Annotated in this window: 53 protein-coding genes and 3 pseudogenes (1 of these 56 running past the window's edge); 7 read left to right on the top strand and 49 right to left on the bottom strand. The window is 30.5% G+C overall.

Features of this window, described 5'->3' with window-relative positions:
- The 8 genes and pseudogenes from AB3I00_RS13075 to AB3I00_RS13040 form a co-directional block, all read right to left on the bottom strand.
- Positions 1 to 32 carry the 5' end (the start) of a type II toxin-antitoxin system RelB/DinJ family antitoxin gene (locus AB3I00_RS13075; RefSeq protein ID WP_002326659.1) on the bottom strand. The gene continues 244 nt to the left of window position 1, outside the view, so the window shows 32 of its 276 coding nt (coding positions 1–32); it begins with the start codon at positions 30 to 32; its stop codon lies beyond the left edge, outside the window.
- A 180-nt stretch (positions 33 to 212) separates the two neighbouring features.
- Positions 213 to 1,543 (bottom strand): annotated as a pseudogene (locus tag AB3I00_RS13070) (PcfJ domain-containing protein).
- Positions 1,540 to 2,292, bottom strand: a complete 753-nt coding sequence (locus tag AB3I00_RS13065; RefSeq protein WP_368025415.1) for a Cas9 inhibitor AcrIIA9 family protein — start codon at positions 2,290 to 2,292, stop codon at positions 1,540 to 1,542. Before AB3I00_RS13065 ends, AB3I00_RS13070 begins: the two are co-directional and overlap by 4 nt.
- Before the next feature lie 778 nt (positions 2,293 to 3,070).
- The gene (locus tag AB3I00_RS13060; RefSeq protein WP_368025414.1) at positions 3,071 to 4,018 is read right to left on the bottom strand and encodes a hypothetical protein; all 948 of its coding nucleotides are present in this window, start codon (positions 4,016 to 4,018) and stop codon (positions 3,071 to 3,073) included.
- Positions 4,019 to 4,699: 681 nt separating this feature from the next.
- The gene (locus AB3I00_RS13055) at positions 4,700 to 5,146 is read right to left on the bottom strand and encodes a thioredoxin family protein (RefSeq protein WP_368025413.1); all 447 of its coding nucleotides are present in this window, start codon (positions 5,144 to 5,146) and stop codon (positions 4,700 to 4,702) included.
- Positions 5,147 to 5,150: 4 nt separating this feature from the next.
- Positions 5,151 to 7,301, bottom strand: coding sequence for a TraM recognition domain-containing protein (locus tag AB3I00_RS13050; protein WP_368025412.1), 2,151 nt, complete (start codon positions 7,299 to 7,301; stop codon positions 5,151 to 5,153).
- 7 nt (positions 7,302 to 7,308) lie between these two features.
- A complete protein-coding gene (locus AB3I00_RS13045) occupies positions 7,309 to 9,741 on the bottom strand; it encodes a CD3337/EF1877 family mobilome membrane protein (RefSeq protein WP_368025411.1) in 2,433 nt (810 codons plus the stop codon).
- 31 nt (positions 9,742 to 9,772) lie between these two features.
- Positions 9,773 to 12,259 (bottom strand): ATP-binding protein, encoded by a 2,487-nt coding sequence (locus AB3I00_RS13040; protein ID WP_368025410.1) that lies wholly within the window; start codon positions 12,257 to 12,259, stop codon positions 9,773 to 9,775.
- Positions 12,260 to 12,326: 67 nt separating this feature from the next.
- On the opposite strand from AB3I00_RS13040, the gene AB3I00_RS13035 reads away from it, so the two are divergent.
- Positions 12,327 to 12,989: a hypothetical protein gene (locus AB3I00_RS13035; RefSeq protein ID WP_368025409.1), complete on the top strand. Its 663-nt coding sequence runs from the start codon at positions 12,327 to 12,329 to the stop codon at positions 12,987 to 12,989.
- On the opposite strand, the gene AB3I00_RS13030 is transcribed toward AB3I00_RS13035, so the two are convergent.
- From AB3I00_RS13030 to AB3I00_RS12945, 18 genes are all read right to left on the bottom strand, one after another.
- Positions 12,961 to 13,494 carry a hypothetical protein gene (locus tag AB3I00_RS13030; RefSeq protein ID WP_104777006.1) on the bottom strand — a complete coding sequence of 178 codons (534 nt, stop codon included), beginning with the start codon at positions 13,492 to 13,494 and terminating at the stop codon, positions 12,961 to 12,963. The genes AB3I00_RS13035 and AB3I00_RS13030 overlap by 29 nt on opposite strands.
- 47 nt (positions 13,495 to 13,541) lie before the next feature.
- A complete protein-coding gene (locus AB3I00_RS13025; protein WP_228173786.1) occupies positions 13,542 to 13,943 on the bottom strand; it encodes a TcpE family conjugal transfer membrane protein in 402 nt (133 codons plus the stop codon).
- A 68-nt stretch (positions 13,944 to 14,011) separates the two neighbouring features.
- Positions 14,012 to 14,302: a hypothetical protein gene (locus AB3I00_RS13020; protein ID WP_368025408.1), complete on the bottom strand. Its 291-nt coding sequence runs from the start codon at positions 14,300 to 14,302 to the stop codon at positions 14,012 to 14,014.
- Positions 14,303 to 14,314: 12 nt separating this feature from the next.
- Positions 14,315 to 15,319, bottom strand: coding sequence for a conjugal transfer protein (locus tag AB3I00_RS13015; protein WP_228173787.1), 1,005 nt, complete (start codon positions 15,317 to 15,319; stop codon positions 14,315 to 14,317).
- On the bottom strand, positions 15,312 to 15,650 hold the full coding sequence (locus tag AB3I00_RS13010; protein ID WP_249974226.1) for a hypothetical protein: 339 nt from the start codon (positions 15,648 to 15,650) through the stop codon (positions 15,312 to 15,314). The genes AB3I00_RS13015 and AB3I00_RS13010 overlap by 8 nt, the downstream gene beginning before the upstream one ends.
- A gap of 19 nt (positions 15,651 to 15,669) precedes the next feature.
- Positions 15,670 to 16,317, bottom strand: coding sequence for a hypothetical protein (locus AB3I00_RS13005; protein WP_368025407.1), 648 nt, complete (start codon positions 16,315 to 16,317; stop codon positions 15,670 to 15,672).
- 13 nt (positions 16,318 to 16,330) lie between these two features.
- A complete protein-coding gene (locus AB3I00_RS13000) occupies positions 16,331 to 17,500 on the bottom strand; it encodes a phage tail tip lysozyme (RefSeq protein WP_368025406.1) in 1,170 nt (389 codons plus the stop codon).
- 3 nt (positions 17,501 to 17,503) lie between these two features.
- A complete protein-coding gene (locus AB3I00_RS12995) occupies positions 17,504 to 18,460 on the bottom strand; it encodes an LPXTG cell wall anchor domain-containing protein (protein WP_368025405.1) in 957 nt (318 codons plus the stop codon).
- A 16-nt stretch (positions 18,461 to 18,476) separates the two neighbouring features.
- Positions 18,477 to 19,394, bottom strand: a complete 918-nt coding sequence (locus AB3I00_RS12990; protein WP_368025404.1) for a hypothetical protein — start codon at positions 19,392 to 19,394, stop codon at positions 18,477 to 18,479.
- 2 nt (positions 19,395 to 19,396) lie between these two features.
- The gene (locus AB3I00_RS12985) at positions 19,397 to 19,678 is read right to left on the bottom strand and encodes a hypothetical protein (RefSeq protein ID WP_104777014.1); all 282 of its coding nucleotides are present in this window, start codon (positions 19,676 to 19,678) and stop codon (positions 19,397 to 19,399) included.
- 38 nt (positions 19,679 to 19,716) lie between these two features.
- Positions 19,717 to 20,298 (bottom strand): hypothetical protein, encoded by a 582-nt coding sequence (locus tag AB3I00_RS12980; RefSeq protein ID WP_368025403.1) that lies wholly within the window; start codon positions 20,296 to 20,298, stop codon positions 19,717 to 19,719.
- Positions 20,255 to 20,668 (bottom strand): hypothetical protein, encoded by a 414-nt coding sequence (locus tag AB3I00_RS12975; RefSeq protein WP_368025402.1) that lies wholly within the window; start codon positions 20,666 to 20,668, stop codon positions 20,255 to 20,257. The genes AB3I00_RS12980 and AB3I00_RS12975 overlap by 44 nt, the downstream gene beginning before the upstream one ends.
- 55 nt (positions 20,669 to 20,723) lie before the next feature.
- Complete coding sequence (locus AB3I00_RS12970) at positions 20,724 to 22,235, bottom strand: glucosaminidase domain-containing protein (RefSeq protein ID WP_368025401.1); 1,512 nt, start codon at positions 22,233 to 22,235, stop codon at positions 20,724 to 20,726.
- A 47-nt stretch (positions 22,236 to 22,282) separates the two neighbouring features.
- Complete coding sequence (locus AB3I00_RS12965; RefSeq protein WP_368025400.1) at positions 22,283 to 23,272, bottom strand: class A sortase; 990 nt, start codon at positions 23,270 to 23,272, stop codon at positions 22,283 to 22,285.
- Positions 23,269 to 23,424 (bottom strand): hypothetical protein, encoded by a 156-nt coding sequence (locus AB3I00_RS12960; protein WP_368025399.1) that lies wholly within the window; start codon positions 23,422 to 23,424, stop codon positions 23,269 to 23,271. Before AB3I00_RS12960 ends, AB3I00_RS12965 begins: the two co-directional genes overlap by 4 nt.
- A 21-nt stretch (positions 23,425 to 23,445) precedes the next feature.
- The gene (locus AB3I00_RS12955) at positions 23,446 to 24,156 is read right to left on the bottom strand and encodes a hypothetical protein (RefSeq protein ID WP_368025398.1); all 711 of its coding nucleotides are present in this window, start codon (positions 24,154 to 24,156) and stop codon (positions 23,446 to 23,448) included.
- 111 nt (positions 24,157 to 24,267) lie between these two features.
- On the bottom strand, positions 24,268 to 27,465 hold the full coding sequence (locus AB3I00_RS12950; RefSeq protein ID WP_368025397.1) for a collagen binding domain-containing protein: 3,198 nt from the start codon (positions 27,463 to 27,465) through the stop codon (positions 24,268 to 24,270).
- A gap of 161 nt (positions 27,466 to 27,626) precedes the next feature.
- On the bottom strand, positions 27,627 to 28,475 hold the full coding sequence (locus tag AB3I00_RS12945; RefSeq protein WP_368025396.1) for a LysM peptidoglycan-binding domain-containing protein: 849 nt from the start codon (positions 28,473 to 28,475) through the stop codon (positions 27,627 to 27,629).
- 148 nt (positions 28,476 to 28,623) lie between these two features.
- Between AB3I00_RS12945 and AB3I00_RS12940 the strand changes: the two genes are divergently transcribed.
- Together AB3I00_RS12940 and AB3I00_RS12935 are read left to right on the top strand one after the other, a co-directional pair.
- Entirely contained in the window at positions 28,624 to 28,869 is a 246-nt protein-coding gene (locus AB3I00_RS12940) for a hypothetical protein (protein ID WP_104856149.1), read from the top strand.
- Positions 28,870 to 28,923: 54 nt separating this feature from the next.
- Positions 28,924 to 29,346, top strand: coding sequence for a hypothetical protein (locus AB3I00_RS12935; RefSeq protein ID WP_368025395.1), 423 nt, complete (start codon positions 28,924 to 28,926; stop codon positions 29,344 to 29,346).
- A 363-nt stretch (positions 29,347 to 29,709) separates the two neighbouring features.
- On the opposite strand, the gene tnpB is transcribed toward AB3I00_RS12935, so the two are convergent.
- The 6 genes and pseudogenes from tnpB to AB3I00_RS12905 form a co-directional block, all read right to left on the bottom strand.
- Entirely contained in the window at positions 29,710 to 30,852 is a 1,143-nt protein-coding gene (gene tnpB / locus AB3I00_RS12930; protein ID WP_368025394.1) for an IS200/IS605 family element RNA-guided endonuclease TnpB, read from the bottom strand.
- A 16-nt stretch (positions 30,853 to 30,868) separates the two neighbouring features.
- A pseudogene (gene tnpA, locus AB3I00_RS12925) lies at positions 30,869 to 31,272 on the bottom strand (IS200/IS605 family transposase).
- Between the two features lie 142 nt (positions 31,273 to 31,414).
- A complete protein-coding gene (locus AB3I00_RS12920) occupies positions 31,415 to 31,639 on the bottom strand; it encodes a hypothetical protein (RefSeq protein ID WP_086325215.1) in 225 nt (74 codons plus the stop codon).
- 473 nt (positions 31,640 to 32,112) lie between these two features.
- A complete protein-coding gene (locus tag AB3I00_RS12915) occupies positions 32,113 to 32,370 on the bottom strand; it encodes a hypothetical protein (RefSeq protein WP_086325217.1) in 258 nt (85 codons plus the stop codon).
- 957 nt (positions 32,371 to 33,327) lie between these two features.
- Positions 33,328 to 33,627 (bottom strand): type III secretion system protein PrgN, encoded by a 300-nt coding sequence (locus tag AB3I00_RS12910; protein WP_368025393.1) that lies wholly within the window; start codon positions 33,625 to 33,627, stop codon positions 33,328 to 33,330.
- Positions 33,628 to 33,801: 174 nt separating this feature from the next.
- Positions 33,802 to 35,298 (bottom strand): primase C-terminal domain-containing protein, encoded by a 1,497-nt coding sequence (locus AB3I00_RS12905; protein ID WP_368025392.1) that lies wholly within the window; start codon positions 35,296 to 35,298, stop codon positions 33,802 to 33,804.
- 693 nt (positions 35,299 to 35,991) lie between these two features.
- Here AB3I00_RS12905 and AB3I00_RS12900 point away from each other — a divergent pair.
- Together AB3I00_RS12900 and AB3I00_RS12895 are read left to right on the top strand one after the other, a co-directional pair.
- Positions 35,992 to 36,822 (top strand): ParA family protein, encoded by an 831-nt coding sequence (locus tag AB3I00_RS12900; RefSeq protein ID WP_368025391.1) that lies wholly within the window; start codon positions 35,992 to 35,994, stop codon positions 36,820 to 36,822.
- Between the two features lie 2 nt (positions 36,823 to 36,824).
- Positions 36,825 to 37,211: a DUF5388 domain-containing protein gene (locus AB3I00_RS12895; RefSeq protein WP_368025390.1), complete on the top strand. Its 387-nt coding sequence runs from the start codon at positions 36,825 to 36,827 to the stop codon at positions 37,209 to 37,211.
- Positions 37,212 to 37,548: 337 nt separating this feature from the next.
- Here AB3I00_RS12895 and AB3I00_RS12890 read toward each other — a convergent pair whose 3' ends face one another.
- The 5 genes and pseudogenes from AB3I00_RS12890 to AB3I00_RS12870 all read right to left on the bottom strand — a co-directional run bounded on the left by AB3I00_RS12890 (position 37,549) and on the right by AB3I00_RS12870 (position 42,720).
- The gene (locus tag AB3I00_RS12890; RefSeq protein WP_368025389.1) at positions 37,549 to 38,148 is read right to left on the bottom strand and encodes a hypothetical protein; all 600 of its coding nucleotides are present in this window, start codon (positions 38,146 to 38,148) and stop codon (positions 37,549 to 37,551) included.
- Positions 38,149 to 39,022: 874 nt separating this feature from the next.
- Entirely contained in the window at positions 39,023 to 39,505 is a 483-nt protein-coding gene (locus AB3I00_RS12885) for a hypothetical protein (protein WP_368025388.1), read from the bottom strand.
- Positions 39,506 to 39,677: 172 nt separating this feature from the next.
- Positions 39,678 to 39,855 (bottom strand): annotated as a pseudogene (locus AB3I00_RS12880) (type II toxin-antitoxin system PemK/MazF family toxin); the annotation flags it as partial.
- A 1,048-nt stretch (positions 39,856 to 40,903) separates the two neighbouring features.
- Entirely contained in the window at positions 40,904 to 41,428 is a 525-nt protein-coding gene (locus AB3I00_RS12875) for an IbrB-like domain-containing protein (RefSeq protein ID WP_368025387.1), read from the bottom strand.
- Entirely contained in the window at positions 41,404 to 42,720 is a 1,317-nt protein-coding gene (locus AB3I00_RS12870) for a DUF3440 domain-containing protein (protein ID WP_368025386.1), read from the bottom strand. Before AB3I00_RS12870 ends, AB3I00_RS12875 begins: the two co-directional genes overlap by 25 nt.
- A 429-nt stretch (positions 42,721 to 43,149) precedes the next feature.
- Between AB3I00_RS12870 and AB3I00_RS12865 the strand changes: the two genes are divergently transcribed.
- On the top strand, positions 43,150 to 44,580 hold the full coding sequence (locus tag AB3I00_RS12865; RefSeq protein ID WP_368025385.1) for a hypothetical protein: 1,431 nt from the start codon (positions 43,150 to 43,152) through the stop codon (positions 44,578 to 44,580).
- Positions 44,581 to 45,562: 982 nt separating this feature from the next.
- Here the strand turns inward: AB3I00_RS12865 and AB3I00_RS12860 are convergent.
- From AB3I00_RS12860 to wecB, 10 genes are all read right to left on the bottom strand, one after another.
- A complete protein-coding gene (locus AB3I00_RS12860) occupies positions 45,563 to 46,564 on the bottom strand; it encodes a nitroreductase family protein (protein ID WP_368025384.1) in 1,002 nt (333 codons plus the stop codon).
- 1 nt (position 46,565) lies between these two features.
- Positions 46,566 to 48,062 (bottom strand): oligosaccharide flippase family protein, encoded by a 1,497-nt coding sequence (locus AB3I00_RS12855; RefSeq protein WP_368025383.1) that lies wholly within the window; start codon positions 48,060 to 48,062, stop codon positions 46,566 to 46,568.
- Between the two features lie 3 nt (positions 48,063 to 48,065).
- Positions 48,066 to 49,226 carry a polysaccharide pyruvyl transferase family protein gene (locus AB3I00_RS12850; protein WP_368025382.1) on the bottom strand — a complete coding sequence of 387 codons (1,161 nt, stop codon included), beginning with the start codon at positions 49,224 to 49,226 and terminating at the stop codon, positions 48,066 to 48,068.
- Between the two features lie 28 nt (positions 49,227 to 49,254).
- Positions 49,255 to 49,776 carry an acyltransferase gene (locus tag AB3I00_RS12845; RefSeq protein ID WP_368025381.1) on the bottom strand — a complete coding sequence of 174 codons (522 nt, stop codon included), beginning with the start codon at positions 49,774 to 49,776 and terminating at the stop codon, positions 49,255 to 49,257.
- 4 nt (positions 49,777 to 49,780) lie between these two features.
- Entirely contained in the window at positions 49,781 to 50,851 is a 1,071-nt protein-coding gene (locus AB3I00_RS12840; RefSeq protein ID WP_368025380.1) for a glycosyltransferase family 4 protein, read from the bottom strand.
- Positions 50,832 to 52,115, bottom strand: a complete 1,284-nt coding sequence (locus tag AB3I00_RS12835; protein WP_368025378.1) for an O-antigen ligase family protein — start codon at positions 52,113 to 52,115, stop codon at positions 50,832 to 50,834. The genes AB3I00_RS12840 and AB3I00_RS12835 overlap by 20 nt, the downstream gene beginning before the upstream one ends.
- The gene (locus tag AB3I00_RS12830; RefSeq protein ID WP_368025376.1) at positions 52,115 to 52,726 is read right to left on the bottom strand and encodes a hypothetical protein; all 612 of its coding nucleotides are present in this window, start codon (positions 52,724 to 52,726) and stop codon (positions 52,115 to 52,117) included. Before AB3I00_RS12830 ends, AB3I00_RS12835 begins: the two co-directional genes overlap by 1 nt.
- Positions 52,719 to 53,468 (bottom strand): WecB/TagA/CpsF family glycosyltransferase, encoded by a 750-nt coding sequence (locus AB3I00_RS12825; RefSeq protein ID WP_368025375.1) that lies wholly within the window; start codon positions 53,466 to 53,468, stop codon positions 52,719 to 52,721. The genes AB3I00_RS12830 and AB3I00_RS12825 overlap by 8 nt, the downstream gene beginning before the upstream one ends.
- 15 nt (positions 53,469 to 53,483) lie before the next feature.
- Positions 53,484 to 54,098: a sugar transferase gene (locus AB3I00_RS12820; protein WP_368025374.1), complete on the bottom strand. Its 615-nt coding sequence runs from the start codon at positions 54,096 to 54,098 to the stop codon at positions 53,484 to 53,486.
- A 68-nt stretch (positions 54,099 to 54,166) separates the two neighbouring features.
- Positions 54,167 to 55,291, bottom strand: a complete 1,125-nt coding sequence (wecB, locus tag AB3I00_RS12815; protein WP_368025373.1) for a non-hydrolyzing UDP-N-acetylglucosamine 2-epimerase — start codon at positions 55,289 to 55,291, stop codon at positions 54,167 to 54,169.
- A 159-nt stretch (positions 55,292 to 55,450) separates the two neighbouring features.
- Here wecB and AB3I00_RS12810 point away from each other — a divergent pair, with 159 nt between their 5' ends.
- Entirely contained in the window at positions 55,451 to 55,582 is a 132-nt protein-coding gene (locus AB3I00_RS12810) for a hypothetical protein (RefSeq protein ID WP_368025372.1), read from the top strand.
- A 59-nt stretch (positions 55,583 to 55,641) separates the two neighbouring features.
- On the opposite strand, the gene AB3I00_RS12805 is transcribed toward AB3I00_RS12810, so the two are convergent.
- Together AB3I00_RS12805 and AB3I00_RS12800 are read right to left on the bottom strand one after the other, a co-directional pair.
- Positions 55,642 to 57,033 (bottom strand): helix-turn-helix domain-containing protein, encoded by a 1,392-nt coding sequence (locus tag AB3I00_RS12805; RefSeq protein WP_368025371.1) that lies wholly within the window; start codon positions 57,031 to 57,033, stop codon positions 55,642 to 55,644.
- A 1-nt stretch (position 57,034) separates the two neighbouring features.
- Entirely contained in the window at positions 57,035 to 57,463 is a 429-nt protein-coding gene (locus tag AB3I00_RS12800; RefSeq protein WP_368025370.1) for a hypothetical protein, read from the bottom strand.
- Positions 57,464 to 57,671: the final 208 nt, after the last annotated feature.

Below are 57,671 nucleotides of genomic sequence, written 5' to 3'. Positions count from 1 at the left end.
ACTTGTATTCTTCCTTTTTCTTTGGTTTTCATTTTCTTCTCTCCCTAAGAGTATATTATACTCAAAAAATATAAAAATACGCGTTATTTGATTATATTATACTCATAAAAATGAACAAATGCAAAATATTCTTTCTACTTTTTCTTCTATTTATTCTAACAAACAAATCGTATACTCATGTATACGATTCATTCTCTATACTGGAAAACTCCTTAACTAATTTTTTTTACCCACTTGTTTGCTACTTCTCGCACCTTTTCTGGTATGACTTCTTTGTTCTGATAACCTTGAATTTGTACAATATGTTTATTTTTGTATTCAATCGTATATAGCGATTGGTTTTGTGCTTCTTTTTTACGCATAAATATAATCGTTGTTTCCCCATTCTTATGTCTTTCTACATAACCACCTACGCAATGATTTAAATTTTTTCCTTCCTCAACAATCTCTTCAAGCTTTTTTAGGCACAAGGAAAGCATATTCATCAATCTCTTGTTCTAATTTTTTTAGTTTTTCTAATCGTTTTTTGTATGCTTTTTCTTCCAATTCGATTTTTAGCTGGTTAAAAGTATTTACTGCTTCGTCATGCTTCTCTTGGAAATTTCTCGGCATTAAAACTAAACTATTGGTTAGAGGCGTATCCAATAATTTTAAGATTGAAATGTAGTCTAAATAATACTTGAAATTCACTTCATTTTCGATTATCCAACGTTGAAATTTTCTGAATCCGACATGTTGAGGAATTTTTGAGAAATCACGATAGTCAAGGTATTGCTCAATCCCTTGTACAATGTGACTTTTTCTCTGTCGTGCGATTTCTTCTATTTTTAATTGAGAGAAAGTCTTACTTGTATTCTTAATTCGCCATTTATTTTGTTTCAACCATTTCATTGTCAGAAAACGCATATCTACACATTTTCGATATTCTCCACCAATAAAACGATAAGAAGGAAACATGATTTCATTTGCCAATACTGGTGCATTTATTTTCTGACAAAATTCAATCTCTAACCGATATTTATAGATATTAGCAATTTCTCTAAAATCTAATAATGGTAAGCGTAAATAGCGTAATTCTGACCTTTTTTTGTAGCTGTTCGTTCCAATTGTTTGGATAAAATTTCGTATTAGTATAGGCGCTGCTCATCATGCCATAGTTACTCAAAAGACCTTCATACCAATTTTCATTGTAATAGTGCGCCTTGATATGTTCTCCTTTAGAAAACCGTTCAAAATTAGTCAATTCATAATGTAATTCCTCTTTACCATTCGTAATTTTAAGCCAAAAATCATATGATTGTATTTCAATTCTCGTGGAAGAAACCAAGATAATAGCAAATGAATAAAACTTAGTCGGAAATGTTAATCTTGAAGCTTTCGTAAGTCGTTTTTTTATCAAGAAACCGTTCGTTCGGCTAGACGAACGAAACGTTTCTTGCTTATTACTCCATTCATAAATAGGTAACTGGTCGTAACACCAATTGAGAAAAGCTTTTGGTGGTGTTAAAGGTTTTCCAATTTTTTTCGTTAAATTATTCTTCATGCTTCCTCGAACAAGCTAACTTGTCCGTCCACCACCTTTTCTTCTTTCTTTTTTGACTTTCTCTCTTTTGGTTTATTCGTATTAACTGAGCCTTGAACAGGTGTTACTTCTACCTTTTCTAATAAAAAGTATTCCCTTACCCAAGAAAAAACGACCTCATCAGAAACCATTGCTGATTGATTTGTGCCAGCTTGTTTTTTGGCTTCAGATAAACAATACATAACAGCACCCTTGATTGTACGGTCTTCTTTTAAAATACCTTGAAATAATTTTTCATCTTGTTGTTGGCACAACCATGAATGGATACAATCTTCCGTATCTGAATGTTTTTGCTTCATTTCCTCTAACATTTTTTCTAACGCTTTATTTTTCCAATTGATTTCGTTTTCCTGATAATATTCTTGATACGTCAAATCATCTACAATCATGACCCATTTTTGATTATCTAGTTCTTCTAAAACTAAAAATAGTCGTGAATATTTTCCCTCTCTATTTCTTAATGTCACAATCATTTGTTCAGGATATTGAGCGATTTTTTCTTTAAAGGTTTCAACGGTATTTAAGTTCAAGGAATGATTCGCTACTAATTTTATCCATTGATACAATACATTCTGTTTTCTACCTTTTTCCTTAACCCACTCAATATCTGAGTATCCATTTTCATCATCTACAATCGAAAGTAATAGATTTGATTCATAAGTATCTGATTGTTCTTGCAAGTCTTTTATTGTCTTTATTTCTTTCGACATCTATGACCCTCTTTTCTCAAATTTTTGTTTTTTTGCTACGCCTAGCGTGAGCCAAAAGGCTGAATTTTTTGCGTTTTGTTGCGGAGCTTTTACTATTTCCTCAAAAAAAGGACAAGGTTCGCTTAGCGACTTGCCTTGCCCTTGTCCTTTTTTGAAGCTTCTTACGAGAAACAGGTTGAACAGCGCTTGCGCTGAAGCTTCGACCTGCTTTCGCAGTTAGAAAGCGTAGGAAATGGTAAAAATGGAGCACAAAACCAAAAAATTGAGAATCAAACAATCATGGAATGATTGTCACCTTTTTCCAAGTGTGAGAGTAACGATTCCATTTTTTCACACTATTTGTTTTCTGTAGTCGAAAAAATAAAAAAAGAAGTATCTCTGATCCCAGTGAAATTATATTACTGGTGAGATACCTCTTTTTTTAAACGATACTTGAAGGAATTAAAAGAAGTATGTGCGTACTTCCAAAATCTTATAGAAAGGAGACGCCTTTTTTATCTTGCGGAAATCACTGCTTTGATTTTAGCTCTTTCGCCTTGTGGCAAAGCTCTATTTGAATTTTCAACTGCAATCGTGAAACTATTTCAAGCATTGACTGAAGCGAAAAAAAGTAAAAAGAAATAGCCGTCACTTTAGCGAGACGACCAGCTATTTCTTTTATAAATAGTTAATCTTGCCACCGTCTTTATCGGTGCTGTCCAAAGGGGAGTTGTTGACGCAACTCCTCTTTTCGTTTTCATTATAGTATGCCTTCCTTACAAAAAACAATAAATCTTAATCATAATGCCTCTGGATTAAATTTCATTTTTGATTTACTAGATTTATTTTCTTCTTTTTCAGTTTCTTCTTTTCCTTCTCTTTTTTTCTCATCTTCAAATAGTTCCAAAGTCTCCTGTACCGAACCATCTTGATAAATATTATTTTCTTTTTCTGGTAACCAATTGATTCCAGGATCTGTTTCAAGTAAATATTTTAGTTCAGTTTCAAAGTTCTTATCAGACAAAATATGGAAACGGTCGAATAGTTCTCCTAAACGAGCATCTTTTTTCGTTTCCGCTTGATAAAATACTCGTTTGAATGCTTCTAATTCTTCACGAATTGCCCCACTTGGTGTCACATAAATGACATGAGAATTTTTATTTTTTTCAAGCTCTTTAATATATTTGGGAAAAATCGAATTTCGATAACGTCTGCGTGTTTTCATCGTTAACTCAATTTCAAAAGACCAGTTGATTTCTAAACGATTTTTATCTCGAAATCGTACACGAAAATCTGGTACAAAAAATTTTCGACCTTTGGCATTGCTATTTAAATCCTTTGCTTCATAAACAATCCTTCGTTCGGAAATAATTCGTTTTAAATGTTCATGATCTTTTACCATACGAATTGTTTTTATTAAATAATTATTGATTTGAAGATGATGATTTAGATTATATTCCGGAACTTTTGGAAAAGTATAAAACCCACCAATACTAAGATGACCTTCTTTTGTCAGAAAATAATATACCTCTTTCCCATTTTTCTTTTTATCAATTAAATTGTTAGCTTTTAGATAACGTAATACCTTTGTTAAACTGCTGCTTCCAAATGAGATTTCTAAATTCAATAAATCCAATAACTGTGTTCTTGAAATCACTCGCAACTCATGAAGTAAACATAGTACACAAAGTTTCGCCTTATTTTCTGAATGATAATCAATATAATAACCATGCAATAGATATTTCATTTGTTAATCTCTTCCACTCCTAGTCTATTTTATCTATATCTCTCTTAAGTTTTACTCTCCTACAAATTTCTTTCATTTTGGACAGCTCCAAGAACATTGGGGCGTTGTCCCAGGGGTTGATTCTCCCCTCTTTCAAAAGAGGATGAAAGAGGGGTTAGGGGGAGTTAGTTTTGAGACCCCAAAGATTGGGGTAGGGGTTGATCTTTTCTCATGTGTTCTATACTATCTTTTATTATTTATTTTTACTTTTTTGTTGTTGCTCTATCTTGTTTGGCTTGCGGCGCTTGGTATGTTTTCTTCGCCGACCGTTTAGGTTCCTGACCATTTTCTCTCATAAGTGGGATTTTTACCACGTTGAGAGAAAATGGTCAGGAACCTGGGAGGCGAAGAATGCCTTTAATACCAAGCGCCGCAAGCCTCTCCCATACTTTATTCGATGATACTACCATGATCTCATAATAATCCTACAATGATCCTACGATGATCAAAATTCTCAAAAAAAATAAACGAAATTTCAAACGATTTTTTTCAAATTCTATTAAAATCACATTCGTTTTTTTATTATTTTTTCAACAAAATTGATTAGAATTTATTTTGTTTTTACACCAAAAATTGAGTGAGATTTCAACCTATTTTAAGCAATAAGTCACCATATAGTTTGATAGTTTATAACTATAAACATTAATTGTTTACAATCGTAAACCATTCTTTATTTCTCATAAAAATTTGATTGATCCACCCATCAGGTAGTACAACTTTCTCCTTTACCATCCGAATTTTTCCCCTTTTGATTTCTAAAAAAGTCGGCACTGTCTTGATTTGATAGTTAGATAAAAATTGTCTTAAAAGGTCTTGTTGTGTCTCTTCTTTCGTGTCTACATAGTAAACATCCATGGGCAATGATTGAGATTTTTTCTCGATTTTTTTGTTGACTCGTTGACATTCTTTACAGTCTTTTCTTCCAAGATAAAGATAAAAGGATTGATTTTCCTCTTTCTTTTTTATCACTTCTTGAAAAGAATTCTCTGGATAAAAGTGTCCATTCCCTTTAAAAGAAATGGACACTACCCACACAAAAACAGTGAAAATAAATACTAATCCCCAAAGAAAAAAGCTCCTTTTCATCATTCATTTACTCCTTTACTTTTGGCTTACGAATATAAACTATACGAGGAATTTCTCGAACATTTAAGGCAGTTCGATAAACAACGAATTCTCCTTGTCGTAGATCACGAAGACGATTTGGATTGATTTTGAAACGATCCACTTGACGTTTTGTTCCTTTATCTCCTTCCCAAGAAAGCTTACTTGCATCAGAGAAACCTGCTTCTTGTGTAATCACATCTGTCACATCAATATCACTATAAGTTCCCATCACATTGCCCCAAAATTCAATTTCATTTGGTGCATTCGTCTTTCCGATAAAGAAAGTATTTACGTTTCCGACCAATTGATTTTTTAAGTGAATATTGATTTTGTCGATATCTGCCATTGTTTGTGGCCCAAAGATTGCATGTATCCCTGCTCCTCTTCCTTTATTGACTAAACTGATAAAATCATCGTTCAAATAGGAAGAAGGCTCATCAAAAATGACCAATACATTCTTTATTTCTTGTTGATCTTTTTCTTTTTTATAAACTTCTGAACAAAAGAAATTAATGTCTCCCACAATCATTTGTGCTAAAACTGTAATGTATTCGCTATATAACAAACCATCTAAAGAGATATAAAGAATCTCATTATGATTTACCACTTCTTTGATGTCTAACTCATTATTAGCTCCCATTGTTTGGAAAAGCTCCCCTAATTCACTATCCAGTAACATATTGATATTGTTTTGTAAGTTTTCCGACGTCACATATAAATAAAATGGATCTTTCTTATGTTCATACCGGACAAATAACCGATTGAAAATATCCTGTTCTTTCTCATTCATATAGACCATATTCTGTTTTAACAAATAATAAAAATCTAATAGATGAATTGTATCAGGATATAAAGTAACAATTTCAACTTCTAAAGAATCGACAAAATCTTCCATCATTTGTTCAAATTCGTCATGATTCTCTTCTTGTTTCTTTTTGTTTTCAGACTTCTTTTCTGGTTTTGATTCCACTTTTACCTCAAATAATTTTGGATTTTTTTCTAAAATACGATCTGCAAAAAGCTTTAATACATTTCTTGGTAAGAAATATTTTTGAATAAAAGGAAGACTTCGTTCAATCTCATGTGTCTTTTTAAACTCATCAATTAGTTGAATAGTAACCATCAATAACGATTTTGCAGCAGTAGAATAGTACACACTTTCAGTTTCTGCCAGTCCAATTAATTTGTCTCGAACAGCAACATCATTCCCATTTTTCACTGGGTTATAACGCATATCTCCATGATCGACGAATGCTCGAAATGGACGATCATAGGCTTCCGCAATCTCTCGAACAGCTTCTAAAGTATCTAATGCACCCTTACCATCAATCAAAATAACTGGCATCGAAAACTTCGCCGCATGTTCTATTAAGACTTGAATCAAGGTCGTTTTCCCTGAACCTGTTGTCGCTGGTAAAATGGCATGTTGATTCAGTTCTTTAAACTCTAGGATATAAGGCAATCCGTATTCATCCGTTCCTAATAACAAGACTTTGGACAATTCCTCTAACCGTTTATTTCTAAGTGCTACATCTTTAATGACGATTGCTAGGGCATATTTCTGCTGATATTCCTCCGTATATTTTTGTGATTCTTCGTATTTATTTTTCAATCGTGCTTTATATTCTTTCGAGTTTAGAATTTTTTGTTGTCGTTCTTCTTTGGAGATTACTTTTCGCTTTTCTACAAAAGAAGCATAATAAATCAGCCAACTTCCTGTACCTAACCCGCCAATAATCAAAGCACAAATCGTTGAAAAACCGAATCTTAATGTCGTGTGAAGAAGATTGAGTGGAAATAGTAAATAGCACGATAAATAGCCTCTAGGGATCACTGAAGCAAATAAAAAGAGATTTAGAACGGTCAATAAAAGGGCAGACAATAAAAAAAGAGAGCTTCTTCGTTGTAAGAAGCTCTCATAATCAAAATCATATACATGATCCTGCTTATCTTTTTTATCGATGGAAAACACAATTGCTAATGGAATAACTCCTGCAAATAAAAAGGGGTACAATAGTACCCCAAAAAAAATCCCGATTAACATCAATTGTTTATAGCGAGACAAACTTTTCTCTTCTGCTTTTTTTGTTGAAAATGTTCGTTCAAAAATATTATTTGAATTAGGTTGTTTCATCATTAGGTCATTATCCTTTCTTTCTTGGCTTCACTTCTCGTCGAATTTTTGCACGTTTTAAAGCATCAGATTGAGTTTTAGATGATTTGATTGGTCGTCTCATTTGACGTCTTTCTATGCGTGATACAGGCTCTTTAGGCGCAATAGGTACTCTTTCTTTAGCAGAGCTTTTTGTTACAGCAATAGGAGTAATTTGTTTCGTAACACGATTGACACGATTCATTTGGTTACGAACACTTGCTGGACGCCGAATTCCTCCACCTTGATTTCCTGCACGTTGTCTTGTCTGACTATCTCGATGAATTGAAGTTGGCATAGTCGCTCGTTGTTTTTGACCTGGAATATGTCTAGTTGCTTGTTTTGGTCGTTGTTGATTTCCATTTCCTTGTTTTTGACGGTCTCTTGACTTATTTTTACCTTCAGAATTCATATATTGTTGTTTCCGCTTGTGACTCGATTGGCCGTTTCTTCGTTTTCGTTCTTTTAAATCCGTTCGTGGCATAGGTTTGACTTTTTCACCTTGTCTTCTCGTTCTGGAAACCAAAGGTAAAACGGTCAAACCTGAAGGACGATAACGATAAGGACTGCCTATTTCTTCTGCTTTAGAACGAACTTTCAGTTCATTTGAGCCTCGATTTTCCTTCTGTAATAGTTGACGAACTTCTTCTGCGCCCTTATCAAATGAGCGAAGAACACGTTGTGAATGAAGTTGATCTTTTTCTTGTTGTTCCGCTTCTCTAGCACGTTCATGCAAGTCATTCGATTTTTGAGCCATCTTACCGATTGTTCCTGGTGCTTTATGCCGAGGCTGATTCTTTGTAGAAGCTGCTTCTCGACGGTACAAACTTCTCGTTTGATTTTGTGCATTTTTAGGTTGTTTGATATTTTCTCCAGTTTTTCCTTTATTTCTTTTCTCTTGCTGTTTCTGTTTCTCTTTTTCCTCTTGACGACGCTTTTTCTCCTGTTCTCTTCGTTCTTTTTGCTGTTCTAATGCAGCACGTCGCATACGACGTTCGGTGCTGAAAGGATTAGTCGCAAAAGCTAACGCATTTCTAGCTGTGATTCGTCCAGTAAAGAGACTACCTAAGAAGGTTCGGAAAAAGTAAATTCCCAAAGGTGCAAGTAAATAAACCAAAATGATCATGATTTTCTTCCATGGATCATTTTCTTTTACACTTAGTTGAAAGCCAAAACTCAAAAATGAAGTGAACAGGATACAAGTAAACCCAGCCATACTTTTTAAAGCTGTCAATATTCCAAAGGCTTTCGCATAATTGTAAAACGCATTTAACTCTGTTTTGAATAAACTAATAAACAAAAGAATCGGGAACAACGGAAGCAGAAAGACCTGCATGACACCAGTAATGATTCGAAACATGGATAACACGAAATAAACAAATGATTGTAAAATATTGATAGCCAGATAAAAGAAAGCATATCCCACATTCGACCAATTGTTATAATACTGGATATGCTTATTCTTCAGTTGTTCAGCTTCATATTTTATTGCTTTCTCGTGGATATCCTCACCTTTGCTCGTATCAACATCATTATCTAAAAGAAAATTGATTCGGTCATATTCCTTATTTTTGTAAGCAATTTTGCTTTTTCTTATAGTATCCACATCAGTTTTCCCATAATTTAGCAATAAATAAGGTTCATAAACATTACTGTAAAATACCCTTGCAGCAATGGTTTCTCCTGCTGTTTTTAACTTTTTATCTACAGTTTCTTCTTCAGTTTCTGAAACATTGTTATATTTTTCCTCTTCTTCTGTCGTTAAAACAGGTGTTGTTTTTAGAAAGGCCGTTTCGACAGTAGAATCTAAAGAAAAAATCGTATCGAATAACTGATCATTTGCTTTTGGATCTTTAAGAAAGACAAGCCCTGTAAAGACAAGAATAGTCATCAAAAAAACAAATAAAGATTTTTTTATTTGTCCTTCGCCAGCAAATTTTACAAACATGATCAAAGCGGTAAAACTAATGCCGATCGTTCCAGCAATTCCTAACATATTATTCGCAATGTTTGAAGTAAATTTTTGAATAGAATCTCTGATATTGGATACAACATCCATATCAAATAGAAATTCAACCATGGAAGCATTAAAACTTCCAACCATTTTCACGCCACTCCATACAAAGCTTTTAACAACGCCTGATACATTTGCAATAGCTGCTTGTATTTTTCCAAAGAAACCTCCGTCTTTATCTTTTGTCATTAATTCGAAAGAGTTATCTTTGTAAGTATCATAAATTTCATCAATATCTTTTGTTACTGGATTGACTTTTACTTCTTTGTTTTCTTTGCTTTCTTTATCTTCAGTTGTTGTAGTTACACCAACCCCATCATTATATTGATCTGCATAAATTGTTACTGGTGCTTTCCATAAAAAAAAGCACCCTAAAATTAAGAGTACCAAAGACAATGATCTTTTTTTCAAGTGATCACCTCAAAACTTATTAAAATTTATTTCAACCTTGTTCCATTGCTAATGCTGCTTGTGTTTCCTTGTCTTGATTATCTGTCGATGAAATAGCTAGTAACCAACTATCAAATAAAACATCGATGGCAATCGGCTGATTACGTCCTTTATGGTCTTGAAATAGGCATGTTCCAGCTTTTAACTGATTAATCATTTCCTGATTTGCTTCATTAATTTCCATATCAAAAAAGCCTAATACTTTCTTTCGTGCTTCTTTTTGCTTAGGACGAAAAGCAAATTTATAAGAAATTAGCTCTTTCTTATCTTCTCTATCATAGTCCATAAATGCTTGAGTTACCGCGTAAATATCTGTTCCATTTGCACGTCCTTTACGTAAACTATCTTCAATCAAAAACTGTCCTTGCGCAGTATCTTCAAACCCTTTCGCTTCATCAAAAATAATCGCGGCATCTTCTTCCTTATTCGTTGAGAAAACATACGTAAACTTCATAATGACTTCCATAATAGCCATTCCAGCAATTTGCTCTGGCTTTAGTCGTCCCGCATCGATTTCTTTTTGTGTAGGAATTTGTAACCCTTGTGTTCCAAGAACATTGATTTGTGAAGAAAAATCAATCGGGTGACTTTGATCGTTTCCTAGAAGAATTTTTCCTAATCCTACTTGGTGTCCAGCTAATAAATCTGCCAATTCAACATCAGTTTTTCGTATTTCTTCAATCACATTCGTTAAATGATTGTTTTGAAAATTATCTAAAACAGCTACAATCGCATTTTGTATGGTTCGTTTCTTTTGACCTGATGTAACTGGATTCTTATCTACTTCTCCTAAGAGTTCTAAAATACTTTTCGCTGTTTGAATGGCTTGTTCTCTTGGCAAGAATAGTAGTGGATCAAGCATACCTCGACAAGATTCGTCTTCAGATAAAGAAATAAAATTAATTCGCCGATATAACTCCAAAAATTCAGGAATATGGCCATATTTTTCTAATGCTTTTGAGAAAAATAAGTCTGTTTCATTTTTAGGATCTATATATAAAATCTTTTGTCCCAAAAAAGTTAACCATAAAAAGATATATTTAACTAAAACAGATTTTCCTTGTCCTGGAGGACCAATAATTAACGTATTTCCGTTTGTATGAATCGCACCTTCAATGTATTTCTTTGTTAAATTAGGATAATACCAAATAATTTTACTAGACAATGCCAACGCTTCTTTGACAGAATGATATTTTTTGGAAGTAATGATACGCCCTAAAGGAATCCCCTGAATATTTCCGACTTCTTTTTTTAAGTCAAAACCTAAATCGGCAACTAACCCAGTCGTTACGATTTGATCATAACTTCTAAAAGTTCTGTTACTTCCAATTAAGCACTGATTAAAAAGAGTCAATTGATCTGCAACAGAACGATAAATTTTATAATCTGTACCATCTAAAGCAAATTGAAGGTCTTTCATTCGTTGTTCTAGGACCTCTTTTGAGTCTGCAGATAAAACAAATGTCAGAGATAGTTGGCAAAGTCGAGTATCTTTGTCTTTTAACTTTCTTTTCAAGTCTTGAAGACGTTCCGTACCAAATGCTAATACATCGTCTTCATCTAAGATTCCGTCAATTTGACCTTGTTCCTTATCTTGTTCATAAATTCGATTCGCCATTTTTCCAATCTTTCTCAAATCTGCTTTTTCATGGTTAAAAGAAAGACGAGCATGTGTTTCAATAGGGAAAGAAAGACTATCCTGTAAATTTTGCACAAAGCCACTGCCAAACATCGCCATTGGTAGCTCAATCAAACTAACAAAAATGGAATAATGCTTCTTGTCGATTTGTTCCACAACTAAATAGCCATTCTCATTTGAAATAACCCCTTCATTCATTTCAATGGGTGATAAATCGCGTTCTGGAATCCTAGTATCTGCCCTATGAAAAAGATAATAAAAAATACGCCCCATCATTTGAGTCGTTAGACGTTCTATTTCCTTATAATTTGACAAATCATGAAATAATTGTTTTTCCATGCGATCGTAGGTGATTGGTACATTGGTAATTGGCACATGTTGTGCTGTCATTTTATGCATAAGACGTTTCCCAATATCTTTCAACAAATCCATGTACTCTAAGGGATCTGCAACTTGAACAACTGTCGTAAAACGCACAAATAAATACGTTTCATATTCATTCATTTGTACTTCGTCTTTTAATATTTTCCCTGCTTGACGAAAGTAAACTTCGCCTAAATCTGAAAATTCACCTTTTACAGTTTCTTTGATTGTTTGTTCGATATGTTCTTCTATATCAAAATAGTTAGGAATATTCACCAAATGATATTCATATTGATCATGTTCAAAAATCCCTTTACCATCTTCGATATATTTTTCAAAAAATTCTAGATCATTTAACGGAAAACCTTGAGGTGCAAGCTTATATCCTACCCATATATCTTGTGAGGTTGTGAAGATGAAATTGCGAATAATCGTCTCAATTGGAAATTGCAACTTGGGTTCTTTCTTCTTTATCAACGTATTTATCACTCCTTTTTATTTTCTGATATACTCAAATAAAAATAATTTTTATTGAGGTGATATTATGATTTTTACTAATGTCATGAAGAATTTAGATTATCTTTCACAATATATCAACACTCCTTATAGATATGATTATGACTATAATAATCAAAAAAATTTAACGGATGGAAAAAAAGGAAAAATATCTGTTCTAATAAATTTAGTTAATAATCAATGGAATATTCTTGTCATTATTACAAATCCCTTAGGCGCGCAATCAGTTAAGCAATTATCTATTTTCAGAAGAAATGATAATGAATTAGTTTTTAATAGCTATTGGGAATCATTGTCTTTTCAAGATGTTAAAAAAATTATTTGCGAAGATCCAAACTGGTCTATGTCAACTTTTTGGGAGGATTTTATTCACCGTTTAGAAACTTTAACTTCAAATATGATTATACAAATGAATCAGCAAGAATTTGAAAATACTTTATTTGAAGCTCATAATAATCAAATCAATCGTCATCGCAGGCGTAATGGTACACGTGATGAAGAAAATATTTTTCCCTGGTATTTAAGAACAGCTAGAAATATGAACAAAGAACATCGTGATAAAATTAAAAGAAAATATGGATATGAAGTAGTTAACTGGTTATACTCTAATAAATTGACTTTAGTTTTCACATCTGATTTATCTAAGAGCAAAGGTATTTATATTAATGATTTAGAAATTCATTTGAATTAACGAATTTTACTTTTTCAATTTCCATACATGTTTCAACTTCTTTTAGAATCTGATCAACTTCATCTAGTTTATTAAAAATATCTCCTTGATTTTTAAACATAACTATCGAAGATAATTCTGATAATCTTCCAGTAGATATTCCTAATAATCCTTTTGCATGGGAAATAGATTCTGCTATTTTAGAAATTGACCAAAGTGCGCCTCTTTCATATTCTTCTGGTGGTTCATAATCACTAATACGTTCGATGATTTCACAGACTCTCATTTCTTCTTTAGTAGCAGGAATGAGAGTGTTTTTATTTATATCCAGACATTCGATAGACATAATTTTATATCTATCTGATTCAGATAAATCGAACACTAAAAAGCAATAATGATTTTTATAAGATTCATCTTCTTTTTTATCTGCATATTTTTCCGTAACAGGTACACTGTCCTGTGACCTATAAATAAGTTTTTGATTCTTACCTTTTATTTTGTAGTAATTCCCTTTAATAATATTCATGTATTATTCCCCTTACTTTTGAAGAAATCCATAAAATTAATGTATTACTAATAGCTTCTTTTCTGTTTTTTTGCATAAGTTACTTTTTGGTGAAAAATAGGGACATATAAACCATGCTCGTAACGATTTTTTCGTTTGCTAAAGTATGTTCCTCTACCAATTAAATAATCTATAAAATTTTTATTGTCCCACTTTAATGAAAAAAGTGTCCAAACTAAGACACCTACACCTGCAATCATTAAAATCCATGACTTAGTAACTAAGGTATGCAAAAATCCATTTCCACTAAGTAAACTAAAAAGAAAAAAGATCCCTAAAATCATCAAAAAAATACCAAATACAACGATTTGTTCCATCCGCACACCATTACTAAGAAAAGGAATCTTATGTTCCCCAATTCCGTATATTTTGTGAGGTTGTTTAAATTCCTTTGTATAGTTATATTCCATCATCAACACTTCCCAATCTAAAAATTAACTATCAGAAGCATCAAGCTCCTGATAGTTCTCTTTACTAACTATATCCATCTAATCAATGGCAAGATGGTTTGAACTGTACCAACATTTTCAGTATTACCATCATTACCAATCCAAATCTGATCTTTCAACCATTGTCCAATTTCTGTTGCATTAGATAGCAGAAGAATTAACATTATTAAAATAAACACACCTATAATGGTAAATGCAGCTCTTGCAAAGCCTTGTGTAGCATATGCTCCTATCATTAAAGCAATTGCAACAAGCGCTAATAACCAAATAATTTGTGTAGATACACTATCAAATAATGATTTAAAATCAAAAATTTTCATTTTTTTGTTCCCCTATTCATTAAATTTAGTTATAAAATAGCTATCACTACTTGGCTTGATATCTGCTGTGAAATTAGAAGTAAAAGAACTATCTTTTTGGAAACTAAACGTATATTTTCCTTGTGCTACATAGTTTCCTTCTTTTGTTTGAACAATATGTTCCAATTGCATATTGTTAAAAGTTCCTCCTTCTAAACCATTCACATTAGCAATCAACGCCAATTTCTCGTCATTTTTGACGTATAATTCAAAGTATTTTTTTAAAAACTCTTCGATTTTTAGTTTTTCATTGTCTGAAACATTTGTCCCCTTCGCAAAAAATCTTTCTGAACGATAATTCACATTATTTTTACTTTCTGTTACTTGTAAGTTCAAAAACTCAATAGAATCAAGTATTTTCAGTTCTTGTTCTTTAAAACTAACTGGAAAAGAAATCTGACAATCTTGCCATTGATTCCCTTCTGTAAATGTCACATCGTAAAATAAACGATACATTGCCTCTGCTTCATTCAACGTTTCAGATTTAATAAAGGAAATTTGCTTTGATTCTCTTGAATGCGTAGTGGATGAAAAACCTAAATCTGAAGCAGTTAATCCTTGTGCTAAATAAGGGGAGAGATTGTTTTCCCACTCTCCAATTTTTTCTTTGTTCAAATCAAAAAGTTTTTCAACAAACTTTGTGCCGTCATATTTCATTTGTTCCGTATTAGATAATCCTTTATTGACTTGTGTTAACAATACAGTTGGATTAACTTGCTTGCTGGCTGCTAATCTAGTTAACGTATCGATTCGTCCAAAATTCAGGAGGAGCACGATCCCCATTACAAAAAACAAAAAGAAAAAAACGCCTGAGAAAATACTCATAGCGCTTTTTTGAGAAAATTGAATCATTCGGGTGGAACTTTCTGGCTTTTTTTTAGAAAATATTGCTCCGAATGAAATCTTTTTTCTTGTTTTTTTGGCTTTTTTCGTTGCTTTACTTTGGACAAATTCTGGATTGAATTTTGTTTTACTCATGTCCGATTTTGTACCGTTGAATCAAAGTACTCGGTACTTTTTCGATAATAATTACTTCATTGACTGCTGCACCTGCTCCCTCCAAAAAAGCAAGTGCTTCTTTATATGCCGTTAAACTATAAGAACGGTTATTACCGTCTAAAGCATGTTTCAATTCTTCATAGAAGATTCTTGAGCCAATTTGATACTGTTTTTGATGAATACGCCATAATACAAATAATGCTAATTGAATTGCTGGACGATAATTGTCAAATCCTGAAATCTTAATATCTAAACGATTTTTTTTATCAACTGACAATTGATTTTGATTATTGTTTGATGGATATTCCATATTTTCCCTACTTTCTATTTTATTTTAAAAGTGAGCCATTAAAGCTACTACCTAAATTTTGAATATCAGTTAATTTCTTTGAGGAAAGATCATAGGTAATTTGAAAAACATTCATTGCCTTATTCCATGAACTATAACCGATTTTATTCTGATATTCAGCGACAACTAAACCTTCTAATTTATCATTTTGTACACTTTTTGTATAAAGCGAACATTTTTCTAGTTCTGAAGAGACTCCATTAGAGTCACCATATGAATCTCCTTCTTTAAAATACTGACTCATTAACTCTTTTGAAAGATACGGTTCACAAGCATTCTTTCTTTCAGAATAGGTGTCAGGATAATAGTCAAACAACGCATGAAAAGCTTTATTGACAAACTCATTAAATTGTTTGATATTTCCTTTTTCTGAAGCATCATTGTTTTTCAATACCTCATTTTCTTTTTGTAATGCCACCTTTTCTTTTTCTAATTTTTGAATCGATGCTTGTAGTTCACTGATAAATTGTTTTTGATCATTTTTTTGATCTTTAAACACTTGTTCTTGTTGCTTTAACGCTATTTGTTCACGAGAAAGATCATTTTTTTCTTGAGCAAGCCAATAACCACCTACACCAGCGAAAGCTAGCACAATACTCAAAAATTTAATCAACTTTTGTTTCTTCACAATTGAACCCCTTTTATTTTTTTATTGGACGTGCCAGACAAATATCACCACCATTTAATAGATAGCCAAAAGATAAATCTACTTGTCCTTCACCTACACCATTATGATTCATACCACCTTGTTCAACTATTTTTGTCGTCAGTCCATGCCAATCTTCCGCTAAAATTGCGGTATGTCCATCGTCACCCACACCTGTTCCTAAGTTGACAATTACTACATCACCGGCTTTTGCTTCATTCGGAGAAACTTCTTGTAGATACTGTTTTGCACCTCTTGCGTCACTTGTCATACTTCCGGTATACCATTGAACGTTTTCTGGTGTTCGATAGCCCGCTTTGGTCAAAACTAGCCATACAAAACTAGAACAATCGGCATATCCATTCTTATCTGGAGAATCTATACTACCAAACTGTGTGCGTAAAGGTTGAGAATAATGAAAGTATCCAATAAAACTTTTGGCTACTTTTAAAACGTTTCCGTCTGCACTAGAAACAGTCGTTGAAGTTTCAGACAAACATTCTTCGATTTGATCTTGCTGACTCGCTGTTGCTCCATTGCTCAAAGTCATTTGAGAAATTGGATCATTTGAACTAAGCTTGGCATACCATTGATTGGCATAATTTAATCGATTCCCCATCATTGGATCTCCAGCACGTTCAAATAATGTTTGCCATTGCGCTGTTCCTTCCTCGACAGTTGAAGCTTTTAAAGCGGCTTGTGCTGCTTTTTCTGTTGTTTCTAATTCATGGATTAAAAATTCAATTTGTAAGCCTAAGTCTGTCCAGTCTTTCCCTTTTTCTTTGGCAAAGTTCATTAAATTTGTTGTTCTTCCTGCTGTCCATTGAGCAATTCCATGTCCAGATAAAGGATCATTAGGTCGTTCAATAGCTGTTGGCATATTGTTCGATTCCTGGTCAAAATTTCCTAACATTCCTGCTAAACCTTGTGGAGTTGTAGGAAATTTCTTACTTATTTCAGTCGCAATTTGTAAACCATTTTTTTCTGATCCTTGATTCGTAGCTACGACATTTGCAGCTGGTGTATCAACGATCGCCGAACAATCTACTGTTTCATCTTCAGATAGTGTGGTACAACTAATCAACAGTAGAAAAAAAAAGCCAATAAAAAGAAGTACGGGCAAAAAATTTAGCCCGCACAAAATCAATATTTTTTTCTTGCTCATTCATTAATTCACTTTCATTCGACGTTTTTTCCAGAATAACCAACCACTCATTGAAGTTAAGATTCCCCCTATCAATGCAACTATGAAAGAAGTTGCTTTTTCATTAGTTTTTGGCAAGACTTTCAATTGTCCATCCGATCCTTTAACTGCGATATTTCCACTTGGTAACTTCGTTACATTTGCACTAATAGAAGTCAATCCTTTTTCTGTTTGTTTATAAGGTACACCGTCTACCACAGAAACAATTTTCTCACCTGTATCTGTTTCTACTGGTGTAGAAACAGTAGGAATATGTGTTAATTCACTTACATTATTTGTTTGAATAGGTGTAGTTTGCGTACTATTTCCAGTATGATTGATTGAACCATCAGAATTTACACCTACATTTGTAGTTGGCGGTGTCATTGTTTCTGTGTTTTCTCCATTGGTATTTGTGTCTCCTGTGTTTGGTGGTGTTGTGCCTGTATTTCCACCTCCTGTATCTGTGTCTCCTGTGTCTGGTGGCGTTGTACCTGTGTCTCCGCCACCTGTATCTCCTGTGTCTGGTGGCGTTACACCTGTATCTCCACCACCTGTGCCTGTATCTCCTGTGTCTGGTGGCGTTATACCTGTATCTCCACTACCTGTATCTGTGTCTCCTGTGTCTGGTAGCGTTATACCTGTATCTCCACCACCTGTATCTGTATCTCCTGTGTCTGGTGGTGTTATACCTGTATCTCCACCACCTGTATCTGTATCCCCTGTGTCTGGTGGCGTTGTGCCTGTATCTTCACCGCCTGTGTCTCCTGTATCTGGTGGCAATACTGGATCAGTTGGTTCTTCTCCCTCATTTGTTGGTGGTGTTATTTCTCCACTAGGTGGTGTTGTAGGCTCTTCTGGTATAACTGTATCTGCAAATGTTCCTGTTGTTCCCATTAATAAAGTGGCACTAAATAATGTGCTTAAAATCATTTTCTTCATGTTTATTTCCTCTTTTCTATGAATTGATTTCAAAATTTTCTAATTGTGGTAATTTAGTTACCTGATATTTTTGATCTTTTTCTTTTAACATAAAAGTAACTTTTTTTGTTACTTGTTTTTCTTTGCTTTCTTCTAAAGAAACAATATAAGAAACAACCCATTGATTTTTCTTTGGTTGAACATTCCAAGATAAAATCGATTTTACTGGTGTTTCAGTTGGCGAAAGCTGATCAATCAGTTGATTCGATAAAAAAACTTTATTTTTGTCTTGATACACTTCCTTATCGGACTCTTTTGAATAAAAGTTCGTTAAAAAATACCGACAAAAAGTATCTAATTGTCCTTGTGAGTTTACTTTTTCTTGCATAGTTTCCAATTGATCATGAAGTTGTACAATCTCTTGTGTCGACTGATTCATTTTTATTGAAAAATAAGTGGTTTGAACAAGTAACAATCCAGCTACTAGAGTAATGAAAACAAGAAACCATTTATGTCGGTTTTTTTTAGGTACTTCGTGAACAGCATGTTCCATTTTTACTGATAACTCTCTTGATTCTTTTGAAGCAACTTTTCTGACCTTCTTCTCTTTCACTGGCTTCACATCTTTTTCTGATTTCAAACGATAGTATTTTGGCAAGCTCTGATTCAAAATCTCTAAAAATGCTTGAACTTGACTGTCAATCTCTCCTTCTTTTTTAAAGTTTTTTTCAATCATTCGAACTAAATGAAAGTCTTGAACAGGTAAATCAAATTCCCCTTCATAGGCAGGTATTTTTTGTCCCTCTGCATAGATGGAAAAACTACACCAGCCAATTTCTGATCGAGCAAGTAATTCCTCATTTTGACGTTTCAGTTGTATAAAGCCTTTATCTAAATCCATCTTTTGATTCAATGGAAGTTCCAACCCACTTGTTTCTAAAAATTCAATGATCATTTTTATTCCACCATTTCGTCACTACTCATTTCTAATTCCACTGCATAGACTACCTTAATAGGATTATTCATAGAGAATTTAATTCGATATTCTTGATTTTCCACACTTAAAATGTAGGAATCTTCCACTCCCTCATAAAAGTACGTATAATCGTTGGATTTTAGATTGAAATAAGCTTGTATAGCACGCCTTTGTTGCAGTTCTTTAAACTTCGGGAAATAAGCAACCTGATATCCTAAACAACCTCCAATAAATAATAAAATTATCCCTGAAATAATAATCATTTGATTCTCTCCTTTTTTGTTTTATAAATAATCTACTTTTACATTGGCTTCATCCCTCCTTTGGCATATTTACAAATCAACGGATCAGACCAAAAATTTTTCTTTAATTGCTCATAGCCTAATCGTTGCATTTTCGAATTTTTTGAAATGCGAAAGGATTCATATCCTGGAACATATTGATCTCGTTCTTGAAAATAATCTTTTGCTTTCTTTTTTGTATATCGTTCAATAAATGTGAGATCTTCTGGTGCAAAAAAAAGAGAAGAAAGCCATTTTTCTTCTCTCAAACGTACGATATAGCGATGAACAAAATTATCGGCACTAATCCAATCACCTTCTTCCTCTTGTGTAGTCTGTTCAAAAAAAGGCAATCGAAAGATACCAAAATCAATGATTTCATTTTGTAAAAAATGATAATCTGGTGCACGAAAGTTCGTTTCATAATACGTATACCAAATCGTTTCTGCTCGAATTATTTCCATCTTTAACAATTTTTGAGTAGCTTGATCTGTTAAATTAACAAATGTCATATTTTCTAAGATATATTGAATATGACACTCATATTCTTTTAAATAATCAGTTAATCGAATTGGATCGTCGATTTTTTTTAATTGAATCATTTTTATTTTTATCCATTTCTTGTGTAAAAGTTTTTCGATCAATACAGCAAGTTAACCCACCGCGTCTTGTTTGAAAAACTTTTAAAATTGGAACTTTTTGAACTATTTGTTTTTGCTCATTTAAAATGTGTAGCCATTTAACATATCTGACATGTGGAAGTTGAGAAGAATAAAAAGGATTCTTCTCAACTGATTCTTTAGGAATATGATAACTATATTCTTTTTCAATTAAACTACGGTGTCCTTTTTTCAATTTTTTGGATACTGGAACTTTAACTATATCTTTTAGAAAAACTAAAAGGAACTGTTGATCTTCTCCCAATAACAGTTCCTCTTTTTTATATAAATTATTTGCTTCTGTTAAATTCATTAAAAAATCTCCTTAAATAATAAATTAGAATAGTGATAAAAAAACAGTCTTATTTTTAAAATAAGACTGTTTCCGGATCAACTAATTGTGATTGAACTAAAGTATTATCTATACAAAGTTCAAAGTGTAAGTGGCTACCTGTACTATTTCCAGTAGAACCAACAAAACCGATAATTTGACCTTGTTTTATGTGGTCTCCCACTTCCACTTGATATTCTTGTTGGTGGGCGTATAAAGCCGTTGTACCATCTTCATGCTCAATGGCTACATAATTCCCCCAAGAAGGGTGAAACTCGGCTTTAACCACTGTTCCTGCTTTGCTAGCGTAAATTGGCTCGCCTTGTGCTGCTGCTAAATCAAGACCTCTATGAAATTCTCCCCCACGAGTACCAAATGGACTTGAAATCGTATAGTTTTTCACTGGTACGATATACCCTTCTTTACTTAATTGCGGCCCTGCTACTTCTTTATCATATGTGGTTAAATCATATGTTTCGATCAAACCATTTAATTTTTGGTCATACTTTGTATCTGTTGCATATCTGCCAGTTAAGAATTTCGTTGCTTCTTGATAAGTTTTTGCATTTGTTTTCCAAACTCCATCGTAAAAATGACTATTTCCTGTTAAGCCCTCTTTTAATAGTTGAGCATAGTCATTTAAGCTGTCTTCGTAGTTCTCATACTGTCTAAAAGTTGCCTGAGTAGTATAAAGTGTCCCATCACCTAAATCTTCTTGTGTCGCAAAAGAGACACCTTTTCCATTATGTGTGCCTTTGATTCCAAACAAATTGTAATTTGGTGCTTGTGCTAATTGACTTTGCCCACTAGCTGATTCCAAAATGGCTTGGGCAATCATAACAGAAGCATATAAGTCATTTTCTTGACCTATTTTTCGAGCAGATTCTCCAATTTTACGAATAAAGCTTTCTACTGATTCATCTTTTTCAAAATGAATATTGCCTTCGTTATCCTGTTTACTTGAAGGCACTATTTCTTGAATCGGTGCTGTTGGTGCTTGATGATAGCTTTTTGGCTCTTCTTGAACTGGTTGTGCTTGTTCTTCTGATTTTTCTTCCTTTTCTGTAGAAACTTGCGGTGTATCTGACTGTTTGGGTTGTTCAGGTACAACTTCCACAGGTTTAGACGGTTGAGTCGGTTGAGTCGGTTTTTGGTTCACTGAATCATTAGGTTTAGTCGTTGGTTTTTCTATTGGGCGTTCAGATTGTTCTGGTTGCTCAGGTTTTTCAACAGGTTTGTTTTCTGAAGGTTGTTGTTCTGGCAAGGTCGCTTCTGAACTCGAATCAGTCGTATCAGTTTCTTCTTTTTCTGATTCAGACGATTGGGTTGAATCTGTCGTAGAATCAACTGATTCTTGAATTTCATCCGTTGTAGACGAAGCTGTTTCTCCTGTCTCCGTTGAATGATCTGTTGTTTCTGTGTTAGTAACATTAGTTGTTTGCTCCGTCGTTAGTTGTGGCTGTTCTTCGTCTGCTAGAACATTAGGTGTATAACCTACCATTTGCCCTAGCAGTAACATTGCTGATAATAGTTTACTTGTTTTTTTCATTCCATAACCTCCATTTTTTTTAGTTTAATTGTATATAAAGTGAAAAGTTATTTATGGTTCATATATAGCATAGATATCAATACAAAAAGGTAGATAAAAGAAAAAAGCAATAATACTCCAATATTATTAAGCTCTTTTACCAACCAAATACAGTACCTTTGAAAAGAAGAATAAACATCTTGACTCTCTTTCAGTACCCTATTTTTTTCATTTATATTTGCTGAAGGATTAGTATGTTTGTTTGAATTGGTTTGGTGTTTATTAAGATTTGATTCTGTTGTATTAGAAGACTTTACTGATTCTTCTTGGTCTTTAACAACAGAAATAAGCCCTAGCCTTTCCTTCAAATCATTATTTGCTTCACTAGCAGAATAGGAAGAAATCAATTCTCCTTGAACAACCGCACGTTTATCCGTATTCAATCCTCCTTCACAACGAATAAGTGTGATCAGTGGTTTTTCATTTTCTTTTGGCTCATTTAGCACTTCTCCTGCTGATTGATTTACCACTTGATTCATGGTTACTCGATATTCATAAATTTTTGAAAAATCTGTAGCATAGATCAATGAACCTATTGCGGTTTGGCGAATATTATTTAATACGCCACCGCCTTGCGTAAGATTATGAGCCAATAACACATAATTGCCTTTTCCTAATCGTTGCTCTGAGCGATACGTGCCAACACCTACCATTAAGTTATCATTACTCATACCCGATAAAATTTTCGTTTGAACAATTGAACTAGGTATGTAAATCGAACCAATCCCCCATTGATTGATAATTTCTTCATAATGTAATTGGGCATTTGCAAAATCTTTTGCATGTACGGGTTGAATTGATTCAGGATCAAATAAAGAATCAGTGATTTTAGCTTGTTGATTTTCCTCTACTTGTTTTTCATTTTGTATTGGAAAACTTAATACGCTGCTACGATTATCATTTTTTTGTAAAAGATAATAACCATAAATCGTTGATCCTACAATAGAAAAACCAAGTAATAACCAAATAATTGAAAAAAATTTTAAGATTTTTTTCATGAACAATCATTGCTTTGTTCATAGTTTTGGAAGTTTCTATTTTCTCCTAAATCATCTTTTCCAACAAAAAAAGTACATAACTTACAATAAAGATTAATTATTAAATAACGATATTCTTGCTTTAAACTATTTTTATTTATTTTTTGTTCCACAATTGCTTCCTCACAGTCAAATTAAGAAGAAACTTCTTTTTTTATTTCTAAATTTTTTGCAAAAAACTCCGTAAATATTTGTTGAATCTCAACATGTTGAGAAATCTTTCCTGATTCTGTTGCCTGCAAAATATCTTGAAATAAACTCCTTGATTCCTCTAAAAAATTAAGAAAGAGAGATTTTAGAACACTTCCATCTTCTATCAGAATATAATCAATACCATATTCACTATTTAAAAACTCCTGTTTTGCTTGTTCTAGAGTTTCCTGATTTCCAGAAATGAATTTTGTAAAAGCAATCGATTCATACTTGTGTTTTCCTTCTAAAATCTCTTTCAAATAGTCACTTCTATTTTTTAATCGTTTTAGATATTCTTCTACACTAACTAAATAACGTTGATAGTGATACATGTACCCTTGAATATTTTTTTGATAATGAATGGAAACTTTTGTTAAATCAATCGAATTTAATAACTGGTAATTGATCTTCATAGTCTCTAATTCTGTTACATAAACTTCCATTGTTTTGACAGGAGCATTAGAAGTATTTAAGTGATAAATCAATAGCTCATTTGAAGCCAATGAATAATTCAAGACATTTAAAAAAAGATTTTTTGTTTGAGAACTATAGATTTTACGTTCATTTAACGTTCTTGTCATATTAATGGCTGAAAGCACACCTCCTATAATTGAAATTATTTGAATAATTACTAAACTAATCATTTTGATCATAAAAGTACTCCTTTTCTATTCATACAAATAAATTTTACAAATAAAAAAGGAATATACAAATTAAATATAATGAGCTAAACGCCTTATTCAGACGTTTAGCCTAGTTTGATTTTATTTGTTTGAACCTCGTTTTTTCATATGAACAAAAGTACCTACAGCAATCACCATTACTACGGCAAATACAACAAATACCATTGCACCATTCAATTCACCTGAAGTTTGAGGAATACTTGCTTTCGCAGCTATTTGAGTAGGTTTGCTTGTTGGTGTGTTTGTTTTGTTTGAAACAACTGGTTTCACCGTTTCTTTTTTCTCAATTTTTGGTGTCACTGTTTGATCTTTATTCGATAAATCATTGTGTTCAGCCACTTTTGTACCAGTTTTATCGAAAAGCTCTTCTGTCCACACGTAACTTGTGTTTTCATCGTCTTTCGAAGTATCTACCAATGTATCGATCACTTCTTTTTCATTTTCTGCTTGAGCGATAAAATCTTTATCTGTTTCAAATACAACTTGTGCTTTTTCGTAGTTTCCGTTTTGGATTCTCCAAAGTTTTATTTTTAGGTTGTATTTGTCATCTTTAATCAAGTTACCCAAGAAAATGTCATCGTGCATTGGTATATCTTTTGCTGGCGTGAATGTTTTTTCGCCATCTACAGTCGCTAAAGTACGGATTGTTGGTACTTTGACTAAGTTGTTTGTGATAAACAATTTACTTAATTGGATCACATTTGATCCATTGTTGATTTCTTCTTCAGAAACAGTTAAGACTTTTAAAGGTTCTTTTTGACCTTTTTCAGTCACAGTAAACGTATATTCACGTTTTTCTGCGTCAAAATCAGAAGTAATCGTTAGTGGTTTAATGATTTGATAGCCTTCTGGGGCTTTCACTTCTGTTAATTCATAGTCACCGTAAGGAATACCTTCAAATGCAAAGTAGCCGTCATAACCATCTTCGTTTGTGATAGTTTTTGTAGTGATTGCTTCTCCTTTTGTATCATTGATTGGTGTTAATTTGAACTCGATTCCGTTGTAACCAGATTTTGTGCTACCTGTTTTAGATTCTACATATTTAAAGCCATCTAACGTAAATTTCACAACATTTTCTTTTGAAGTAGATTCTGTTGCAATGACTTTTGTATCTTGATCCTTATAAGTGATTTCAAATTCACGTTTTGTATTGTCAATTTGGTAACCTTCTGGCGCTTTTGTTTCTTTCCAGTAATATTTTCCTAGTGCTAAGTGTTTTACACTAGCTTTTTGAAGTTTATCAGTCATTTCAAAGGCGATTTCGTCACCTTCTAATTTGTTACCTTCCACATATTCTGGTTTAAAGGCTTCTGACCATTTGACTGGTGTTCCGTCTTCATGAAATAAACCGTATTGAGCGCCATTAAATGTTGCTTGTCCTTGTGTTTCTGAACCTGTTTCAGCATCAACTTTTGTTAATACAGTTGATCCTGTCACTTCTTGGTTCGTACCTTCAATATTTTTTACAATGACAGCAGTAGATTGATTAGCGTATTTGATTTCTACTTCAACCGGTTTGAAAGTATTTGCAAAACCGTTAGAAGCTGTTTTTTCAGTCACTACATAAGTGCCTAAAGGCAATTCTTTATTAGTTTCTGCGTGTCCATTTTTGTCTGTTGTAACTGTTGCGACAACTTTTCCTTTTGCATCATTTTCATGGATTTCAAACACATTTCCTTCTAAAGAATAGTTGTCGTTCCACATATCTTTACCATATACACCGGATTTTTCAATATTGATTTGACCTTTTGCTTGTTGGTTACGTTGTGTCAACGTAATAGTTTTATTTGCGACTACATCGCCTTCTACCACGTCAGAATCGCCGATCGCAGACCCTAAAACGTAAGGTGCTGGAACGAAAATTTCTGTTGCTTTCACATGTGTACCATGTGGCGCTTCAATTTTTGGTGTTACCCCATTTTTATCAGTAGTCACTTCTGTTTCTTTTGGCGCAGTTGTACCTGCTGGAAGATTACTATATTCTAGTTTGAATTTTGTACCAGGTACAGCTTTTCCAGTTTCTTTATCGATTTTCTTGATTTGAAATTCGCCATTTTTTTGTACCTTTATAGTAAGATCAAAATATTTAGGATCTTTTGTTCCACCTACAAATACATTTTGTAAAAAAGGAGAATCATAAACTAAAGCAGGTCTTTGATACTTTTCGTCAATTAGATATCTAAAGCGAATAGTTCCATTTTCTTTACTATCATTTTTGGCATTCAATATAAGTTTATTATTTTCAATCTTATATCCTACATTTGCTTTATTATCAATTACTTGATAGTAGTTTAAAACACCTTTATTGTCAGTTAAAGTTTTACTCTCACCAACTTTTAAATTGATTGTCTTACTCACAAAACTTGGAGTTGTATAGAATGTATTGACTTTAGTCATTACATCTTTTTTAAATGCTTCATAGCCAGCTTGACTAACCTGACCATTGATATCTGAGTGAATTGTCGTTGTATAACCATTCATTACTTCATTAATCAATGATTCTGTATAGAATTTATTAGCTAATGAAGGTTGTTTGTAATGTCCATAGTAATCTACTAAAGAAGCTTTTACTGCACGATCACTGTTTGCTTCTGAAATAACATATCCAGGATTATTACCAGTATTTAATGGTACACCTGGTTCAATACAGTAAGCTTCACGTCCGTCTGCTGTTTTCTTACCATACCATCCATATTCAGTTACATTATTTCGTGTAAATCGAACGGCAGAAAGATTTTCATTAGCAGGAACAACCACAACACCGTTTCCACGTCCCAATAATAAACCATATGAAAGAACCGCACGTGCTTGTTCTTTGCTTTGTTGTCTTAATGAATCAATTTTTTGCATAACTTCAAATAGATTATCTCTATAAGAAGATTCATTGGTAATATGAAATTTGCCTGATTCATCAATTGACAAACCATTTTCTGATAACAAGTTATCAATTTCTGTTTGAATATCTTCATTCTTTAAGACAGGCATTTGATTCACTTGTTTAGGACTGTCATTCGCATTGGCATTTTCACTTTTACTGTTTTCATCTTCTATGGTAAAATTTTCAGGATTTTCCGATTCAGTTTCTTTTGTAACAGTACTTGTTCCTTGTGTCGATTCGACTTGTTTCTGTTCTTCACTAGAAGTATCTTTTTGAACGATTGAAGTCGAATCAGAAGTAATTTCTTCTGCAAAACTAGCACTTGACCCAATCAATACTTGACCTAGCGTTAACAATACCATAAGCCAATTAGCTATCTTTAATGTTTTCTTCGATTTCACTAAAATTCCTCCTAATAAACAAATCAAAAATAAAAACGCATCCGATTAAGGTATGCGTTTAATATCAAATATATTTAATTAGATTATTTAAGGATCTCTACACCTCATCACTTCACTCCTTTAAACAAAAAAGAGAGCTTAAAAGTAAGCTCTCTTTCTTATTAATAAACTTCTAAATAGAATTTATAAGTTCCATCGCTCCATAGTTCATCTACAATTCTATATCCACCTGAAGGATTAGGATTGTTTTTCATGTACTCTTCTCCTGCTGCAGTTGCTTCTGCTTCAGTATTGTATTGTGTTCCTGTACCAGTATATGGATTTAATGGATATGGTTTTTCTGGCGTTGTTGTACCACCATTATCTGGTTGACTAGGTTCTGAAGGTGTTGTTGTTCCGCCATTATTGTTTCCTGGATTTGAAGGTGTTGTTTGACCATTATTTGAACCATTTTGGTTGTTATCTGGTTGTGTCGGTGTTTGAGTCGTTCCACCATTGTTTTCAGGTGTACTTGGTGTTGTTACTCCTGCATTTCCAGTTTGACCACCAGTTTGTGTATTATCTGCAACTGTATTATCAACTGAAGGTGTTACTTCAGATTGCGTTGCTGAATTAGTTGTATCTTGTACTGGTTGTCCTACTGGTTGATTTTCAACCACTTTGTCTTCATTTTCAATTACTGATTGTGCAATTGTTTCTCCATTGCTATTTTGAACACTTACAACATTCCCATCAAACCCATCAAAAACTAACTTGTTGCCTGCGTAGATCAAGTCTACGTTGGCAATCTCGTTCATATCTGCTAATTTTTGTACGGTAATATTTGTTGCTTGGCTAATTGCACTTAGAGTGTCTCCCCAAACGATTGTATATTCGTTACCATTCATATCTGCTTTAATTTGTTCTACTGTACGTGGTGTCCATTCTGCTGCATCTACTTTCTCATGAGCAGTTGCTAATGCAATTCCCCCAACTGTAACTCCGATTGCTAATACTTTTAATATTTTCATTTTTTACCATTCCTACTTTCTTTAATAAATTTCTCTATGATTATAAACTTATGATACTAAACTTATAATCATTTGTAAACAGGTTTTTGAAAAAATTTTTTCTTTTGATATAATAAACTTATGATCATAAGAAAAAGAGGTGGCTATATTGGATAAGGAAGCGATTGAATCATTTCAAGCTTGGGCTCAGGAAAATCTCGTTACTAGAAGAGGAGCTGCTAAGATTACTGGTCAAAGTTATGCCGGTATTTCTCAAGCAATAAATAGAAAAGTACTAACTCCTTTTCTAGAATTTGACGGAGATCCTGCAACATCACTTGTAAGATTATATTTAAAAAGTGACGTCGAAGCTTACGCTAAAAAATTGAAAGCTAAAAAGCAGAAACAACAATAAGTCGTTTCTGCTTCTACATTGAAAAAACAATTTTATTTATGGAGCTTGTAACTTATGAAGAATAAATCACTCATAACCTTACTACTAAGTATTTTACTTATATCTGTACTCATCATTGCTTTTTCTCTGTCAAAGAAAACAGAAACAAATAGTCAATCAACCGTTGAAACTTCTTCTTCGGTTGTTCAATCTAATCATCGCTATCCATCTTTAGATAAAGTCAAAGCCTGTCAAGGCGCGGATATACAAGTTTTAGGAAAAACACAAATTACTACAGTACTTTTCCAAAACAAAAAAATTGCCATTCTTTCTCCTGAAGACAGAGAAGACATTCAATTTCCAATTAACATCACTGATAAGAAAAATAATTTATTTGAAATTCCAACACTTCATTACTCTCCAAAAGATTTAAAAATCGGGGAAGTTTTTGGTTTAGCAAAAAAAGGAAATAAATACTTTTCTTATCAAATAAAATAGATTATAAATATTTTTAGCAAATCATAACTCTAACCTATTTCGTCGGGCAAATTATAACATAACTTCATTTTCGTTAATTATTGAATTCATAAAGTGCTTATTTGGGTTCATAATCGTTAGAAATCGAAAGTGAAGTTATTCTAATTTTTATTTGAGATAGGAGTACTATAGTTATGACAGATAAAAATAATGAAAACAATAATTTAGTGAACTACTCACCACTTAGCTAAATCTAACGGTTCTTAACGCTTGAAGTGGGAGCTTCTTGGGAAGAGAGCATACTTGATAGCGTATTTCTTTACTAACAGCGGTGTCTCTTATTTACCAAGCTATCCCCGTAGTTCCTACGGTTCTTGATTATATCTAAGCCAACGCTTGTATTCTTAGACCTTCGGTCAGAATATTGATACTAGCATTGATATCTCGGTCGTGATGAGCATGACAAATAGGACAAGTCCATTCTCGAATTTCGAGAGATTTCTTGCCATCTTTATGTCCACATTCTGAACAAATTTGACTTGATGGAAACCATTTATCCACTTTGATGATTTCACGTCCGTACCAGTCAGCTTTGTATTGTAACTTAGTCACAAAACTTGACCAAGAAACATCAGAAATGCTTTTTGCTAGTTTATGATTACGCAACATACCTTTTATGTTTAAGTCTTCAATACAAATAATATCGTGATTTTTGATAATTTTTGTACTCAATTTATTCAGAAAATCAGTACGTTGATTCATTACTTTTTCGTGCAAACGAGCGACTTTACGTTTTTGTTTTTGGTAGTTTTTAGCTTCGAATAGATGGATACCCTTCTTTTTAGCTAAAAGACCACGTCTAGACAACTTACGTTGTTCACGTTTGAGTTTCTTTTCCATTTTTGACGTGAATCGATTATTATCAATTTTTTGACCGTCAGAAAGAATGGCAAAATCAGTTATACCAAGGTCAATTCCAATAGCAGAATTAGTTTTAGGAATCTCAATTATTTCTTCTTTACACAATAAGGAAATATAATATTTACCACTTGAATGACGTGATATTGTAGCAGATTTGATCATTCCTTTAGATTGTCTATGAAGCTTAATTTTGACTAAAGACTTCAACTTAGGAATTTTGATAAATTTATGATCAATCAAAGCGATTGTTCCATTTTGATTGTTGGTTGTGTAACTTTGAACTGGATTTTTCTTGCTTTTGAAACGAGGAAATCCGACGGATTTATCGCGAAAGAAGTTCTTGTACGCCTTATCTAGGTTAAGTTGTGCATTCGCTAAAGCCAGACTATCCACTTCTTTCAAAAATGGAAATTCTTTTTTATATTTTGCTGGCGTTGGAAAACTCATTTTTTTATATGAATCGTTTTTAGCCTCTTCGTAAGCTTTCATTCGGTCATCAAGCATTAGATTGTAAACCTTACGAACACAACCAAAAGACTTGGCAAAGAATATTTCTTGTTCTTCAGTTGGATATAATCTAAACTTGTATGCTTTTAGCCGCTCCATAAGGTTCACCTGCTCTCTATCTATGATTGTTTCCTTGATTTTGAATATATTTCTTAATCACATCAATTGGCGCACCACCAGTTGTCAAAAGACAAAAACTTTTAGACCAGAATATTTCTTTCCAAAGAAACTTCTTGACCCTTGGAAAGTCTCGTTTTATCAAACGTGAACTGGCACTTTTATAAGCATTGATAAATTTTGTCAACTCTGTTTTAGGTTGGGGTTTGAACATGATATGAATATGGTCTTTATCATGATTTCACTCAACTAAAGTTATGTGATACGGTTTGTTATTCGTTCAAAAGTTGCTTTAGCATAATCAGATATTTCATCATCAATCACTTGTCTACGATATTTCGTTACTAAGACAAGGTGATAATACAGGAGGAATACTGAATGATTATTTGTATCTAATTCCATGTTGTATCAGCTCATTTCTTTTATAGACTGATTATAAATGAAACAAAATAAAAAGGTAATACTGCCTGATTTACGTTAAATCCATCTCCTAAGGAATAATACATATAATTCATCACATAAACTCCTTATTTCTTTATAAAATTTAACTAACAGTTTTTAGTTTTAGAATACGGACTATCTGACCATTTTGATCTTTTTGATAATTTGGAGGGAACGCGCTACTTCTTGATAATTCAGCCAATAACTGGCGATAACGTCTTTCTGACCATTTTTGTCCCCTCTTTTGCAGAGAAATATATTCAGACATCGAAATTTCCTTGCGTTTTCCAGATTCTAAAAAATAAATCAATCGTTGAATTTCCGTCATTTGAACACCTCCTAGTAAAAATTTCTCTTGTTTACAAGTAATCAAAGAAAATATAGTGTTCGTTGTTAGGTAAAACGATAACCTGGCATGTTAGGTAAATGCTCAACCTGTGAATCACAACTTGTTTGAAATGAATCAAGTATCAGAAGTCCTTCTGCTAACAGATAGTTACTACCGTAACCCTTACCTGTGCTACTTATTTCTACACAACTTGCCTTCACAAAATTATCCCAAAGGTTCACTACGCCTTCAGGCACTGTCCTTCCAAACACGACCGTAGATTAGACAGCAAGAATATCTACGACTGGTAAGAAAACATTCTTATCTCCTTCTAAATCTTTTGCACCTCCTCATTTAGAAACCAGACGGTTTTCTTACACCCTTAAATTGTGTTCTTTTTATTTAGTTTTCAAGGAACAAGAGTGTTCACAAGTAAAAAGAATTACTTGCAAACAAGAAAAATCTTTATGTCCTTACGCATATTTTGCTTTGTAAGGTCTCTCCAGAAAAATGAGTCCTGCTCGTTTCTTTTTACGTTTCGCAATCACTTGATAATTAGCTCCAACAACGGTTCGAGTGGAACGATAAAGCAAAGAAATTGGTCGGATTTGCTTTGTTTGACGATTAATAAATCGTCCGTCCCCTAAATTAGCCCAAACACTGTTGTTATAAAGCTTGATCGTAATTGCTTGACGCTGTAGATCCTCAACTGTACAAAACCTTTCAGACATTATTTAAACTCCTTTAAAAGTATTAAACTATCATTGCTCAACATGTTGTTGAACAATGCAGAACCCAACAAAAAAAGAGAGAAACTAGCTACTACTTCCAAAGAAGCAATAACAGTTTCTCTCCGAATTACAGAACCTCTGATTCAAACACAAGCCAAATACACACTGCACCTAAAAATACTTTTTTAGATACACTACAACATAAAATTTCATTAATACTAGACCAAGTATAAAATACAAGATTGTTCATTAACTTAAATTTATGGTATCATTGTCCGTGTTGCAGGGAAACCTGTAACTAAAAAGGAGTAGAACCGTTGATTGCTTTGTTTCGGAACGGTCCGGTTAGAAACTTATGACCCTAGAAAGAGGTGAGAGTCTTTCTGGGCGAGGTTTCATAACCAGCTCCTTTTTTTGTTAGGCTCTACATTGCACAGCAACGCATTATAACAAAAAAAGTATATTTACTTTTAATATTCATTTTATTTTTAAAATCACTAAAAAAACGATAACATATTCATTCGCAATCTGCAAACAAATTTATCATTTTATTTTTTTCACTTTTAAAAATCGATAACAGTAGGCTTTCGCCCTCCTTTATTCACAAGTTCATTCATTCATGAATAAATTTGAACAGCTGCTTTATCAATTGAAAAATAAGGATTACATATTTATTTCCGTACAAAAAATTAAAAACCAAAAAATAACATATATTTTTTTATTGTACTAAGTCAACGGAAATAAACCGTTTTTTCTTGTAAAAATTTTTACAAAAACAGAATAGCATAATTATTTTTAGGGAACAAGTGTTCACTCGAACGATTATGCTTCTGCTCTGTACGATTTTGAATTCAAAACAAACGATTATGATTTCATATAATGAATTTCTAATAACTAATTATGATAAAATCAACAATAATTTTTATAACATTTGTAATATTTAAAATTTAACTAATACTAATCTAAACGTTTTTTCACTTTCTTTCCCTTCTTAAACCCTACTCGTTCACGATAACGATAATAATCATCTTGTAGTTTTAACAATTCCTCATAGATTTCCCCCATACTACGACTAGAAGCCAAAGACAAAGCATAAATAAATGACGCAGGCAACGTCTCAACCTTCCGCTCCCTTGTTACCCAACTAGCGACAGTACCCTGATTAAAACCATAAAGCTCACAAAATTGTTCCACCGGCATTCCTAAATATCGCAAAATATAAACATTAACCGGATGACAATAGACGTACAACTTCATAATCTTCAGAATCACTCCTTCAAATAAATTAGATATAATTACAAATGTAATAATAGCACAGAAGCAACAAGTAAAAGAAGGAAAAACACCTGAAAAGAATAAGCTAAACATGCATAAAATACTAAGCAAGTATCAAAGATATATTGTAAAAGGCAATTGGCGTCTTTTATTTTTTTAACCTGTATCCACCTCAAATAAGCTGATTTCTCGTTTTTCTTTCTCAGGTAATAATTGTTTGATAGTTCGTTGCCATTCATCAACTGTTAACTTAAATTGCGCAAGAATCCCTTGAATAAAGGCTTCTTTTTCTTCTTTCTTAGCTTGAATCAAGCTTGCAAACAAAACACGTACAGAAGCGAGCAAAAGCCCTCCACCACGCCCTTTTTTGACATGGTAGAACACTTTGTGTTCTTGTTTTAAGGCACTTAATGCACGATCTAGACTTCTTAATGGCATCTTTAATTGTTTCGCTAATTCTTTTTTAGACAGTCTCAAATAAGGCATTTGAATATCACTTTTTTCGCTTAGATAGCGCATGATATCTTCTTGCCATTCATGTTTATGACTATATTCTCGCTGTTCTCGTGGTTTCTTAAACTTCCACCAACCACGACGTTGGATAAATAATTCTTTTTTTTGAATATCTGGAGCTACCCATTCCTGGCACAATTCTAAAATAAAGTCACGATTAGCTGCTTGATAGTTGCCAGAATACGCACTTTTAACAATTTTTCTTACTTCGCCTTCAGTCAACGGCTCGTTTAATCGTTCATTAAACTCAAACATGTTATATTCACAAGTTTCTTGACCATAACCCGAAGAATAATATGCTAAAGAAAGGGTAAAAATCACGTTATTCCGTCCTAATCGACCTTTTCCACCGATAATATTTGCTTTGCGCAATAATAAATCAAACCACGGTTCATCAACTTGTCGATACTCTTTTTTCTCAGGAAAGACAACTAATTTAGCATTTCTTTCCTCTTCAGTCTTCTGATTAGAAGCCATTTTCATTGACCAATTTAACCAATCAGAAAAAGAATATTGATTTTCTAATTCGCAGAACACAATATTTTGTCTATTAGGGAATCGAGCAATACCAAAATGGTTACACCCTACATCAATACCTGTTAATTGATTAGCCAATTGTGTACGAATAGCAGTTGAAATACGTTTTGCTACCTCAATTACTTTGAAATTACTCTTTTTCGTCACAAAAGCAGGTGTTTTCAGCACAAAATAAACTTGGTAACCATGTTCAGATTCTAAAATCATGGTTGGCATATAACCTAACTCATCGATACAAGCCAAAACAATTTCTCCCTGGTGATTTTCTTTAGAATCGATATCCACCACGAAAGTATTAATTTGACTTAAATTTTTTTCTGAGTGTCCTTTGACAACCGTTCGATTTTCGTCTGCATATGTTCCGTAACGATAAACGTTTGGAGTCCAATGTGTTAACTTTAACTCATTTTCTAGAATCGCTTCTTCAGACGTGATAACCATTCCACGTCCTGCATTCATCAATTTTTTACTTCGGTACGCAAAGATTGCACCATTCCTATTAGTATTCTCATATCCAACAGGCTTCATGGTGCTATTTCGATATTTGTATGTACGAATGCCTTGTTTTAACAATGTAGTATAACAATGATTTAGGCTTTTCATATCAAAAATTTCCTCCGAATTGTATTAAAAAAGAGAACACACGACAATCTTAAAAATTGTTCTGCGTTCTCCTTCAATATTCGGTTTAAATTCCTTTAAAAACCTAGAAAAATATACCTATATCTATTGAATTGCTCGTCTAAAATGTGCTATAATCAATGCACATTTGTAAAACAACTAAGTGGTTTGGTAGACCACTTAATTATTTATTGAGACGAGCGCGAACACATGAGTTTGGGTCATGTGATTCAGAAATAATTGATCCGACCAAAGTCAATTATTTCCGTCTCTATTTTTATGTATTTTTCATTTATGACAATACCATGTTTGGAATAAACTTGTAAACCATCAAATTTAAATTAATTATACTATCTAAATCTAATTTAGATAGTTTTTTTTTATTTCTATATACAAATAGTACAATACACAAATAGTATAATATGCAAATATTACAATATACAAATAGTAAGATATACAAATAGTACAATATACAAAAAATATTTTTAGTTATATCAATGCTTTTTTGGGGTAACACAAATACTATTTGTATGCAAATAGTATAATATACAAATAGTAAGATATACAAATAGTACAATATACAAATAGTAAATTTATAAAATAATTATTGTAGTAAAAAAATAAGTATGATAAAATAGTTTATGTAGTAAAAAAATATGATCGGGAGCGAAAAATATGGCAAAAAAAATTGTATTTGGAAACTTTAAAGGTGGAGTAGGCAAAACTACGAATTCAGTAATGTTCGGCTATGAATCAGCCAAAAAAGGAAAAAAAGTATTAATTTGCGACTTAGATCCTCAATCCAATTCTACTCAATTACTTAATAGAACTTATACTAGAATGCATAAATCAGAAATGCCAAATGAGAAAACTATGATGGTAGCAATTCAAGAAAAAGAATTATCGAGTGCGATTGTCAATATTATGCCAAATCTTGATTTATTACCTTCACATATAGATTTTGTTGACTATCCTGATTATATGGAACTTATTTATCCTGCAACTGAAGAAAATTATAAAGAAAAAAGAATTGCCCATTTCGGAAATCTTCTTAAAGAAGTTGAAGAAGATTATGATTTTATCATTATTGATTGTCCACCAACTATATCTTTATATACTAATACAGCTTTATATACTTCAGATTTTTTAATTATCGTTTTACAGACTCAACAAAGATCTTTAGACGGTGCAGAAGCTTTCTGGGAATATGCTCAAACATTTTACAATAAATATTCTGCTGTAGATTTTGATATTGCTGGAGTATTGCCTGTATTAATGAAAAACGATTCTGGTGTAGATAATCAAATAATCAAAGATGCCTTAGAAAGCTTTGGTAAAAAATATGTTTTTTCTCACATAGTAAGACACATGGAACGTTTAAAAGGTTATGACAGAACCGGCATTGCTGACAAAGAATTCACAGACAAATGGGACTTCCATGATGTCAAACTACATGACTTTTATGCTGAAATTACTGATGAATTCCTTCAACGAATAGGAGAATAATTATGGTTAAACAATTCAAAAAAGATCCTTCACGAAAAAAAAATACACGAGAAATTCCTGAAACAGAAACGTCTAAACCAAAAAAAACTTTTAATATTGAAGAGTTTTCAGAAAAGCAAAATCAAGAAGTCCATCAAGAAAGCAAAATCACAGAACGAAAAGTTGGAAGACCTAAAAAAAATAAAATTTATGGGACAATTAGAATTCAAAAATACAATGTTAATCGCGTTAATGCATTACAAAACACATTAGATTTTGAAACACAGGATGATTTAATTGCTAGCTTGTTAAATAGGCTAGAGAATTCTATGAGTCAAGAACAGAGGATTATGTTCGATATGTATATGAAAACTTATGAATCCCGTGACAAGAAAAAAAACAAAAAATAATTTTTGTATATTGTACTACTAGTAGTACAATATACAAAAAAGATCGTATTGATATTTTAAAAGCGAAAATATCAATACGATCTTTTTTATAAACTAAAAATACAAGAATCTGAAATCATTTTGACAACTAGTAATAAACAAAAAATATACTCAAAAAAATTATACGTACAAACTTTTAGAAAAATAATTCATGAAAAAATATCATAATATAACTATACCTAAGTTCATACTTATAGAATCTAATTTTAAAATTATAAATTTTGTGGAAATATTATTTATTAAAGAATTTTACTATTAAATATATTTTAGAGCTGGCAATGAAATATAGATTTTTCTTTTAGAATAAACAGAAAGGCTTACCTATTAATTGTTCTTTTTCAGCAATAAATATTTTTTCATATTCTAAACTATCATAGTGATTGGATTGAACAAAATATTGTTGTTGATTTAATTTATTTAGAACTTCTACCTCTAGTAATTGATCGAATTCTACTAAAAAGTAACTATATTTATTTCCTATGATAATGGCTTGATCAGAAAAAACAGAATCTCCTAAGTTTTCAAGCAATTGAATCTCTCTTTGTATATTAATAATTCCTTTTTGGATTAATTCCTTGATCGTACCTCTGTTTTTGTCTTCTTTACGTAAATAATCATTGATTTTTGATTTGATTTCCTTACGCAATTTCTGTATTTCCAACTGATCCGAAATTATTTTCATTTCTTTCTTGAATCGTTTTTCATCTAGTAACAGTGTTCCTCTCACATTTAATTTAAAATCGTCTTTTTCTAAAAATACCGCCTGTTCTTTTGTATAAGAGATTGCTTGTGCAACATAACCGCTACTTTTTAGTTTTTCAATGATTTTTACTTGAAAGTATCCAGGAATTCCAGGTGTTTTATAATAATAGATATCTCCTATTTCAATTTTTTTCAAGTCGAGCACTCCTATATAAACGATAATTAATAATAAAAAAACTGATCTATCAAAATAGATTTGATTTGTATGATAATTTCATCATAACACTTTATTTAGGTTTTTGTTGATAGATTTCCGAGCAAAATTATTGAAACAAGGAAAAATTTTTGATATAAATGCTGTTGATAGATGATCTATCGTTTTTTCCAAAATCATGCTAAACACCTTGCATACTTCTGTTCTCTAAGAACAGAAGTATTTTTTATACTATTTTTTTTGGTATACAAGAAAAAAGACAAAAATTATTTTGACTAATCTATCTTAAAATAAATACATAGCCAATACTTTTGTTAAATATCTGAACTCCTATATATAGTCCTATCATCCCATGATAATTAGCAATCGCTGCATGAGTTATACATTGCATTGGCTATAACAAAAAGTTTTTTTCAATTTTTTTCTTTTCAATGGTAAATACTAGATACTGTACGACGATTCATGGTCACAAGGCAATCAATAATAAAGAACAAATTTATTTTCTATATTATGTATCTAAGTTGTGATAGGTTTTTTAACCATTCATGGTATAGTACAAGCAAAATTACTATCTTACTATTTGATTTGAGGCTATTCATGTAATTAATTTGTTTGTAGATATTATTTCCAGACTATAACCTAATCTACAAATGAATTAATTGCAGCCTTAGCCTTATTTTATCTAAACCCTTACTTTCCACCTATACTATATAGATATGCAAAAACAACAGTCTACTACCTAGTTAAACACATTAGTAGATTGTTGTTTTTTTCTATACTATTAACCAAAAAGGTGTCCAGATTGTCATACGGATTCTGAACTTGAAAATAGGGGGACTGAATAACGTGAGGAAAGTTAATTGAAATTGAAGGATTCTGATAAAAGGTTTTCTTCAGAAACAATAAATCGTCTACCATATTTTTTTAATAGAGCTTCACGTTGTCTTATATGACAACGAATCAAACGAACAACATATTGTGCAGGAATTTCACTTTGGAGTCTTGTCAAAACTTCTACTTCAAATTTTCCTGGACATGCAGGTACTTCACAAAAATAGATTTTTCCAATTTGAATATTTTTTTCTACATATTTTTTGATTATTTTTAGTTCTTGTTCCCGCGCAATGAATTTATAATTATATTTTCTAACTCCTGAGAGCTGCTTTGGCGTACATTTTACTACTTCGACAAGATAGTCTTGATAAGGGAGTTTTTCATAGTTCAACTTTTCTAAAACTCGCACAGAAACCTCTTCAGTTATACCTGGAATACAAAAAGAATAGAGACTTCCTATCTTAATTTTCTTGCTCGACAAATAACTACACTTCCTTTGATTCATTTAGTGATCTTTTTTCTTTACTGTTCATAAAGTGACATTTTTCTTGATATTCCATAAATATAACGCTCTTAGAATAAGAATAGCGTTCGTTCATTATGAAAGCTAGTAAAGAAAGCCAATTCTATAACAAATAGAATCGACTTTCTTTTTGTTTTTTGCTATATCAATTATATCAAAAAATATATCCAATGATTTGACCAATTTTGTCCATATTTTTTTAAGATTATATTCTCAAATTTTTTTAGTTTTCTTTCTTTGAAATCTAAGGATTTCAATTGAGAAATAAGTACTTGACCATTGGTATCCAAGTCTTCAGACAGAGTATATCGAGCGGGTAATTTTTTTATAGTTTACATTTAAATTTCATATAAGAGATATTGAAACAACCATTATTTTTTGATATAAATACTGTTGATATTGAATCATTAGTGTTCTCACTATCTTATTTTGCAGTCTTCTGTTCTTAGAGAACAGAAGTATTTTTTTTTTGCTATTTTTTTGTATACAAGAAAAAAAGGAAAATTTATTTTGATCCATTTATCTTAAAATAAGACCATAGCCAATACATTTGTTAAACATTTAATTCAAATAAATAAAAGGATTAAAATTAGATATACTATTCATGTAATTAAATTATTTGTGTATCCCCTATATTTTACATACTCATAGCCAAAGTTTAACACAAATAAATTTGATTCCATCCTTATTTCTATTTCAAACCTAACTTTGCAACTACAAAAAAGTTGCAAGAAAAAATTTGCTTCAGCTTAACAATTTTATTTTAATAACCATTAAGCCAGACATTGCTTTATGAATTATGCAATGACTTTTAAATTTCTTTAAGAAGGTTTTAAATAATAATCAAGACAAAAAGTTAGCTAAAAAATCATCTATCCTTGTAAAAAAAATCAAGTAATATCCATCTAATGGCATTATAAAAATTACTAAATAGCTTATTGACACGTGATTATTCTTCATACATTTTTGTAAAAAATAAAATATAAATCTTTAGATATATTTTTAAATGAAGCATATTATAATTTTTTTGGGTAATGATCCTAACTCTTAAAAAGGGGAAATACAGCAAACACCAACTCTTGCTTTAAAAAATCTTTTTCTATACAACTTGTGATTCATTTCATTACCCAAAGAATCCTTGAAGAATATCCGACCATTACTTCAAGGATTCTTTATTTTTTTCATTTTTCTTTTTAACAAATCAGATGCACAAAATTTTCCAAAAATATAATCACCAAGCTCCATTTTCATATTCAATTGCTAAGATACAGTGATAAATAAAATAAACGCCCCAAACTGCCATGAACTTATATAAAATCGCATATATTAGTAATACAATAGCTTATACTATTTATTCAACATATTAACTACAACCACTTATTATATTTCTTCCCATCCTTTTGAAAATTCACGGTCTTTAAACAAGGAAGCTAAGCCACTAATCTGCTTTAATCGAATCAATTCATTTTTATCCATTCCCATATTTTCCATAATCCATTGATCACTTAACCCTGTTTCTGATAAAGTATGAACAATTTCTACCATACTATCAATTGAATGAGTTCCTCTTGCACGATTATGCCGAATTGAACTTGCTATGCGCTCATTTGTAGGCTTATCAATAGTAACAACAGGAAGTTGATAATTTTCTCTTTCAGCAATCTTCTTTGAATTCTTCATAACCAAAAATCGATGGTATCCATCTACTATTTCGTAAACGTCTTTTTCTTTTGAATAGAAACAAACAATAGGCATGGTATAACCGTCATTTAAAATCGATTGTTCCAATAGCTTCAATTCTACAGGAGCTACAACATTAGGATTGTAATCATTTGCTACTATTTTATCAACTGGTATTTTACGTAAATTATATACTGGACTTAAATAAACTTTGTTTTCTCCCACTTTTTCATAGCCTCCCTTTGCTTTTGTAATTCATCCTTAGTTTGAGAAAACCCCATATAACGACAGGAGGTATCATTTTTCAGAATAGTGATACACATCCTTTTATAAGAAGGAACTAAGCGAAAAGACTTTATATTTACTTCATCTGGATATTTTTTGAAGCGAATTAGTCTATATTCTTGTTTATATTTTCTATTATTTTTTGGAAAACCAAGATTTTGAAAATCTATAGTCGTTTTTTCTAATTCTACTACTACACTGAGTGGTAGGGCACCTCCTTTATTTAACCAATATTCTTTTGATGAATTAAATTTTTTTAAATAAATAGCACGTATATGACACGGTAAAGTCTGTAAAAGAAAATTAACATAAGATTTCCAAGTATGCCCATTCGGTAATAATACTTGTCGATAACCAACTGCCTTAGTCCCCCCATAAATAGCCGCAAAATTTGCTCCATTAACACGCCCTAATAACTTTCCCCATGTGCAAGGTTCAATCTCTCTATAAAGTTTTAAAGCATGTACACCACAATCATGAAAAGGATTAGCTACACGCATTTCACGTAAAGAAACTCCTGCTTGATAATATAAATCATATAATTTATTATAATCCCATTCAAATTTCCCATAAGCGGTCCATATATCTTCAATTTTCCAATCATAAAGTGGATAGAAATTAAAAATATTATGATAAACCCGTTTACTATAAGAAATTTCTCCAAACATCGTAAAAGTATTTTTTCTAGTTACTGTATGATATCTATTCAAACTTTCCTGTGCACGTATACCTATCAATACAGCAGTAAGTTTGGCTTTATTTTTTTCATGTAACCATTTACTAAACTTTTGTTGAAATATATAATCTTTCATTCCAAACTTAAAAAAAGAAAATTCATGATTCTTCAAATTTATACTTTGATAAGGAAGTACATTTACCCAGATATTTTCTTCTTCTGGATTCCAAGGAATCCAACTTGAATGATACATTGAAATACCACAAGAAGCAGATAATGGTAAACAAATGTGATAATAATCAAATTCAGAATATTTTCCCATACAACGTTTTACATAGTTTAAAGTATGTTCATAACCACCTTCATAATCAATATGATAAACAGACACCTTTCGTTCACATTTATTTTCTGTATAGTACTGATAGACTAATTCAAGTAATAGACCAGAATCTTTTCCACCAAAAAAAGCTACAATTATATTATCAAACTTTGTAAAAATATAATTTAACCGTTCTTTAACCAACTCATATACATTTTTTCTTAAGATTTTCTTCATTTTTTACCTCTACCGTCTATATTGTAAGGCATGATATCATAATTTCTTTTATTCTATATCTTCATATCTTTTTTATTAAAAAAAAAAGATAAAGAATCTTAAAGCAAGAGGAAAAATTTTTTTACTTTACTATATTTTAAATTTTTATAGAAATTAACCAAAAAAAATTTGATATTCTAAACAAGAAGAATATTGATATTCTTCAAAAGTTATCAAACTTTTCTTTCTGATTTTCTTCCATAATTTAGAAAGAACCCTACAATTCTTTTCTTTTTCAAGGCTGCTCGAAAGAGCAGTCTTTGATTATATTATGTATAGTAATGTTTAAAATTTTAATTTTTTTCAAAAAACGTTCTATATTAATTGAAAAAGCTAATTAAATACATATAAAATTCTTTTACAATAAATTAAATTGAAAGGCATGGAATTATGGAAAAATTTGTTGAGGAAAAGTATATCGAAGAACATATATTGAGAAAAAAAGCTATTTTTGATTTTTTAATCTACAATCAGAAGGGGACCATAAAACAAATTAGCAATTTATTGAATACTACTCATACAACAATATACAAAGAAATTAACCAAATTACTTCTCTTTCCAACCAAGTAGTCGAATTAAAACAAGGAACTATTTATTTACATATAACTCAAGAAAAAGAAATAAAAAATTTTTATCAAAAACTATACAAAGAATCTGATTTTTTATCTCTTCTATTTTTTTATCTAACAAATACAAATGAAAAAGTAATTGAAACTAGTCAATTTCCTATTTCAAGATCAAAATTTTATACAGTAAAAATGAAAATAAAAAAATTTTGTAAAATAAACGACTTAGAATTAAAAAATAAAAGAATAATAGGAAGTTACTTAAAAATAAATTGGATTAAGTCCATAATGAGCATTAAATATGGATTTAATTATTATCCTAAAAATAATTTGATTTATCATGAAGTAAAAAATTTTACCCGTTCTATTAATACAATAGACAATTGTTACCTAACGAATATAGAACTAGAAATTTATTTTCACCACCTTATTTATATTTTCAATAATCAAAATCAATTAACACTTACTATTAATGAAAAAGAAATACTGTCTTGTATTGTTATGATTCCGCCAAAATTAGAGAACTCCTTAAAGAATCTTATAAATAAATTATCGAAGAAAAAGAAACAAGAAATATTAAATTATGCAACATTATGTTTTTTCTTTCTAAATACACATGCTTTTTCTCCAAAAATAACATGTGATTACAAAAAAGTAATATACAATTTATTTATTAAAGCGCCAGTTATAAACGATTTAATAAATAGGATCGAAGAACATTTAGAAATAAATCTAAAAAATAATGAATTGGCTTTAAACATATTATTTAATCATATAAAGCTTTATTGTATGAATTGGAACATGTTTTTTTCTTTGGATTATTTAGAAGACGACGACATGGAAGATTTTAATTCAGAATTGTTAGAAATTTTTTTAAATTGGAAAAATAAATATGACTTACCATTATATTTTTCGCCTATTTTAGTTAACAATTTATATAGAAAACTGTTAAATACGGCAAATATAAGAAAAGAACCAAGGTTATTTATTTATACAGATTCTTGGATAAAATATATAGAAATTAGTAATTTTTTAAAAGAAAACATTCCCATAAAATTATCATTAATCGAATATTGGATAAGTTCTAGTTCAGAACTAATAAGCCAATGTCATCCTAATGACATAGTAATTTTTGATAATATAGAGTATTTCTATTCAGTTAATCATGAACATATATATTATATTTCTTCTATTCAAAAAGAAAATCTAACCAATTTAACAGAAAAAATTGTCAAACATTTATGTTCTATATAAAAGAGAGTGGGACAATAGTCCTTTCTCCAAAAGAAAGCAAGTTCTATTTTTATTGTTAATTTCAAAATAGGACTTGTTTTTTCTTCTTTACATCTATTCCTCTCCTTGAATTTCTCTAATTTTCTCAAATTTAATCCCACAAGTAGCAATCTTGAATTCTTTATTTCCCTCGTAAGTAGAAACATTGGAACACCAAATTGTACAAACACTGGTTCGACGTCAATTTCGATCACTCTTATCTTTTCTTCGAGTATATCGCTTGAAGAGAACTGCATATAATCGTCTTTCATTCGCATAAAGGTAGCATCTGTATCTTTTTTAGAAAAATATTTCGCTCTTGAAAAAGACGATTATAAATTTCATGGTTTTCTTGGTAAATAATCAGCTTGTATTTTGCGTAAATATCTTTTTCAGGTTCTTCTTTTTTCCTTAATTTATAAATGGTCTAATAAAATTCGGTCACTTTACTTATCCAAACACGATTCGTCGCTTTACGCTAAACGAAAATTAATTTGTTGCCATCTACTTCAATTTTTGTACCATTAATATCACTTCATTATCAATCACCTGATTGGTGATCAATTGACGATGAAATGGTTATCCAACCAACGCATACGATAGCTGTCATCTAATACTTCCGACCAGAAAAATCACGCTATGTATAAAAATATAAAATAATTTTTTAACATCACGGTGGTAGAGCGGTCTACCTAGTGGATCTTCTAATTCAAGAAAGAATATTTGTGGCATTGATTCGAATAAATCGTTAACCGCAAAAGCGACATCTGTTTTAGGAATATATTATTCCATATATAATGGAATGGTAAAGCTATTTGGTTAATGATATAATTTTGATGAATGCTTTTTGTGTACCTTAAAATCAAAAAAAGCGGGACAACAATTAGATTTTTTCTGACTATTGTCCCACTCTCTTTTATATAGAAAAATTTTATTTAATCAAAATACACTTAATACACGACTTCTAAAAATACTTAGTTATTTGATTACTCTTTAATCTATAAGATTTAGGCACCCTATACTGTTTCTTAAAATTTCCCACAGAAATATACATAATTAAGTTCTCATAATTCTCAATGTTCAATAGTTTTCTAGTTACTATTTCTCTTTTCGGATCAAACATAGTATTTAGGGCACAAGCAGCTAAGTTTTCATATTCTAATGCATATAAAAGCGACATCGCGAATATTCCTCCATCTATATATACCTGATTCCTCTCTAATACGTCAATAAAATATCTTGTATCTGTAGTTATTAATAATAAACAGGGAGGTAGATTATAACCATTAAATCCACCTTGAACCTTTAAAGCTTTCTCGATTAAAGATTTATTCCTAATAACACGTATCCGTGCGCTCTGTCTGTTACAAACGGAAGGAGACTTAGTTGCAATTTCAATGGCCTCATTAATCTTTTGCAAATCTACTTCTGAATCACAATAATCTCTAACGCTACTTCTATTCAATGCTAATTCTTTAAAATTTTTAAAATTATTTTTTTGTAAATGGTCACCCAAAATATACTTAACTCCCCCTGTACCATTATCATCTAGCCAATAAATATCATTAAATTCTTTAACGTTAATAATTTTAGAAATATCAAATTGTTGTAATTGATGAACACAGATGTATTGATTCAATATCGATAAAGAATTTAAATAAACCGAATCATCCAAATCGTAATCTAATTTATGATACAGTTTAACTAATCTGTATAACTCAGGAAGTACCTTTTTACCAAATCCATAACGTATTTTCTCTCTTGATAAACCTTTTTCAATCGAATGGCTAAAAAAAAGTAGTCGAGCTTTTAGTTTTTCTTTATCCGATGAGCTATTTCTTGAAAAATTTTTCAAAAATCGTTTTTTATCCATTTTAAATAATGTAAAACTTCTGACTACATTTCGTACTTTTTTTAACTTTTCTAAAAAGAAATATGGAAAAAATTCTTTTATTGAACAATGCATACTATTCCCTCTTTCCTTTAATCAAATTCAAGTTCTGAAAACTACTAGGAATAAATAAAAAAACTAAAAAAACATATACTATACAATAAATACTCCCTACTACTAAAAATGAAAAACTAGTTTGTACTTGAATCCATTTCCCAACAAAATTATTTAATGCTATTATTACTGTAAAAGGAATTAAACTTGGAATCACAGCAAACCAAAATTTTTTCATATTTAACTCCATTTTTTTTTGATAATAATAATTCATGACGATTCCGTAACCGAAAATTAAAATAAAAATATAGCCTACAGTAGCTCCTTCTATTCCGACTATTTCCACAGAAAAAAAAGTGATTACGATGTTTAAAAAAGAAAATATTGTTAAAACGATTGAACGGAAAAAATGTTTGTTTCTTGCTTGCTGAATTTCAATAGCAATATTTTGCGATAAAGGTATTAACAATGGAATCATAATAGATATTAAGAGATAATATGCTTTTTCAAATCCTTCTCCTAACCACAAATAAAGAAAATATTTTCCTAAAATGATAAAACCACCTAAAAAAAAGCCTATAAGCAAAAGCTGATATCTACCAATTTTAATCATCAATTGAACTAACAATTCACTATTATCTGACAAATGAACTAATCGATTTACTTTAGGTATAAAAATTGTCGTTAATACTTGAGAAAATGTTAAGAATAAAGCCTTTAATTGATTAACAATTGAATATACAGCAACTTCAGATGTTCCCATTGATTTCCCTAATATAAAGATTGGAGCATTGTCATTTATTTGATTAAATAACTGGTTAAGAAAGATAAAAAAAGAAAAACAAGTAATTTCTTTTATAAAAGAAAATTCCAAATTTTTAAAAATAAAATTCATAGATATCTTTTTAATACAAAAATAAAAATTTGCAAACAAACTAATAAAATTGATTATCGTCTGAATTACTATAATAAATTCAACATTTACATGGAAAAAATATATAAATATAAAAGTTAAAATAGGCAAACTAACAAACTGAAATATTTGTCTATTTTGTTGAAAAATAAACTGTTCATTCGCTAAAATATTAGCTTCAAATGGTGTTCCTATAAATGTTAAAATAACATTTAACATCATTAAAAACATCATTTTTTTTAATCGATTTTCCTCAGCTACAGAAAATGATGCTAAAAAATAACTGCTATTACATAATAAAATTATTCCACAAAATATAGCAAATAAAGAAATAACTAAAAACATCAAGACATAAGTTCCATTTAATTTATTAAGTTTAATTTTTTCTTTTTTTGTGGAAAATACAGTAAAAAATTTTATATAAGCAGAAGAGAATCCTAAATTAAGCAAAGATAAATTACTTATGATAGAATTAGCAAGTTGGTAAAGCCCGTAATCATTTTTACTAAAAGACCTTAATAGCAATTGCGTAAAAACTAACATAGAAATATTTTTTACGATAACCGTAAAATAAGATAATATAATTCCTTTTCTTATGCGTGTCATTATCTATTTGTCCTTATTACACTCATCATTTAAAATATTGTCAAAAATAAGTTTTCTACCACGAACTCTTTCCTTTTTTAATATTTCCGTAGAAATAGCAAAATTAAACAAATCTTCTTTTTCTTTAATATTATCTCCTAAAGAAACAATTGCTTGCTCCATTTTAAAATGACTTAGCAAACTTTCAATTCTAGTATAAGTTCCTTTATTATCTGTTCGCTTGTACACAAAAAAAGGAGTATTCATAATAATAGAGAAAACACTGCCATGAAAAGAATCTGTAAAAACATACTGAGCTCGATAAATCAATTCGACGAATTTAGATGGATTGGGTGTAATTCTACCTTCTCCAAAGGTATCTCCCATCACATGAATTATTGACAATTGTTTTTCTTTAGCAATTTTTTTTATTTCTTTATAAATTTCTGGAGATATTTCACTAACAAAATAAATCAATAAAAATGAATCTTTTCCTTCATCTACAATATTTAATTTTTGACACCACTCTTCCTTATTTAGTAAGAGTGTTGGATCTGGAGCAACATCTATTTTTTTCCCTAACATTTTTTCCAATAAAACACTGCCAGACTGTTCTCTAACTGAAATATAATTCATATTACTTAAATTTTTTTTGTAATGTTCTCTTAAATAAATAGGATATTCTGGCATATTTTCAACACCAATACTAGCAGCATAACTGAATCTTTTTTCTCTAGATACAAAACTCAAAAAATGGGTAGTATCAAATTCAATAATATTAGGATTCCAAACCTGATCACTACCTACAATAAATAGATTATAATCTCTTTTTAAATCTTCTAATTCCTTTTTTGTTGTATAAATTGTACGAATGTTGCTTTCGGTAAAAAGTCTTATAGTTTCATATTTTAACTTTTTCATTTTTTTATAATTCTTTCTTCTTTTAAAACTTGATAAAGTTATTTTAGAAGCATTTTTCTTCAAAATATAATTTACATCTCTTATATTTTTTATCTCCCCTCCAAAGCAAAACTCTTTTTTTAATTTATCAAATTTACTCGTTTTAATAACAATTGTATCTGCAGTTACACCAAAACCTTGCAATACTTTTTGTAAAGCAAAATTTTGCAATCTATTTCCATAATTGAATTCTCCATTCAATGTAATAATTCCTACTCTTAACAAAGATATACCCCTTCTCTATTTTCTAAACCTATCTATATCTAATAATTTTTGCTGGATTACCTCCTAAAATAACATTTTCTGGATATTTTTTACCAGGTACTACAGTACCTGCTGCAATAACTGTCCCTTTACCAATAACTGCTCCTGGTAAAATAATCACTCTCGCTCCAATCCAAACATCGTCATTAATAATTACTTTCTTTTGTTCTATCCCTCCTTCAATTAGCTTTAATTCACTCGAAGGAATAGAATGATTTTGAGTAAAAATCATTACTTCGGGACCAATCATGACATCTTTCCCAATTTCTAATCCCCCAGAAGCTACAATCACATTTCTATCACCTATAGATGATCTTTCATCTATGGAAATTTGTCCTAAATATGAAAGTTTTAACCTTGGTCGAATAACAGCATCTTGCCCTACAAAACAAAATATTTTTTTGCAAATTAATTCCCTTATTTTTTGATAATAATCAGCAATTTTTCCTAACCTATAAGGAACAAAGAAGAAATTAGTTAAGTAAAAAAATAAATAATAAATAAATTTCAATATACTACCTCTCTATAGAAATTTCTGATATTTTTTTAATTAATCTCTGATTAACTATTTTACTATCATATTTTTTTGCTGTTTCAATCGCATACTGAGACAATCTATTTTTTTCTTTATCAGATAATTTTCTATATTTTTCTATCTTTTCTTCTATATCTTTTTGATTACCAGGCCGAACAAAATATCCATTTTTTCCATCTTCTAAATAAGTTTGTATTCCTCCTAATTTACTTCCAATCACAGGAGTCCCACAAGCCATTGATTCTAATCCTACCAACCCTAAACTTTCTCCTGCTCTAGTACTAGGAAAAATAAAAACATCAATTTTTGAATATATTTCCACTAACTCTATCTGAGTTAAACAATTATATTTTTCAACATATTCTTCTAAATTCAATTTTTTTATTAAATCTAACGCTTCCTTATTCTGAGCCCCATCTCCTACCATGATTAATTTTAAATCATGATTTCTATGAACCAGTTGTTGAAGCGCATAAAGTAAAGTATCCCATCCTTTTTCTTTATCAATTCTACTTACATAGCCAATTGTAAAGAATTCATTTTTTCTCTTATTTTTTCTATCATTAAAAATGTTAAAGTCAATTCCAGCTGATGGTGAAATCCAAATAGGAACAGATTTTCCGTATTTTTCTATAACCACTTCTTCAAAATATTTTGAAGGTACCACAACTAAATCGGCTATATCGATTAAGTATTTAGTAAAAAAATTTGTTTTTTCCTCTAATTTTTTCTCTGGTGTAACATCACTACCATGAACATTCACTATTAACTTTGTCCTTTTGTTAAACAAATTCCCAAACAAAATTGGAGGCGCATTATATCCTGCATAATGAACATATATAAGATCATATTTACCAAATGTATAATTTTTAAAAATTTTAATGTAGAAAACTATATAATTAATAATCTTAACAACCATATTCGGAGTTTTTTTCAGGTATATAATATCAGCCTTTTCTGAAGAAGATAATTGTTCGTAAAAATTTTTAACAAATACTCCATAATTAGGATACTTCTCTGATGGATACATATTAGAAACTACTAATATCATTTATTAACCTCATTTCATCTTTTTCATCAGGTATATATACATAACTTAAGCAAATAGCCAATACAGTTACAGTCATTGAATTTACAATAATGTGACCACCTATAAAACTATATATAAAAAAAACTAATAATATGCTTTTCATATCATAACTTTTTGAATAAAAAACTGATACTATAGCATTTTTAAAAAATGCTATGTATGAAATAAAACCAATAATCCCATATGAAAAATAAAAATCGAACCAATCCATTTCTACAATACTTCTCTTAACTGTACTTTGACCAAATGGCGCTGCATAACCAGCCCCAAATAAGTTTATAAAAAAAGTATTATTTGAAACATCAATTTCCTGTAAAGATTCAAATAAATAAGTAAATCTATTACTAGTAATCACGCCCATCAACTCATTTTTATAATAAAAATAATCCAATCGATTTACTATTCCTATAAGTAAATCATTTAAAAATATCCAAATTATAAAAATAAAAGATATCAAAAATATTATTATCCTCCTTTTCTTTCTTATTGTAATTTGTTTTGATAAAACTATTTCGATACATAAAAAAATTGATGCTACGATTGCTAATAAAATTCCTAATTTAGTTGCAGTCAAAAATAAAGTAAAAACTAACAATACATATAATATAAATTCGATTATTGCCTCCTTTTGGCTTCTGTATAAATCAACGATTCTATGTTTAATAAAAAAAACACATGCACCTAAAATGGCAACCACTGAATTAAGTTCAATAAAATATCCTTTAACACCTAAACCTTCTCCATGAGAAATACATGTGGTTAACCCATTTGTTTCAAAATCATAACTAAAATATCCCAAATCAAATATATAAGGTACTATTATTAAAATGCTATATAAAAAACTATAGACATAAATCATCTTTTCTAAATCGCTCTTATAAAAATCTCCATTTACAAGTAAAATTTTAAAAAACAGAAAATACACTGGACATAACAAAATTCTCAAGATACTTTTTATATCTAATAATAGAAAATTTTCACTCTTATGAAAAAATAGAAATTGTATCAACGTAATCATAAAAAAAAGAATCATCAAAATCATTAAATTAAATATTTCATTGTAATAATTCTTTTTATGGACAATAAAATATACTAATATTAAACCTGTTATTAAAAAACGATAAATATTTGCAATGCCAAATCCCAAAAAATAGCCATTCATAGATTCAAAAAAAGGCATCAAAAAAAAAAGAAATAAAACTATTTTGATATATTTATTTCTCACTACTTACTTCTCCTTATTGCATGTTTTCCTTTTTTAGTATTTCTTTTAATATAAATAACAATTAAAATACATGTCATAAAATATAAAGCATTAAAACATACAAAAATTACCGTGGTACTTAATCTTATTGTCTGGGTCACAAATGGTGAACTCAAAACTACTAACTCACAGCGTGGAAATAATTTAGTCCCTTCAACACAAAATTCCTCTTGCATAACATTAGCTAACTTCATCCCAATTATTTTGTCACTAAAAGTTTGCTGTAATGTTATTACCTGCGACGTAGTTGAATATATAACTTTTAAATTCGCCTTAACTTGTCCTATTTTTTGATATTTGTCACTATCAAGTTTGTCAATAACTTTCTTTAAAAAACTAGGACTATATACCATCAAATTATAATTTTCGTTATATTTTAACAAATCCATTTTTTTTACTTCGTCTTCTTCATTATCTATTTTGGGATTTATCACAACTTGACTCTGTATTACATATTTTTTTGGAAATGCATCACTCTTTTCAAAAACTAACGTAGTCACTAAGGCAGTAATACTTGAAAAAAATGCGATTAACACAAAATATTTTAGGATCCAACTAATATATCTATTCATCTTGTCCTCTCACTTGTTTGAGTTTTTCTTCAAATGTGAAATAAATAAATTTCATATTCCCTATAAAATAACGTTTTATTAAGCGACGTGGCTCTTGAATCAAACGAAATAACCATTCCAAATTACACTTTTGCATATAATAAGGTGCTCTTTTTATTTCTCCAGATAAAACATCGAAACTTCCTCCTACTCCCATAAAAACTGAATTAACACCTTTATTTATAAAATAATCAATGACATACTCTTTTTTAGGTGAAGTTATTCCTACAAATACTAACTGTGGTCTAATTTTTTTCAATTCACTTCCTATCTCTTCCCATTCTTTTTTAGTAAAATATCCATTTCTAAATCCTTTGATTTTTAAATTAGGATATTTTTTTCTTATTTTTTCTTCTAATTTATTTAAAACATATTCACTAGCGCCTAAAAAATATACAGTAAAATTTTTTTCTTCGGATAACTTTAATAGTTCAACCATTAAATCTATTCCAGCTACTCTTTCTTTGATTACTTTTTTTAAAATAACAGATGCTAAAACCACTGAAACCCCATCAGCATGAACTATATCTGCAGAATTAACAATTCTTTTCAATTTTTTATTCTTCTTGATATCCACTATTTTTTCTGCATTAATGCCTAAAACGTGTGTAGGCTCTGAACAATAAATTTTAGATTCTATTAACTCAACAAAGTCCTTCATCTTCAAATTATAAACATCAATATCAAATATAGTTTGCTTCAATTTTTAACCTCCTCCTTAATAAGCTCCTTCTCCTGTAATTATTACTTTTATAGTTTTTAAAACAATCATTAAGTCATCGAATAAATTAATATTTTCTACATACTTCAAATCTAATTCAATCATAGAATCAAAAGGCAAATTACTACGCCCACTGACTTGCCACAAACCTGAGCATCCAGGTTTTACATTTAACCTTTTTTTTTCCTCATTAGTATATTGAACTACTTCTTCTGGTAATCCCGGTCTTGGACCTACTAAGCTCATGTCCCCCTTAATAACATTCCACAATTGAGGTAATTCATCTATACTACTTCTCCTTAGATGTTTTCCAATAGTCGTTATTCTAGGATCTTTTTTTATCTTAAACATACACTTTTTTTCATTTGCTTCTTCTAAAAAAGATTTCATTTCTTTAGCGTTTTGACACATTGTTCGAAATTTGTACATCCTGAATGGAATACCATTTTCTCCAATACGTATTTGAGAAAAAAAAACAGGACCGGGAGAATCTAATTTAATCAACAAAGAAGTAATTAAAAACAAAGGAAGTAATAATACTCCAATTAATAATGACAACAAAATATCCAGAAATCTCTTTACATAACAATAGTAAAATCTAGAAGTATCCATACTTATTCCCCCTACTTACATACCTCACGTTAAAAATAAAAAATTATAATAACACATTTAATTATTGACTACTGTTTTATATTATCGCTTGAGGATAATTGTTTAGCTAAAATTTCCAATATTTTCTGACTAGCCTTTCCATCTCCATAAATTTTTCGTTTACTAATTTCAAATTTCAAAGAATTATTGATATATTTTTTTATTTCTCTATAAACAACTTCTTCTTTTGTTCCAATTAACCTTAAACAACCAGATTCTAATCCTTCAATACGTTCAGTAGTATCTCTTAAAACAAAAACTGGAATTCCAAAATATGATGCTTCCTCCTGAATTCCTCCTGAATCAGTCAATACAAAATCACATCGTGCCATAATATTATGAAAATCTATAACATTCATTGGCTCAACTAAATGTACATTTGAGACCCCATTAAATTCCATAATAGCTATTTCTTTAACAATAGGATTACTGTGAACAGGAAATAAAAATTTGAAATTCATATGCTCACTCGCTATTTTTTTTATTGCTTTAAATACTTGATGCATAGGATCACCTAAATTCTCCCTTCTATGCATCGTGAGCAAGACTATTTTCTCGTTCTGTTTTAAATTATTTAAAACGGGATGGTAATAATTATTCTGTACGGTATGCATTAGGGAATCTATAATCGTATTACCTGTTACAAAAATATTTTTCTCATCACAGTTTTCATTAACTAAATTTATTTTACTTGTTAAAGTCGGAGCAAAATAATAATCACTTATCATATCAACAAATTTTCGATTTACTTCTTCTGGAAAAGGGGAAAATTTGTTTCCAGATCTTAAGCCAGATTCAACATGCCCTATTTTTATACGTAAATAAAAAGCCGCTAAAGCACTAGCAAAAGCTGTTGTCGTATCCCCATGTACTAAAACAATATCTGGATATTCTTTTTTCAATATAGGAGTTAAATTTTCAAGAATATCCGAAGTTAAACCTGCTAAATCTTGTTTTTTCGTCATCAAATCCAAATCATAGTTCGGTTCTATTTGAAACAAATTTAATACTTCATCAAGCATTTGCCTATGTTGAGCTGTTAATACCAATATCGAAGAAAAACGTTTATCCTTTTCTAATTGTTTTATTACTGGCGCCATCTTTATAGCTTCTGGTCTTGTTCCTACAACCGTCAACACTTTAATTTTATTCAATTTTAATTAACTCTTTCCTTTCCTTAAAATCAAAATTCTTTTTTCTTTAATTTAAACAAATAAAATAGCTAAAAAATCCAAGCTAAAAAAATGAAATATGAATTTTTTTAGACAATAAAAATTTAAAATTCAATATAATTTATTTTGGAGGAAAGAAAAATGAAATATAAAACAATATATGGACTATTGATTGAAGGTAATATTACCCATTCAAATTATAAAAACATCGTGATCGTTACAACAACATGTGGTTATCCACATGTTGTAAAAAAGAAAGATATCAATTCATGACATACATAATAATTATGAATAAAACACAGCATAGAATCCTATGCTGTGTTTCCTATTATTTAGTTTGCTATAAAAGTTAGTAAACTCTTGTTCAATTGAAATATCTCTCTATTATCTAGAGGAGTTTTCAAATAAACAGTATTTTTTTTCTTTAGCCATTCTTTATTACAATGTTCTAACTTAGCAACTATAACATGATTACAACTATTGAATATTGGAGATTCATTTAAATTTAACGCCCAAAAATCTACAATTTCAGAGTCAATCTTTACATAACTTAATAAAAATTGATATATTTCTATATATTCTAAAAAAGACTCACTATAAATACACAATTTTAACTTGTTTTCTTTTTTTAGAATTATATTTAACTTATTTCCTAAATATTTTATACATTCAGTATCAATACTAAAATCTACAGGACCTCTAACTTCCTTCCAATTGACAAATAAATTGATTAGTTCTATATATAAATCATAAGATATAAATAATTCTTCTTTACTCAACAAAAAATCTGATATCTCCAAATCCAAGCACTTTACACAATTAAAAAAAACTCCCAAAAACACCTCACTTCCTATTAATTTTTCGCCAAATTTTACCTCAAAAACTGACAAAAGACTTTGAATAATAGGGAGGGATTTTATTTCTAATAACCAATTATCATTTCGTACAGGTGGATAATAAATATTTGCACTTATAATCTTATAAAAAAACCTTACTAATTCATCATTACCAGATTTATCCAATTTCCATAAATCTGACAACATATTGAAAACTCTATTTTCTTCTCTAGGAATTTCAAGTTTTTCAAAAATAAAATTTGCCATTTTTTTTTCTACTAAAGAATACATATTTTTAGCCTGTATAATACATAGTACTACTCTTGAATATATTTTTTTCTCGTAAAAAGATAAAAAAACAAAATTTGCAACTATTTCTTCAACATGGTTCAAATAAATCTCCTTCAAAAAAGCTGGAATACAATCTATTCCATAATCTATTTCTAATTTAGAAGCCAAAAGAACTCGCTTCACTAATTCGTTTTCATTAATTTTTACTTCTCTAAAATACTGTTCTACTTTCTTTTTTTCTGCATATATTTTGGCTCTAGAACAATAACTTTGATCTACATATTCTTTAAATGGGATTTTCTTGTCTATTACCATAAATCCCAACACATTTAAAAAATCTGATTGTCTATAAATTTGATGTGCTGCTGTGTTGTAGTCAACTTTAATTTCTTTAACAATCATTATGTTTTTCTTAACTTGAACATTTATTTGATTTCCAAAAACTAACTGTATTTGTGAAAAATCTTTAAAAAAAGTTGGCTTGGTTATTTGCAAATACTCAATCAACTCGTTAATTTTTATTTCCTTTTCCTTAAAAATTTTTTCTATTATATAAATTTTCCTTAATATATTTTTTTCTATATATTTTAAAAGCACTTTAATCCCTCTTCACATATTTTTTATAGTAATTAGCTAAAAAACTAACTCTATAAAAATCATCTGCATAATAAGAAACCATTTCAAAATATTCACTAAATACATAAGGCTGATTCTTTTTCATAAGATTATCAACACTAAATTCTTCATCTATTCCAAAATTTTCATATACTAAACATTCTATAATCGAAATAATCTTAGCTTCAATCACCAATAAAGTGACCATTGACTGCAAAACATCATCTGTATCTTTCAATACCTTTATTCCTTCTTGTCTATATTTTTTTATCCGGTTCATAAATAAAGGTAATTTCTCCAGAAATAATTTTTTCTGTACAAAATAGTCTACTTTCGAAACTTCTTCTTCAAGGAATTTAAAATGCAATTGTTTTATTTTTTCTTCTATAATTCTTAAATCCATCCACTGCATCTAAACATCTCCTATCGTTGTTTTACTCACTTTCATTAAAATGTTAGAACACTAAAAATACTTTTTAGTCTGCTAAAATTTATTTTTTTGATTTTTATTTTGTACACAATATTTATGTAAGTGAACTTAGTTATTCGTAATCATACACAAAAAGAGTTCAAAAAATGAACCCTTTTTGTGTGTTTACGTCATTTTAGGTGATCAAAAC

The sequence above is a fragment of the Enterococcus sp. C76 genome (assembly GCF_040886985.1).
Lineage (GTDB): Bacteria > Bacillota > Bacilli > Lactobacillales > Enterococcaceae > Enterococcus_B > Enterococcus_B lactis.
This window is presented reverse-complemented; position numbering and strand designations above follow the sequence as displayed.

Bases quoted from the DNA above. Each gene is read 5' to 3' on its own strand.
- AB3I00_RS12980 (WP_368025403.1), bottom strand. From the start codon at position 20,298: ATGATTCAATTAAAAAAAATCGACGATCCAATTCGATTAACTGATTAT.
- AB3I00_RS12910 (WP_368025393.1), bottom strand. From the start codon at position 33,627: ATGAAGTTGTACGTCTATTGTCATCCGGTTAATGTTTATATTTTGCGA.
- AB3I00_RS12830 (WP_368025376.1), bottom strand. From the start codon at position 52,726: ATGAATAGATATATTAGTTGGATCCTAAAATATTTTGTGTTAATCGCA.
- AB3I00_RS12820 (WP_368025374.1), bottom strand. From the start codon at position 54,098: ATGGATACTTCTAGATTTTACTATTGTTATGTAAAGAGATTTCTGGAT.
- AB3I00_RS12990 (WP_368025404.1), bottom strand. From the start codon at position 19,394: ATGATCATTGAATTTTTAGAAACAAGTGGGTTGGAACTTCCATTGAAT.
- AB3I00_RS13065 (WP_368025415.1), bottom strand. From the start codon at position 2,292: ATGTCGAAAGAAATAAAGACAATAAAAGACTTGCAAGAACAATCAGAT.
- AB3I00_RS12945 (WP_368025396.1), bottom strand. From the start codon at position 28,475: ATGAAAATATTAAAAGTATTAGCAATCGGAGTTACAGTTGGGGGAATT.
- AB3I00_RS13035 (WP_368025409.1), top strand. From the start codon at position 12,327: ATGATTTTTACTAATGTCATGAAGAATTTAGATTATCTTTCACAATAT.
- AB3I00_RS12800 (WP_368025370.1), bottom strand. From the start codon at position 57,463: ATGCAGTGGATGGATTTAAGAATTATAGAAGAAAAAATAAAACAATTG.
- AB3I00_RS12895 (WP_368025390.1), top strand. From the start codon at position 36,825: ATGGTTAAACAATTCAAAAAAGATCCTTCACGAAAAAAAAATACACGA.
- AB3I00_RS13010 (WP_249974226.1), bottom strand. From the start codon at position 15,650: ATGGAATATCCATCAAACAATAATCAAAATCAATTGTCAGTTGATAAA.
- AB3I00_RS12810 (WP_368025372.1), top strand. From the start codon at position 55,451: ATGAAATATAAAACAATATATGGACTATTGATTGAAGGTAATATTACC.
- AB3I00_RS12920 (WP_086325215.1), bottom strand. From the start codon at position 31,639: ATGACGGAAATTCAACGATTGATTTATTTTTTAGAATCTGGAAAACGC.
- AB3I00_RS12965 (WP_368025400.1), bottom strand. From the start codon at position 23,272: ATGAAAAAAATCTTAAAATTTTTTTCAATTATTTGGTTATTACTTGGT.
- AB3I00_RS12955 (WP_368025398.1), bottom strand. From the start codon at position 24,156: ATGATCAAAATGATTAGTTTAGTAATTATTCAAATAATTTCAATTATA.
- AB3I00_RS12840 (WP_368025380.1), bottom strand. From the start codon at position 50,851: ATGATATTAGTAGTTTCTAATATGTATCCATCAGAGAAGTATCCTAAT.
- AB3I00_RS12860 (WP_368025384.1), bottom strand. From the start codon at position 46,564: ATGCATTGTTCAATAAAAGAATTTTTTCCATATTTCTTTTTAGAAAAG.
- AB3I00_RS12975 (WP_368025402.1), bottom strand. From the start codon at position 20,668: ATGAATTTAACAGAAGCAAATAATTTATATAAAAAAGAGGAACTGTTA.
- AB3I00_RS13025 (WP_228173786.1), bottom strand. From the start codon at position 13,943: ATGGAATATAACTATACAAAGGAATTTAAACAACCTCACAAAATATAC.
- AB3I00_RS13060 (WP_368025414.1), bottom strand. From the start codon at position 4,018: ATGAAATATCTATTGCATGGTTATTATATTGATTATCATTCAGAAAAT.
- AB3I00_RS12995 (WP_368025405.1), bottom strand. From the start codon at position 18,460: ATGAAGAAAATGATTTTAAGCACATTATTTAGTGCCACTTTATTAATG.
- tnpB (WP_368025394.1), bottom strand. From the start codon at position 30,852: ATGGAGCGGCTAAAAGCATACAAGTTTAGATTATATCCAACTGAAGAA.
- AB3I00_RS12970 (WP_368025401.1), bottom strand. From the start codon at position 22,235: ATGAAAAAAACAAGTAAACTATTATCAGCAATGTTACTGCTAGGGCAA.
- AB3I00_RS13050 (WP_368025412.1), bottom strand. From the start codon at position 7,301: ATGATGAAACAACCTAATTCAAATAATATTTTTGAACGAACATTTTCA.
- AB3I00_RS12935 (WP_368025395.1), top strand. From the start codon at position 28,924: ATGAAGAATAAATCACTCATAACCTTACTACTAAGTATTTTACTTATA.
- AB3I00_RS13000 (WP_368025406.1), bottom strand. From the start codon at position 17,500: ATGAGCAAGAAAAAAATATTGATTTTGTGCGGGCTAAATTTTTTGCCC.
- AB3I00_RS13020 (WP_368025408.1), bottom strand. From the start codon at position 14,302: ATGAAAATTTTTGATTTTAAATCATTATTTGATAGTGTATCTACACAA.
- AB3I00_RS13030 (WP_104777006.1), bottom strand. From the start codon at position 13,494: ATGAATATTATTAAAGGGAATTACTACAAAATAAAAGGTAAGAATCAA.
- AB3I00_RS12865 (WP_368025385.1), top strand. From the start codon at position 43,150: ATGGAAAAATTTGTTGAGGAAAAGTATATCGAAGAACATATATTGAGA.
- AB3I00_RS13015 (WP_228173787.1), bottom strand. From the start codon at position 15,319: ATGAGTAAAACAAAATTCAATCCAGAATTTGTCCAAAGTAAAGCAACG.
- AB3I00_RS12885 (WP_368025388.1), bottom strand. From the start codon at position 39,505: ATGAATCAAAGGAAGTGTAGTTATTTGTCGAGCAAGAAAATTAAGATA.
- AB3I00_RS12900 (WP_368025391.1), top strand. From the start codon at position 35,992: ATGGCAAAAAAAATTGTATTTGGAAACTTTAAAGGTGGAGTAGGCAAA.
- AB3I00_RS12905 (WP_368025392.1), bottom strand. From the start codon at position 35,298: ATGAAAAGCCTAAATCATTGTTATACTACATTGTTAAAACAAGGCATT.
- AB3I00_RS13055 (WP_368025413.1), bottom strand. From the start codon at position 5,146: ATGATGAAAAGGAGCTTTTTTCTTTGGGGATTAGTATTTATTTTCACT.
- AB3I00_RS12985 (WP_104777014.1), bottom strand. From the start codon at position 19,678: ATGATTATTATTTCAGGGATAATTTTATTATTTATTGGAGGTTGTTTA.
- AB3I00_RS12915 (WP_086325217.1), bottom strand. From the start codon at position 32,370: ATGTCTGAAAGGTTTTGTACAGTTGAGGATCTACAGCGTCAAGCAATT.
- AB3I00_RS12870 (WP_368025386.1), bottom strand. From the start codon at position 42,720: ATGAAGAAAATCTTAAGAAAAAATGTATATGAGTTGGTTAAAGAACGG.
- AB3I00_RS12855 (WP_368025383.1), bottom strand. From the start codon at position 48,062: ATGACACGCATAAGAAAAGGAATTATATTATCTTATTTTACGGTTATC.